Below are 57,671 nucleotides of genomic sequence, written 5' to 3' on the forward strand. Positions count from 1 at the left end.
TTTGAGTAGCATTTTTTAATAAAATATGGAATGAAAATGTTTCTCATAAAAGTATAGGTTTTTGAACAGGTATCCTATGTGCAAAATCATAAAAACGATCAAAAAAGAAACGGCCTCCTTGCGGAGGCCTAAAAAACACAAATGATGAAAAAAATCTATTTAGAAAAATCCAAACAGAATATTGTGGAATCATTCAGCATGACCATTACATTACATTTTCTAAGCAGAAAAAATAATACAATATCGGAACAGAAGAATGAATGCTTTCTATAAGAATCAAACTGCACCCTGAAGATAAATCAAAATATAATTTACATTATTAAAAATGTTCAGACGATTCACATTGAATGTAAAATCAATTAAACCAAACAAAAACTATGTATAATTATTTTAATTATTAAAAATCTTCATTACTGGAATGGGTAAATTTAGCTAAATATTTATTCGCTCACAAGGCTTATTCCTCCCAAATGATCGGAATATATATTGTAATATAACCCTCAGAATCTACCTGTGCATCAGAAACTGTGGCAACTACCGTTCCATATCCTACCCAGCCTCCCTGTCCCTGCATTGCAGAAAAAGTATAGGTTCCTGCAGGAAGTCCGTCATAATATTGGGGAACAGACTGAAATCCACCACCATAATACGTATCATACACTTCTCCTGTAGCCATATTTTCAGCAAGAAAACTTCCTACATCATAATTTCCCGAAAGAATTTTTGTTCCATTTTTTGAAAGAAGACCATAACGAATCTTATAAGTCTGAGTTGTTGGGGTCTTATCAGTTATTTCTGAACAGCCTTTATGGGTCTCTGTTATTTCCTTAGAGGTAAACGATGTTGTGACAGCCAGCAGTCCAATAAATGCTGATACTGTAAAAATTGATTTTTTCATATTAAAAAGTAATTTGGTATTCAAAAATACTCAACTTATATGAATTTAAGAAAAACTATCAATGAATTTAAATTTACAAATAAAGCTTAAACCCCGCATTAATAACATAAAATTCATCATCATTAAAAATCATTTTCCTTTTTATTCTCATTTTTAACACTCGTTAACTAAAATTTGGCTTCATAATTGAAAATAAAACTAAAATTAAAGTCGTTTTGGCTTTATCTTATTAAAATTTGAATTATGAGAAAGATAGTATTAGCAGGTTTTTTGTCTGTTTTTTTAATGACAGCCTGCAAGAAAGATGACAGCGTTGCTGAAAAATCACTGGAAGTACAGAAACTTGAATTTCAGGCCAGACAACTTGAAATAGAAAAGCAAAAACTGGCTATTGAGAAAGAAAAGCTGGTATATGAAGCTCAGAAAAAAGCAGATAGTATATCAGAAAGTAAAAAAGCAAAAGCTACTGCTGAAAATAATTCAAAACCACAGGTGATCAGAGAAACACGAACAGTATATAGAGACAGAAGCTCCAATTCCAATTCTGGAGGAAGCAGCAACGGAAGTTATGCCAACAACGGAAGTGGTACTTCACAGGGAACTACTCAGAAAAAAGGATGGAGTAAAGCTGCGAAAGGGACGGTCATTGGTACTGTAGGTGGAGCTGCTGCCGGAGCCCTTATTGCTAAGAAAAACAGAGGACTGGGAGCTGTAATTGGTGGTGTTGTAGGAGGCGCTACAGGATATACCATTGGTAGATCACAGGATAGAAAAGACGGAAGGGTACAACCTCGTTAATAAATATTTTTAATGATAGAATATAAAGATTGCTTACTTTTAAGCAATCTTTTTTTATGGTATTGATTCTATTTTCTTCTATTTTCATCATTCCCGTCCTGATGGGTTGGGGAAAAATCATGGAAAATATATGGGGAATTTTATTTCAAGGCATCTCCTGGAAAATGATATCCGGAATCATAGGAATAACACTGATATGGACACTTACCTCTTTTTTCGTACCCTTAAATATAAATGTAGAAGTACCTTCAATCCTATTGGGACTATTCTTTTTCTTTAAAAACAAACTCTATCAGGAATTTCATCAATTTTCAAAAAAAGATTTTACAGTATTAAGTGTAATTTCTCTGACGATTATCTTCGCGGGTTCCTTTTACCCTTATATATTAGATCATTTCGGATATTATATTCCCACATTGAAATGGCTTACAGAATATGGGCTGATAAAGGGTATTTCCAATGTAGACCTCACCTTAGGACAAATGTCTCTCTGGCATATTTTTCAGGCTGGATTTTCAAATTTTTCCGATCCGTTTTTAAGAATCAACACGGTTCTCCTGATGATCTATACATTTTATATTATTGAAAGAAAAAACTGGATCCATCTTTGTTTCCTTCCGGTATTACTGCTGTTTTCACAATCTCCAAGCCCTGACCTTCCGGTTATAGTTTTCTCATTGATTATTTTAAATGAACTTATTGCCGGAAATAGGAATACCATTATCCTTTTTGCCTTTTCAGTTTTTGTTTTTGCTATAAAACCTACCATGATATGGCTTCCTATCCTGACTTTCTTAGTCTCTCTTTTTATTTTTAAAAGTAACTTTAAACAACTTCTTTTGGGAGGAGCAATTCTCTTTTTATTTTTCACTAAAAATATCTGGACATTCGGATATCCTGTTTTTCCTGTAGCAATAGGTGATCTGGGACTATCCTGGAAACCCAATCCGGAAATTTTAAATACTTCTTCACAATTTGCAGTCATGAAGACCTATGACATGCAGTATACCTATGAGGAAATTCAAAAATTTTCAACGGCTGATTATATTAGGAATTGGTTTTCTCTTGAAGGAATCAAATCCAAAATTAATATTCTATTTGTGCTGAGCTTAATTATTTTTTCTGTATTTGCCTGGATAAAAAAGAGAAAACTCATCACGTTAATCTGCATCTCATTATTAATAAAAAGTATATTAATCCTTGCTTTTTCAGCTCAATACAGATTTTTTATCGATGTTTTTTTCGTGATATTCTTTGTCATGTTTCACGAATATTTTGACAAAAAAAAATCCATTGTTGTTTTTTCTGCTCTCAGCCTATTTTTCATGTCAATATTATCTTTTCCAGAAATTATTCAAAAATATATTCCAAGTTTTCGGGTCGGAAGTTTTATGAACGGATTACAAAAAGAGCAGATTCTCAAACCTTCAACCTATGAATATCAGCAGTTTGACACATTTAAAGTCGGAAATCTTCAATTTAATGTTTCCCATAATTATCCTTATAGTTTTGATACTCCAATTCCGGCTGTGACTCCTTTCTATATTGTTGAAGATGTGAAAGCAGGTATTTTTCCACAGCTTTTGGACAAAAATGATATCAAAAAAGGATTTATCTGGAAAAAAATAACACCTGAAGAAAAAAGGGAAGCCCAAAAGGTTATCAATAATATCAAAAACACTGATAAATAGAACAAATCCAGAAACTTTATTATCTGAAGAAAAAAAGGTAATTTTGTATCATGTTCAACACATTAGGTAATCTTCTTAGTCTTACAACATTTGGAGAAAGTCACGGAGTGGCTTATGGCGGTATCATCAATAATTTTCCGGCAGGTTTAGCGGTAGATCTCGATAAAGTTCAGTATGAATTGAACCGAAGAAAACCCGGCCAGTCCGCAATCGTTACACAAAGAAAAGAAAGTGACACAGTAAAGTTTCTTTCCGGAATCTTTGATGGGAAAACAACAGGTACGCCAATTGGTTTTATCATTGAAAACGAAAATCAGAAATCAAAAGATTATGACCATATCGCAGGTGCATATCGTCCAAGTCATGCTGATTTCACCTATGACCAGAAATTTGGTTTCAGAGATCACCGTGGAGGAGGAAAATCTTCTGCCAGAGAAACAATGAACTGGGTAGTAGCCGGGGCACTTGCCAAGCAGCTTTTACCCAACATTGAGATCAATGCTTATGTATCTTCTGTAGGTGATATTTTCTGTGAAAAACCTTATCAGGATTTAGATTTTTCTCAAACAGAAAGCAATGATGTTCGTTGTCCTGATGCTGAAACTGCTGAAAAGATGATTTCAAGAATCAAAGAAATCAAAAAAGAGGGTAACACTATCGGAGGAACAATCACTTGTGTGATTAAAAATGTTCCTGTAGGAATTGGTGAGCCTATATTTTCCAAACTTCAGGCTGAGCTTGCCAAAGCAATGCTGAATATCAATGCCTGCAAAGGTTTTGAATACGGAAGCGGTTTCTGTGGAGCTAAAATGACGGGAAAAGAGCACAATGATGCTTTCAATACAGATTTCACTACAAAATCTAACCTTTCCGGAGGTATCCAGGGTGGAATTTCCAATGGAATGGACATCTATTTCCGCGTAGCATTCAAACCTGTAGCAACTATTCTGAGACCTCAGGACAGTATCGATAAAGACGGAAACCCGGTAATCGTAGAAGGAAAAGGACGTCACGATCCTTGTGTAGTTCCAAGAGCGGTTCCTGTAGTGGAAAGTCTTGCTGCATTTGTGCTGGCAGACCTATTTTTGGTCAACAAAACAAGAAATATCAATAATTTTTAACATAAATAGCTTTGGTAATGAAAAATTACTGGGATAAAGGAATTTCATTTGAAGAGTATCTTCAGATTGCAAAAGAAAGATTAGAGAATCCTGCTAACCAACAGGAAGCTGACTATAAACAATATTATGAGCTGGGTCTTCAGAGAATGGACAGAACGGTGAAGAAATATGTTCCGAACGAAGATCAGCTGCAAGAACTTGCTGCCAAAAACTTTGACGGAAAGATTTTAATCATTTCTGAAGCATGGTGCGGAGATGCAAGTGCAACAGTGCCTGCTCTTTTCAGATTTTTTGAAGGACATAATGAGGTAAGAGTTTTCCTGAGAGACAGTGATAAAAGCTTGATTAATCAGTTTTTAACCAATGGCACAGAATCTATTCCTAAAGTCATTATCCTTGATAAAGATTTCAAGATAAAAAATTCTTGGGGCCCACGTCCCAAATATGGATATGAGCTGCTGATGAAGTATAAAGCTGATCCCGAAGCGTATCCAAAAGATACATTTTATAATGATCTGCAGATTTATTATGCTAAAAACAGAGGGAAAGATGCTGTTCAGGAAATTTTAGATCTTCTATAAAAAAGAGAGATGAAAAAGAGTATCATTTATATTATAATAATAGCGATCATAGGTATTGTTGCTTTTGTTCCGGGAATTAGAAATTTCCTAAAGGATACATTCTTTCCGGTAGCCACTATTGAAAGCGCTGTTCATATCAGTGAAGAGGATTATGATGTAGAACTTAAAGGAATCAATGCACCCAGCACCAATCTTAAAAACTTTAAGGACAAAGGTGTTTTCCTTAACTTCTGGGGAACGTGGTGCCCACCTTGCAGAAAAGAATGGCCTTCCATTCAGAAATTGTATGACACCAGAAAAGATCATGTAGATTTTGTATTGATTGCCATGAATGATAAAGAGGAAGATGTAAGAAAGTTTTTGAAAGAAAATAACTATACCGTTCCTGTCTATATTGCTCAAAGTCCTATTTCTGAGAAAATTCTTCCCAAGGTATTCCCTACCACTTTCCTACTGGATAAACACGGAAGAATCCTTATTAAAGAGGATGCCACAAAAGACTGGAATACAGAGACTGTGCATCAGTTTATTGATAATATTATCAAATAATATTTTAACTAAATTTTATAATTTGTTGGTACAGGATTTGCGAATTTTATAGCATTGAAAAATTTATTAATCCAAACACAAAATGAAATATTCAAAATTAAATCTTGCAAAAGAAGCCATCAATCATAAGGGCTTTATAAAAAAGATCCCTGATATTTTCAGAATGGTCAGAATGTGGAGAAAAGGAATCTATCCTATGAAATCCATAGACATTATTCTTCCTTTACTGGGAATTTTATATGTGCTCTCTCCTATTGACCTTCTTCCTGAATTTGTGATACCGGTACTTGGAGTCATGGATGATCTGGCAGTATTGTCACTGACTATTCCTAAGCTCATCAAAGAGGTTGACAAGTTTTTATTATGGGAAGCTCAGCAAAAATACAGTGGTGCCCAAGTCATTGATGCTGAAATCGTAAAATAATAGTTTATTATATTTTTCATACCATCCTGCTTAATCCGGGATGGTTTTTTATTTACAAATGAGCGATAAATTTTTAAGCCTTATTTCAATTCCTTAAATTTGCAATATCTAATAAAAAATAATGGAAAGTAAAAAAGAATTCTTCTTAGAGTGCTACAAACTAGGAATCATTAAATTCGGAAGGTTTACCCTGAAAAGTGGTATCGAAAGTCCTTTTTATGTAGACCTGAGACCTTTGGCTTCAGATCCTAAAATTTTAAAAAATCTGGCTAATTATTTATTGGAAATGCTTCCATTAGATAATTTTGATTTAATCTGTGGAGTTCCTTATGCTGCCCTTCCTATGGCCACTGCAATGTCTTTGGAAAGCTATATTCCATTAATTATTAAAAGAAAAGAAGCGAAAAGCTACGGGACAAAAAAACTGATTGAAGGAATTTACCAGAAAGGGCAAAATTGTCTTTTGGTAGAAGATGTGATCACTTCAGGAAAGTCTTTATTAGAAACCATTCCTGAAATAGAACAGGAGGATCTTAAAGTTTCGGATATCGTTGTGGTACTGGACAGAGAGCAGGGAGGAAAACAATTACTGGAAAGCAAAGGATTTAGAGTGCACACTCTTTTCAATATTTCCGAAGTATGCGGTATTCTTCAGGAAACGGGTGAATTGTCTGATGAAGAGGTAAAAAGAATCCAGGACTTCCTTCAGGGAAATCACATTCAGTTCGAAGAAGAAACAAGATCTTCTTATGAGCAGAAACTTCAGGTTACCCAACATTCTGTTTCAAAAAAATTACTGGAAACAGCTTTAGCAAAAAAATCAAACCTTATTGCTTCTGCTGATGTTACGACCACTCAGGAGTTATTGGAGCTGGCTGAAAAGGTAGGTCCGCATATTGTTGCTTTAAAAACGCATATCGATATTATTTCTGATTTCGAATATGAAAAAACAATCACTCCTCTAAAAGCTATTGCTGCAAAACACCAGTTCTTATTGATGGAAGACAGAAAATTTGCTGACATTGGAAATACACAGGAACTTCAGTTTACCAGTGGAGTTTTCAAAATTACAAATTGGGCAGATTTTGTAACCTCTCAGGTAATCGGAGGTTTTGAATCCTTAGACTGCTTCAGCAATGTAGGGGTAGTAGCTATTGTTGGAATGTCTTCCAAAGGAACCTTAACAACAGCAAGCTATCGTGAAGAAGCTTTAAAAGTAGCATTATCTCATCCTAATGTTATTGGTGGTGTATCTCAGAATAAAATTCCTGAAGACCTTTTATTGTTCACTCCAGGGGTAAACCTTGCAGATTCGGGAGATGGTAAAGGACAGCAGTACAACACACCAGAACATGTTTTCAAGACCTTGCACACAGATTTTATTATCGTAGGAAGAGGAATCTACAAATCCAACGATCCTGAAGCGTCTGCAATCACTTATAAAACAGAAGGATGGAATGCCTATATTAATTCTTTGGAAAAAAAAGCAATTCAGGGTTAAAATCCTATAAAGTATATACAAAATAAGTTATATTTGGGCTTTATCACGAATATTTGAAAAAGATCAGCATTTGCCTTATTTTGTTATGGGGAGTTGTACAGGTTTCTGCACAGACAGACAGTATATACGTTGAAACGAAACTGTCTCCTGACAAAAAGAACCTTGATGTCAGCCAGGAAATTGTTTACTACAATCATTCCGGGAAAGACCTGCAAACCGTAAAACTCCTGAATTGGGTTTCCGCGTACAATAAACGGGGAACTTCTTTAGTCTACCGAAAACTGGAAGACCGAAATAATGATTTGCATTTTGCGAAGAGCGATCAATTGGGAAAACTTCTTGAACTGAACATTAAAAGTTCTGAAAATGAAGCAATTCCCGTCAATACACTTTCAGATGAAAATATTTTTATTCCTCTGAAAAATGTATTAAAACCTGGCGAGAGCGTCACATTACAGTTGCAGTACAGGATGCAGCTTCCCGATAAAACATTTACGGGATACGGAACATCCGCTCAGAATACTGTATTAAAATATTTCTTTATTGTTCCGGATCATTTTGATCCGGACAATATTTCTAAAAGAAACTACCATGATATTGAAGAACAGGTAAGTTTCAATACTTTCTGGACCATCAACTTTGATATTCCTGTTAATAATTTTGTAGAAGGTAATCTTCCACAGGTACAGATGAATTCATTTAAGGGATACCTTGATTCCGATCCTGAATTTTTAATTTCTTCAACCAGTTTTCCTTCCATAAAAACCAATGTTGACGGAGAGGAAATCGAAATCAAATTTGGGTATAATCTAAAACCGGAGGAAAAACAAAATCTGGAGTTTTATCTTCCCTTACATTTAAAATTCCTTAAGGAACGCATCGGAGTTCTTCCGAAAAGTATTTTTATTTCAGATAAATTCAGAGCTAAAGAAGACTTTTTCGGAAATAATGATATTACTTTCTGGAAATTCAGATTCCGTCTGTTTACCGATACTGAAAAAACAGATCTGGATTATTTCGGGATCATTGCCAAGAAAATTCTTGATGAAAGCGTTATTGCAGATAAAGAAAAAGACCACTGGTTTAAAAATGGGTTAAAATCTTATCTGGAAATTCAGTATCTCAAAAAATTCTATGCTGATACAAAACTTTTAGGAACGCTACCCGAAACCAGAATATTTGGGCTCAAACCTTTAAAATTATTCCATGCATCCAAAGTAAAACTTCTGGATCGCTATGGACTTTCCTATCAATACATCATGCTGCAAAATCTTGATCAGAAGATTGATGAACACTTCCCTGTTTTGAGTAATTTCAATGACATGGCCATCAGCAGCTTTGAAACAGGAAGTCTTTTCAACTATTCGGCTGACAAAATGGGATACGATAACTTCAATGGGATTGTAAAGAATTATATTTCTCAGAATTCCGGAAAAAAAATCAATACTGAAGAATTCCTGACCGCTCTTTCAGAAAATAATAAATCAACAGCTTATCTCTCCAACTTTTTCAAACAAAAGAACCGTGTTGATTTTAAACTAAAAAATATTAGAAAAGAAAATGATTCTCTACAAATAAAAATTGTAAAGAATACAGATATTTCCATTCCGGTAAAGCTGGAAACAGAAACCAGAGAAGGAGAAAAGAAGGCCTATTGGATAGACACCGAAGAAAACGAACGTATCACCAGCCTTTCTCTTCCCGCATCAGAAAATATTTATAAAGTCACTCTAAACAGCGGATATATTTTCCCTGAATCCAATTACAGAGATAATTTTCTGTATGCAAAAGGCCTGTTTTCCAATGCAAAAAAAATTAAACTAAAATTAATAAAAGATATTCCAAACCCCGAATACAATGAAGTTTACCTCAGCCCAAGGGTACGTTTTAACAATACGTATGATAAATTTCTTTTGGGAATCAATTTAAAAAACCAGTCTTTCTTTGATCAGAAATTTTTGTATTCGGTTACTCCGACTTATAGTACCGGAACAGGAAAACTGACGGGTTCTGGAGCAGTCTCCTATTCTATTCTACCTGCAGAAAGCATTATCCGAAGTTTAACATTCGGACTTTCGGGTTCTTATTTTCATTATGATTATGACCTTGCCTACAGAAAAACCTCAATATCTTCTTCTATCAACTTCAGGAAGAACCCGAGAAGTACTGTAAGCAGAGGTCTAGGGATTTCCTATAATTATTTTGAAAGGGATCTGAGTCCTAAAATGATCGCTAATAATGATTATAGCAAGTATAATCTCTGGAGTATCGGCTATGGCTATAGTGACAACCAGATGATTCATGAAAAAAGCTTTAGTCTAAGTACGCAGGGAATGGAAGATTTTAATAAAATAACGGCTGAAGGTTTCTACAGATGGGAATTTGCTCCTAAGCAAAAACTGAGCTTACGTCTATTTGCCGGATATTTTTTAAGAAACAACACCCGAAATAACCTTTTCGACTATGGAATTTCCAGGGTTTCCAACTATTCATTCTCTTATACGCTTTTAGGAGAAAGTGCCAGCAGCGGCCTTCTTTCCCAACAGTTTATATTAGCTGATGGTGGTTTTAAATCTTTTCTTCCGGGAACAGTAAACCAATGGATCACTTCTGCCAACGTGGATTCAAGCGTCTGGAAAATATTCCATGTGTATGCTGATGCCGGTGTTTATAAAAACAAAGATCTTCCTGCCAAATTCATATGGGATACCGGAGTTAAAGTAAGAATCATTCCTGATTTTCTGGAGGTTTATTTCCCGATACAATCTTCTTTAGGTTTTGAACCATCCTTCAAAGATTATGGAAAGCGTATCAGATATACATTGATTCTTAATCTTGGTTCCATTATTAATGCTGCAAGAAGAGGTTGGTATTAAACTTATAGTAATAAAAAATAAAAGAACAGTTCATTAATGAGCTGTTCTTCTTTATTAAAAAACTAATCTTTTATAATTTTCTGTGAGATCGGAATATTATTAATGGTTCCTGTGACAATATAAGTTCCTTTTGGAAGTTCTGCAATGTCAAGGGTTGAAGCTAATTTTGTAGGGGATTTTTTAACAACCTGTCTGAATGTATCGTAAACTTTCACATCTTTCACCTCGGTTCCGAACACTACTTTACTGTCTTTTATAAAAGGATTCTGTACAAAACCAGATTTCACACTGCCTTCAAGGGAAAAGTCTGCCATATTATCATTACTTCCAACCATCGTTCTTTTAATAGCCGTTGTTGTAGTGGGAGAAGGAGCCGGCCCATCTCCTTTAAACTGATCTGCATTTGATCCATATCCTACAAAATCCAGTACATTGGATGCGGAAGGTCCCGTCACCTGCAATATATTTCCGGCCAAAGCAACTTTTCCTGATACGCTGGAGATTTTCATCCCGGAAGATTTATTGGGAGTTCCGTCGAAATTAGTGATTGTAGTGGCAATAAAATCCGGTGTTGGTAGGTTTTCAACGCCTCCTTCAATTGCTGACTCCTGAATCAAATAAGTTTCTTCAGGACCTAAAGTAAAGTCAGGCAGTGTATGATATTCGGTAAAAGCACCTATCGCCGGAGCATATTGAATGCTTGCTCCCGTTAAAGAAACCAAAGTAGTTCCGATATTTTTAAGGACAATATAATTATTCTTCAATACAGCACCAGAACTTGCATTCCCACCATAGATTTCATTAATCACAATCTGGGCATTTGAAAAAGAAGTTAATACTATAAGTCCAACAAGAGTTAAGATTTTTTTCATCGTAATAATTTTAAAGAAATGGATCAATAATAAAACATCAAAAACAATACCACCAAATTAAGAAATATATAGGATACAAAAATCTCAAAACCGGTAATAATTATATAAAAAACAGCCACTTCAATGAAGTGGCTGTTTTTTATATAAAAGAAATTAGTCTTTAAGAACTTTTTGAGAAACCGGTTGGTTGTTCACTGTACCTGTTACGATATAGTTCCCTTTTGCCAGTTCAGCAACGCTTACCGTTTCATTTTGTTTTACAGAAGCTTCTTTTACAAGCTGTCCGAACATATTGAAAACTTTCACATCTTTTACATCAGATCCGAAAACAATCTCGTTATTTTTAACGAAAGAATTCTTTACAAAGTTTCCTGATTTTACGTTTTTAGCATCAATAACCGCTAGAGAAGCAGTAGATGAAGTAACCATTAAAGAAATATCATCTATTCTCCAGTTGGCAGTACCAAGAGATGGAGTTCCCGTACCAGGGCTGTCGCTTCCATAGATTCTTAAAGTAACCGGAGCAGATTCCGCACCTACTAAATTAGTTCCTGAAAAAGTGATGCTATTCAATGTCCATGTACTGTTATTGTTAACATTTACAGTACCTATTGCAGTAGCATAATTATCAATACTGGAATATACTGTAATTTTTCCCGGTCCGGTAGAGGTACCTCTGGACCCTAGACTTAAAGAATTCAACGTTACTTTATTACCCGCAACAGGAGTAACAGTAACACTAAAATAAGTACTTGTAGCAGTAGAAAGAGCCTCTTTAAAAGCTGCAGCACCAAAATTACTGGATCCGCTTGCTCCTGTATAACCTGAAGACACAGATGTAGCGGTAATTAAATTCGTAGTACCGTTATTATTTCCCTGGGTAGCTGCAAATGCTACATTTGAAATATTAGCATTTGTACCCGAAACAGGATTTACAGAAGTACCGTCCCAAAGGTATGTTGTTTGTGCAAAAGCAACTGCACTCATCATCACCGTTGCAAAAAGAGAATAAAATTTTTTCATGATTTAACATTTTTATAATTAATAATTTCCTTGATAAAAGTACATCGTTTTATTTTTTTTGACACAATAAACAGGTTAAGTTTCTGTTAATAATAGTTAAGCTATTACGATTAACATTTTTTAGTTACTTTTACCAATTATTTTTCAGGGCTTGCGGAATTATATCCTTCTAATTGTATTCTTCTTAGGCATATTTTCAGGAAATGCTCAGGTATTTTCATGGAAAAATCCCAACGTTCCGGAAGACAGCATTAAACGAGACAGTATTCTTGCGGCAAGGCTTGAGCAGGATATCTTTGCAAAAGACACCCTTGATTTCATAAGAACGCACAACAAGATCGTTATTGATGAAGCTGTACTGGCAAAGAATGATAAAAAACGATTTTTAGGAGAACTTAATTCAAAAGGTTCCATCATCAGAGGGATTACTTTTGGTAACAATCAGGGCCAGTCTGTGCAAAGTTCAATGGATCTTCAGATTTCAGGGCGCTTATCCAAAGATGTTACGATTTTAGCCAGTATTTCGGATCACAACCTGCCTATTCAGGCCGATGGTTACACCCAAACGCTTGAGGAGTTTGACAAAATCTACATGCAGCTTAATATTAAGGAAAAATCCATCCTCAGAGCCGGGCATCTTGACCTTGTAGAATCTAAGAATTATTTTGCCAAATACCAGAGACGAAGCATGGGGCTTCAGTTCCAGACAGAATTCGGGAAGGAAAACAAAACATTGGTAGATATCTCTGCAGGTGTTGCACGAAGTGAATTTCACAGAATCCGTTTTCAGGGGGTTGAAGGAAATCAGGGACCTTACCGTCTGACAGGTAAGAATGGGGAACAGTTTATCACACTGATCTCCGGTTCTGAACAGGTCTTCATTGATGGAATCCTGATGAAGCGTGGTGAAAACCAGGATTATATTATCAATTATAATACCGGTGAAGTTACCTTTACCAGTTTCCGTCCTATTTTCCAGCAGAATTTCATAACGATTTCCTATAACTATGCCAACAGGAATTATTCAAGATATCTGTTTACAGGAAAGCTTGAACATCAGAGAGAGAAATTCAAAGTAGGCTTAAACTGGTTCATGGAAAATGACAATAAGAACGCTCCTCTGTCTTTAAGTCTTTCTAAAGAAGATGAACAGATTCTTGCAGATGCAGGAAACAATCCGGATTTGATGTATGCTCCTTCAGGGGTGGTAACGGAGTATGATGTGAATAAAATTTTATATAAATTAAATCCTGCCGGAACTTTCTATGAATATTCTACTGATTCAAGTTTAACGCTGTACCAGGTTTCTTTTACGTATTTCGGGGCTAATCTGGGGGATTATAAAATAGCACAAACTACCAATAACGGACGTGTTTTTGAATATGTAGGTCCGAATGCCGGAGATTACAGAGCTGTAAGAAAACTTCCTTCTCCTCAGAAGTCACAGGTATACTCTCTGAACTCAGAATATTTACTGAATGAAGGAAAAATAGGAGCTGATATTTCCCTGAGCAATTATGATGTCAATTTATTTTCATCAAAAGATTCTGATCAGAATATGGGATATGCATGGCGTATTTTCGGAAATAAGAGTTTCACGAAAAATGCCTGGAAAGGAACACCTAGTTTTGAATATCAATATATAGACAGACAGTTTCATATCCTTGACCGTATCAATGATGTGGAATTCTCCAGAGACTTCAACCTTACCCAGGAATTTAATAAGAAAACCCAAAACAGGTTTATCTTCAGTTTCCTGAATAAATGGAATAATAAATCCACCTTAAATTACCGTGTCAATTATCTGAATGAACAAAATTCTTATAAAGGGATCAAAAATGACCTGGACTTTGGCTGGCTTACAGGAAAGTTCTTTACCAAGGGAAATCTATCTTATCTGAATACAACTGCCACCCTTCAGGACACGAAGTTCATCCGTGGTGGAGTTTCAACAGAGTTTACCGGCAAAAAAGGAAGCTGGGCCGTTGGTGGAAGCATGGAACATAACGAGAAGAAATACAATGACACCCAACTTATGGATGTCACGAGTTTCAGCTGGAAGGAAATCTTTTTGCAAAAGAAAATCGGTGACAGTACAAGAACTAAGTTGTTGGCAAAAGTATACATGAGAGATAATGACTCGGTACGTGACAACAGGCTTCAGAATATGAACAATATTTTGGGAATTATGGCTGAAAGTCAGATTATCAAAACAGAAAGAACTTCCCTAAATGCTTTAATCCACTACCGAAAATTCTTCTACGCAGGTCCAGAAGGTGAAGTAACCCGTAATAATGATTTTGTTGTTGGAAACATCTTATACAATCAACAGCTTTTCAGAAATGGAATGCGCCTTCAGGCTTTCTATGAACTGGGGAACGGACAGGAAGCCCAGAGGGAATTTCAATATATTAAAGTAACAGATGGACAGGGGGTTTATAAATGGACCGATTATAACGGAGATGGAGTTCAGCAGCTGGACGAATTTGAAATCGCTGAGTATTCTGACCTTGCACAATATATCCGTGTATACACTAATTCTGTAAGATATATTCCTTCTAATAAAAATAAATTACAGCTGGCTTTATTTGTTAATCCGGCAATTGTTTTCAACTCTGAGAACGGATTTTTAAAACGATGGAATTTCAATATTTCATTAAACTCTCAAAACTCTTTCTATAAAAAGGAAAAAGTGCTTGTTCTGAATCCTTTTGAAAAGAACAGTGATCAGATCCTTAAAAATCAGAATATTCTTGCTTCTGTACAGTTTAATCCAACCGACAAGTCAGGCTGGAACGGAAATTACAGATTCATTACCAATGACAATCTCATCAATGCCAATTTCAGTAATGAAGAACGTGAGCAGACTTCTCATTTCCTGAATGTGGGATACTGGTTCAATAAAGAATTCAGAGTAGACTGGGAAAACTCAGTTCATGATATCCAAAACTCTTCACAATTATTTAAAACAAGAGATTATCGTCTTAATAATTTTGAAACCAAGCCTAAAGCAACGTATAAGTTCACAGATGCTATTCAGGCTGAATTATCTTCTGCTTTCCGCCAGAAACAAAGATTGGATGGTGAAGAACTTCTTAAAGCTTTTGATATTACTGGAACCATCCAATGGGAGCGTAGAAAAACGTCTATCCGTGGAAATTTCTCGTTCATCAGCAACAATTTTACCGGAAACAATTTCAGTATTGTAGGAAACCAGATGCTGGATGGCCTTAAGCCTGGGAAAAACCAGGTATGGAGTGTATTCATCCAACAGGCTATCAACTCCTTTATCCAGCTGAATCTTAATTACGAAGGAAGAAACTCAGGTGACCGGACCATTCATATCGGAAGTATGCAGGTAAAAGCAAGCTTCTAATTATGATGGTTACTTTATACAATAAAAAATCCCCAATATTATTGCTATTGGGGATTTTTCTGATTATTAGGGTATATATTATTTTTTAATAATTTTTAAAGACTGTGATCCTTTTTCTGTATTCACTTTTAAAATATAAACTCCTGCAGCAGTACGTCTCAAATCTACAGAGCCTTTTTCAGCGTTAATGGTTTCGCTGAGAATTCTCTGGCCTGAAACATTATACACTTCAATATCTTTAATTCTACTGTCATTATTGATATATAGGTAATCCACAACAGGGTTCGGATAAACATTCACTGTATTCTTTTTCGCAGCTTCATTTACTGCCAATACAGCTGCTGTAAATTCGAAACTTCCGAGGTCTGGTGTTAAAGCATTTCTTATATTGCCATCTGCATCCAGTGTTACTTCAATTACCGGAGTTCCCTTATTATCAAGAGCTGCATTCCCTGTGGCCGACAAATGGAAATCAGTTGCTGATACGAATACCGGCAGCACATTCAATGAGTTTACATTTCCTCCGAATCCCGCCTGGATATCAGCAAGGGTAGCTTTTGCCAATCCTCCAATATACCCCAGGTTGGTACCGGAAGAATAGAAATTATTATAATTAATAGTAGAAAAAACACTACTGGCGGCTCCCGCATAAATAGCGTATCTGTCGCCTGCCTGAGTCTGGGTATTGACAAAAAGATTATTTCTGATATCAATACCTCCTGCACCGGTCACTCCACTTGTAATATTCAAAGCAGAGGGTCTTCCGGCAACAGTCTGGCTGACATTCATGACAACGGTATTATAATAAAGTTTATATCCGCCTCCTGCAGCGACAACAATCCCGTTTCCATTATCATTTACTCCTCCTGTTGTTGCATATCCATAACCGGCCACACCACTGACGATATTGTTGGCCACTAATGTATTGGAGATAAGACTTGTTGTGGACAGATAAATTCCCTGGGCTCCGTACCCTGAGACATTAGTATTTTTAACTCCATTTATTTTATTATTAATAATGGTCATTCCGGTTGTCAATGTACCTCCTGCATAAATACCTGCAAACAAACTTCCCGTTCCACTGGAATTAAAATTGGAAATCGTATTTCCGCTTACCATAATATTGGCTACTGCAGAGGCTCCTGTACTCCCTGAGGTGATGGTTATTCCGGAAGCTCCTCCCGCACCCGTTCCGGTATACCCAAGATTGGTAATGGTATTTGAAATAATTGAAGAATTGACGGTTGCTGTGGCAAACCAGATCCCTCTTTTAATTTCAGCATTGGTCGTTTCAAAGTTACCTAATGTGTTATTACTTACTGTTACTCCATCTGCACCCTGAACATAAATCCCTCCAAGACGGTTGGCATCTGCTCCCGAAGCACTTATATCATTACCCGTAACCAATGTATTAGCTCCATTACCAGCAGCTGTAGCAGCAAATAAATAAATTCCCATATAAGCTTTCTTCACAGCATTATTCTGAATAGTAACATTGTTAAAGAAGCCTCCCGTAGGTGTTGCTGCTCCGTCATACATCACCAAAGCTGAAGAATTATTCATTCCGTTGATAATATTAAGGTTTTTAACCATAATATTAGTATTGGCAGCAGCTGCAGAAGCCGCTATGAATGTAAGGACCTGTGGTGCTGTAGTAGAAGTGTTGGTAAGGGTAAGATCTCTTGTCGTTCCTGAAGCAGCATTGCTTCCGTCCAGGGTAATATTACTCCCCTGTATTCTCACTAAAGGCGCACTGGCAATATCCCCGGAAATAGTTGCCGTAACTCCTGTGGCAGGTTTTATGGCAACAGAAGTATAACTTGTTGCTCCGCCACTGGCATTCAGACTGGCTGTTGCCGTTTCCGTTGTGTTTGCTGTGATACTGATTGTAATTGCCCCCTGATGTGTTCCTGCGTTAATAGCATCAAATGCGCCCTTTAACGTAGTATAGGTTCCTGTAGCTGTTCCTGCCGTAGCAGAAATATTTACTTGTGAATAAAAATTTGATGAAACTAAAATTGCCATCAAACAAAATAGAATTTTTCTCATGACATTAATTTTTATTATATTAAATATAAAAAATAATTATCAATAAAATTCAATAAACACTGATAATCAGTTAAATATATTGAATAAAAATTAAACAAAATATCATAAAACCTCTTAAATAAAACAACACAAGCAAAACGCAATACCATATTTAATTTAAAAAATATTGTTTTTTAAGAATTTCGTAAATTTGCACCATGATAAAAATAGGCAACATAGAACTGCCGGAATTTCCACTTTTGCTGGCTCCAATGGAAGACGTAAGTGATCCTCCGTTCAGACGTTTGTGTAAAATGCACGGTGCAGATTTAATGTATTCGGAATTTATTTCTTCCGAAGGGTTAATTCGTGACGCTATCAAGAGTCGTAAGAAGCTGGATATTTTCGATTATGAAAGACCAGTGGGGATACAGATTTTTGGTGGAGATGAAGAAGCAATGGCTATGTCCGCAAGAATTGTTGAAACGGTAAACCCGGATCTTGTAGATATTAATTTTGGCTGCCCGGTAAAAAAAGTTGTCTGCAAAGGAGCAGGAGCTGGTGTACTGAAAGATATTGATCTGATGGTTCGCCTTACCAAAGCCGTGGTAAGCTCTACTCACCTGCCTGTAACGGTAAAAACCCGTTTAGGATGGGACAGTACCAGCATTAATATTGATGAAGTGGCAGAACGTCTGCAGGAAACCGGAATCAAAGCTCTTACGATACACGCAAGAACCCGTGCTCAGATGTATAAGGGTGAAGCAGACTGGGAGCATATTTCAAGAATTAAACAAAATCCCAATATTGAGATTCCAATTTTCGGAAATGGTGATATAGATTCTGCTGAAAAAGCATTAGAATATAAACAAAAGTATGCATGTGACGGCATCATGATCGGGCGTGCTGCTATTGGATATCCATGGATATTTAACGAAATCAAACATTTCTTTAAAACTGGAGAACATTTACCTGAACCTACAATTTCAGACCGATTACTGGCTGTTCGCCAACATGCAGAATGGAGTGCTGAATGGAAAGGAGAAAGATTGGGATTGGTTGAAATGAGACAGCATTACAGCAATTATTTCAGAGGGATTCCTCATTTCAAGGAATTTAGAAAAAAATTCCTGGAAGTTTTCACTATGGAAGAAATGAACAGTCTGATCAAAGAGACTCAGCAGTTCTACGAAGAATACCAGGCTCAGCTATAAAAATAAAACCATCAGTAAAACTGATGGTTTTTTTATTTAGAATCTAATTATATTAATATCCTTCTGATGAAGTTTCGTTTTTAATTAATCCCAGCGCCGAAGAGGTTCCAATTCTTTTAACTCCCATTTTAATCATTTTCTCAGCATCTTCAGGAGTTCTTACTCCTCCAGCTGCTTTTACAGGAAGTTTCCCAGCATTGTTGAGCATAATGGTGATTCCTTCAAAGGTTGCTCCATTAGGCTTTCCTTCGGCAGTTTGGTAAAATCCTGTTGATGACTTAACAAAAATTTTCGACAGTTCATTTTCAGAAAAATTCTCTTCTGCCCAGGTAGAAATATTTTTAGTAAGATCTGCAATTTGTTCATCAGTCAATGCTGCGATTTCAATAATCCATTTTGCAATTTTATGATGCTCAAGAGATAATTTTGTACATTTTACAAATTCTTCTCTTACCAGTTCAATATTTCCCTGTAGATAAGCTGTATAATTAATAACAAAATCCAGTTCATCTGCTCCATCTTCTATTGCTTTTGAAGCTTCTGCAAGTTTCTCATCAATAGAATACGTTCCTTCGTGGAAACCGATTACAGTTCCTACTACAACATTTGAATTTCTTTCCTGGATATATTTTTTGATCTCAGATACGTAATCCGGTCGAATCATCACGGCAAAAATACCATTATCTATTGCTTCCTGAGCAAGTTCTTTATCTTTTTGAAGTGTTTCTTCGTGGGAAATACCTGATTGTTCTGGTGTTTTCAGGTAAGTTGAATCCAAATATTGGGCTATGTTCATATCGTTATACTTTCAGTTGTCTGTAAATACCTTGTTCCAAAGATATAAAAGTTTCTGTTCTTGTTACTCCCTTCAGCTTTTGAAGCTTGCTAAGAATCTGCATTAAATGATCATTGTCTTTACAAAGAACTTTCAGGAAAATAGTATAATTTCCTGTGGTATAGTGGGCCTCCACTACCTCATTGATATCATGCAGAGATTTTACCACTTCCGGATAATGGCTTGGCTGATCCAGAAATACCCCGATGTAGGAAATCACTTTATATCCAATTTTCTTAGGGTTAAGAAATGATATTGAATTTTCAATAACTCCTGCATGTTCGAGTTTTTTGATTCTTTGATGCACTGCAGTTGTGGAAATTCCAACATTTTTTGAAATGTGGGCTAAAGATGTTTTAGCATTGTCCATCAACATGTAGATGATTTCTTTGTCAATAGAATCTAAATGGTAGCTTGTGTTGCTCGAATTTTTCATTTTCTACTTTTTTATTATTTATGTTTTTTAATGTAAATTTTTAAATTTTACAAAAACCGGAAAGTGATCGCTATATCCTCCTAAATACCGTGTACCAGCATATGTTCGGAAAGGCCGTCCTTCAAAATTTCTGGTTCTGCTGCGGATTTTTTCAGAATTAAATATATGGGCATCCTGAAAAGCCAGCGTCTTATTATCAAGTAAAGATCTTGACATAATGATCTGATCATACAACAATCCAGATTTATAATGAAAAGTAGAATAATTTCTTGTAGAAAACAATTGCTGAAAAGGGTTCACTAAAACCTTCTCATGGTCATTGTCATAGAGAATCTGTACTAAATTTTCATCATCCGGGTTTTCGTTAAAATCACCACACAATATAACGTGCTCTTTATCTGCATCCACTATTTTCATAATCCGTTCCCGGACTTCATTCAATATAAAGGCTCTTTTAGGCTTATTGATATCTTTTTCGCGTTTAGAGGGAAGATGGGCGATAAAGACATTAATAATTTCCCCTTTATATTTAATTTTTGAAAAAAGTACGTCTCTGGTTGTGTCGTAATTTTCTGTGTTTTTATTTACTATTTCAAAAAAGAAAGTAATGGTTTCTGAATCTATTACCTCTACTTTATTTTTATCATATAACATGGCTACATCCACTTTTCTTTCGTCCATGGAATTATAATGTACAATTCCATATTCCGAATTAAAGGGTTCCATTTCTACAAGATCTTCCAAAACTTTCCTTCCGGAAACTTCAGATAATCCTATTACAAATGGCAATACATCATTTTCCTCCTTCATCAACTGAAATACGTGAGAGATTTTGAAAAGCTTATTTCTATATCTCTTTTCATCCCAATTCCTTAATCCTGACCGGGTAGGATCTAATTTGTGGACAGGTTTCGGATCGGGTAAAAATAAATTTTCAACATTATAAAAAGAGAACAGCTCCATCTACACTAATTTCTATACTTTTAATTTATTATGTTCTTTTTACTTTAAGATGTAAATTTATTATTTTTTTTCCAAATTTCCTCGATTTATCCTTAAAACAACAAATCAATTCCTCATAGAAAACATTTCAAATATAGTAAAAAATACCAATGAAATTAGCGATAATAAATTAATTTTTCAATTATTAGAGCGTTTTAGTATATTAGTCAAAATTAAGATAATATACAAAATCCGGAATAATAGAAATAAATTTTCAATTTAAAATAAGAAGTATTAATGTTTTTCACACCTATTAAACTTACAACAAATATTATTCCATTCACCTATTATAAATGGAATTAAATACGCAGGTCAGCATTAGATAAATGCTGACAATTTGTTTACAGTAAATCGGGACGTTTTTCCTTTGTAATTCTTACGGCTTCATCATGACGCCATTCTTCAATTTTTCCGGAATTCCCACTCAACAGGATTCTGGGAACTTCCAGGCCTTTATAACTTTCGGGTCTTGTATAGATAGGCGGTGAAAGAAGATCATCCTGAAAACTGTCTGTTAAAGCGCTCTGCTCATCATTTAAAACACCAGGAAGCAATCTGATGATTGAATCTGCAAGCACACAGGCTGCCAGCTCTCCGCCTGTAAGAACATAATCTCCAATTGAAATTTCTTTGGTAATATGAAGATCTCTTACTCTCTGGTCTATTCCTTTATAATGCCCACAAAGAAAGATCAGATTTTCTTTGATGGAAAGTGAATTGGCAATTTTTTGGTTCAAAGTAACACCATCCGGCGTCAGATAGATAACTTCATCATAATTTCTTTGAGATTTAAGCTCTGAAATACATTTATCCAGTGGCTCCACCATCATTACCATTCCTGCACCGCCTCCGTAAGGCTCGTCATCAATTTGTCTGTGCTTATTAATCGCCCAGTCTCTCAATTGGTGAAAATGTACTTCTACCAGCCCTTTATCCATCGCTCTTTTCAAAATAGAAGTTTTGAACGGACTTTCCATCAATTCCGGAAGTACGCTTATTATGTCAATTCTCATTGTAATGTTCCGTTTTTCTTAGTAGGTATAATAATTAATCTTAAAGAAGAATCTTTGTTGATATAGCTCCACATCCAGTTGAAGAATATGGCCAGCTTATTTCGAACGCTCAAAATTAGCATTAAATGGAGAAACATCCAGAAATACCACGCGAGAAATCCCTGGAATTTTATAAATGGCAGATCCACAACAGCCCTGTGCTTCCCAATCGTTGCCAATGAGCCTTTGTCATCATATTCATATTCTTTCCACTCTTCCTGACTTTTCTTTAAAAGATTTTTACCTAAATTTTTTGCCTGATTAATGGCTACGTTGGCTACCTGAGGATGTCCCTGTGGATATTTAGGAGTTTCCATATAGGCAATATCCCCGATAGCATAAATATTATCGTAACCCTGTATTTTATTATATCGATCTACAATATATCTGTTTCTTACTAATTTGTCTTCCGGAAAACCTCCTACCACATTTCCTGTAACTCCGGCTGCCCAGATGACATTATTGGAAGGAATTTCTTTCCCACTTTTCAAATGAACTTTATCTCCGTCATAATCTGTCACTACTTCTCCGCTCATAAAAGTGACCCCAAGATCTTTAAGATATTTTTCGGATTTCTCCTGAGCTTCACTGCTCATTACAGCAAGTGGCTTTTCTGTAGAACTTACGAGATTAATCTTCAGATGATCAAAGTTCATATAAGGATAATCTCTTGGAAGGATGTCTTTTTTCATTTCTGCAAAAGCTCCTGCCAGCTCTACTCCTGTTGGCCCGCTTCCTACGATAACGATGTTCCAGTTACCGTCATCACTTCGGCTTTTTTCAATAATCAGTTTTTCAAAGGTCATCAAAACATGATTTCTGATGCTGATTGCTTCCTGGGTATTTTTCATTCCGAAAGCTTTTCCTTCCAGATCTTTGTTTCCGAAAAAATTAGTTTTACACCCTGTTGCAATGATGAGTTTATCATAGGTAAATTCTGCTTCGTCGGTAATCACTTTATGATTGGCAGGATCTATTTCTTTCACCTCTGTCATACGAAACTGGGTATTTCTGGACTGCTGAAAAATCTTTCTGAAGGGAAAAGAAATGTTGGAAGGTTCTATCCTTCCTGAGGCTACCTGATAAAAAAGCGGCTGAAACATATGGTGGTTCATCCGATCGAGAACAATGACCTTTTTATTCTTGTTATTCAATGTTTTTGCAAGCTGCAGCCCCGCAAATCCTCCTCCAATAATGATGATTTTTTCGCGTGTTTCCATAATACACAAATTTACTGATTTTATTTTAGCATTTAGCAGTGAAAAAAGTTAGTTTTGCAAAACTTTATGACACCAAAAAAGTACACCAAAAAAACTGCCAAACAAGTCCATAAATCCAGACGGAAGAAGTATTTTTTCCGAAGATGGGTGATATTGGGCATATTAATCGTAGCATTGGTGGGAACAGGATTTTATTTAAAACAGTCTGTAAGCTACTATTATGCATTGTACTTTAATAAATTTAAGCATAAAAAACTTCATAACAGTGAAAAGGAAGCGGCAAGAATTCAGAGAATACTAGCCAGCAATCTTGATAAAACCTATGGCTTTGATGTTTCTCATTATCAGAACCGGGAAGATATCAAATGGGACAGTCTGAGTATTGGAAATAAAACAATCCCGTTAGAATATGTTGTCATGCGCGCCACCATGGGAAACCGAAGTGCAGATAAGCATTTTGATGAGTTCTGGGAAAGTGCTAAAAAACATAATCTTATCCGCGGTGCCTACCATTTTTACAGAGCTGATGAAGATCCGGTGATCCAGGCCAATAATTTTTTGAAGAATGTAAAACTGGAGAGTGGAGATCTACCTCCCATTCTTGATATTGAAAAAATCCCAAAGCGTAAAACCAATAAAAAACTGATTGAAGACCTGAAAGTATGGTGTAAAATCGTAGAAGAAGCCTATGGCGAAAAACCTATCATCTATACCTATTATCATTATTATAAAGATTTTCTGAAAGGTGAGTTTGAAGGCTATCCTTTATGGCTTGCCAATTACAATGATGTTCCGTCTCCTTCTCCCGACGATGAGTGGGATTTCTGGCAGTTTACAGAAAACGGAATTGTTCATGGAATCAATGCGAAAGTGGATCTTGATATTTATAATGGTAATTCGTGGTCGTTGAAAAGACTGACACTGGATTAGAAATAAAATAAGAAAGGAAGCTAGAAGCAGGAAGATGGGAGCTAATGAAATGATGTGATCCCTTCCAATCTCCACCTTCCTTCTTCCAGTTTTAAATTTTAAAGGATTTCCATAACCTCTTCCCAGGAATGAACTCTTTTGTAAGTATCATTTTCTATCAGTTCATTATGAGGCTGGGTAAATATCAATCTCTGCCCTGAAAAATGATCTAAATTTTTAGGATAATCATCTATCATAATATCTCCGGCAACCACTTTTTTACTTCCACAAAGAACAATCTGTTCCCAAGTAATGAACGGAAAATGTTCTGCCAGCCAATCATATTTTTCTCTTAAGCTGTTCGGAAATTCCATTCCTGCAGATACAATATACAGATCATATTTATTATTCAGATATTCCATTGCCTCACGGCTTCCTTTCATCACAGGTAAGGTTCTGAAAAAACCTACTTCATTTACATGTTTTTTCCCGTTTGGAAAAGACTCTATTTCAGGCTTACCAGCCAAATCACTGATTTCAATTTCTTTTCCTGTATCTCTTTTTTCAAATTGTACCAGCTGATGATATACATCCGCCATTACCCCATCCATGTCGACAATAACTTTTTTCATTACTTCAATCAGATTTTGTATTATGTATTACTATTTACAATTTAAATTTTATTGTGTTGATCAAATTTACTAATTAGTTTTTTCAGATAAGGGGCACAGTCTATTAAAAAATTATAAATATTGAGTCTTATAAAAGAGGTTCCGGAAAATTTTAGATTACATTTTCGTATTTTTGCGGTTCAATTCAAAATTAAAATCAAACCATTAATTCCCAATGAATTACGTTTCTGCAGAAAATCTCACCAAATCTTACGGCATCAAAGTTTTGTTTAAAGACATTTCTTTTCATATTAATGAAGGAGATAAAATAGCTATTGTTGCCAAAAACGGAAGTGGAAAATCTACCCTTCTGAAAATATTAATGGGTAAGGAAATTGCAGACAGCGGAACTGTGATTATCAACAAAGATATCCAGGTAGTATTATTTGACCAGGAAATCAACTTTGATCCTAAGCTCAGCATTGAAGAATTTATGATGGCTCTTGATTCAGAACCTATCCTTGCGCTTAAAAACTATCATCAGTCACTTCATTCCACAGATCATGATTTTATTGAGAAAGCATTAGCCGATATGGAAGTTCATAAAGCATGGGATCTGGAAAATGAAATGAAACAGATTCTTTCCCAGCTTAAAATTACTGATCTGGATGCTAAAATGGGAACTCTTTCCGGAGGACAGATCAAACGTGTAGCTCTGGCTAAACTTTTAACAGAGACAAGAGCTGAGCACAGACACACGCTTCTTATCATGGACGAACCTACCAACCACCTTGATGTAAACATGGTGGAATGGCTTGAAAACTATCTGAATAAGGCAAAAATCACGTTATTGCTTGTTACTCACGACCGATACTTCCTTGACAGTGTTTGTGATATAATCTGGGAAATGGAAGATCAGAATCTTTATTTTCACAACGGTTCATATGCTACTTATCTTGAGAATAAAATGATCCGTGAGGAGAATCTTAATGCTACGATTGATAAGGCAAACAACCTTTACAGAAAGGAACTGGAATGGATGCGAAGACAGCCAAAAGCCAGAACTACAAAGTCAAAAAGCAGAATCGATGCTTTCTACGAGACTGAAAAGGTAGCCAAAACCGACACCAGAAAAGACGGGCTTGAGCTGGATTTTGAAATGAAGCGTCTGGGAAATAAAATTCTTGAACTCAAAAATATTGATAAAAGCTTTGGACCTAAAGTTCTTTTAAAAGATTTCAGCTACCAGTTTCAGCGTGGAGAAAAGGTGGGAATTATTGGAAAGAATGGTGCGGGAAAATCTACCCTGCTTAATATTATTCAAGGTCTTGAAAAGGCTGATAAAGGAGAAATTGAAACAGGAGAAACTATTTCTTTCGGTTATTTCTCACAAAAAGGTCTTACTTATAAAGAGGATGAGCGTGTCATTGATTTCATCAAGGAAATTGCAGAATTTTATCCGCTAGCCAACGGAAAAAGTTTATCTGCTTCACAGTTTTTAAGATTGTTCTTATTTGATGATCAGACTCAATATTCTCCCATTTCTAAACTTTCGGGAGGGGAAAAAAGAAGACTTCACCTGATGTATATTTTGTATCAGAATCCTAACTTTTTGATTTTTGATGAGCCTACGAATGATCTGGATCTTCCTACATTGACGGTTTTAGAAAATTTCCTTCAGCAATTCCAGGGATCTTTAATTATCGTTTCCCACGACAGATATTTTATGGACAGAATTGTAGATCACGTTCTGGCTTTTGAGGGAGAAGGAAAAATCAGAGATTTTGTTGGAAACTTCTCAGAATACAGAGAAGCAAGAAGCCGCGAGGAAGCATTAGAAAAAAATACAGCTGTAAAACCTGAGCCTGTAAAAGAAGCAGTTTCTTCAGCAGAGAGTACTCAGCCTTCTAATTCTAAAAGAAAACTAACTTTTAAAGAACAAAGAGAACTGGAAACGATTGAAAAAGAAATGCCTGCACTGGAAGAACAGCGCACCAAAATTCTGGACAATCTCAACAACGAAGCTGATTATGAAAAAATAGCCAAACTTTCTTCAGAACTGGAAACTGTTTCAGAAAAACTGGAGAACCATGAAATGAGATGGCTGGAGCTTCAGGAACTCCTTTAATAATGATGAATTATGAATGAATTCAAGGTTTAAGGTTTAAGGTTTAAGGTTTAAGGTTGATAGCAGTCGTGATTAGAGGTTTCCAACTCATTTACACTCCAACCCTAAAACTCTCTAATTCTTTGAATTCATTCATAACTCATAACTCATCATTTATAATTCAATTATTCCTCCTTCTTTTGCACTTTTCAGGGAAGCATCAATGATTTTCATATTCTGAATAACTTCTCTTCCCGGAGATGGTAAGGTGTATCCAAAAACAATATGTTCATAGATCTGCTGGTAATAATCCATGTAGTTTCCGGCTTCAGTTGAAGTTAGAATCCTTTCTGTTTCGGAGTTTTCATTCAGGAAATTCAATATTCCATCAGATTCTTTCAAAGGCTGCGTCCATTCTTTTCCATACACAGGAATAGCGCCTGCTACCAATTCGTTTTCCTGATTATCTGTTCTTTCCTGCAGGAAAGTTCCTCGATCCCCATGAATGGTATAAGCATAATGCCCTTCTTTACTGAAAACCGATGTTTTCAATCTCACTCTCAGATCATTTTTGTAGAATAACAGAATTTCAAAATAATCATTCGCAAATTCGCTTCCTTTCATCGAAAACACATCTGCAAAAAGCTTTTCAGGATACCCAAAATACAGTACAGCCTGATCTACCAGATGTGCTCCCAAATCGTGAAGTGATCCTGAGCCTAGCTGTTCAGGGCTTTCTTTATGCTGTTTTCCGCTTGGAGTCGTACGGAATCTGTCAAAACGGATCTCTGTTTCTTTTATATTTCCTAATTTTCCATCAGCTAAAACCTTTTGAACCTGTAAAAAATCACGGTCGAATCTTCGGTTTTGATATACACTTAGGAACAATCCTTTTTCCTCAGCCAATTGAACCAGTTCTTCAGCCTCAGAAACATTTACTGTAAAAGGTTTTTCCACAATAATATTTTTCCCGGCCTCCAACGCTTTTTTTGCATATTCATAATGGGTCTGAACAGGAGTATTGATAATCACCAGCTCTACATCTGCCTGCTGAAGCATTTCCTCCACAGAACGGTAAATGGTTGCTTCCGGATACTTTTCTTTTGAATTTTCCTTACTTCTTTCTACTACAGCAGACATAAAAAATCCCGGATGTTCCTTTAAAAAGGGAGCATGGAATACTTTTCCGCTCATTCCAAAGGCACAAAGCCCTGCTTTTACCAATTGCATATTATAATTTTCAACAAATATATTCATAAAAATTTCTCTATCCCTTAGCCTAAAGGCGCTATAGAAACAATCCATCTCACGAACTCAAAAATATGATTTAAATCATAAAATTATTTTTATCTATTCTAAACAAATACTTACATTTGCGCCTTATTTAAAACTGTTCTACATAAAAATAAAATGAAAAGACAATTACTTTCTTTAGGTCTTCTATTCATCGCTGTTTCAGTGAGTTCTCAGATGAAAAATGCTGAGGCAGATACCATCAGAACTCAGACTATTGAGGATATTAATCTTCATAAAACGGGAAATCCTAACCAGGCAAGAGCATTATCGACAAAGTCAAATCTGACGGTAATGGAAAATCCACAGCCTATTGCTATTGTTACTCACGAAATTATTGAGCAGCAGCAGGCAAAACAGCTAAGTGATGTTCTTCAGAATGTAAACGGTCTGTATATCACTTCATCCAGAGGAAATTCTCAGGACAGCTTTGGTGGACGTGGTTTCATTTTAGGAAATGATAACATTTTTAAAAATGGTTCAAGAATAAATAGCGGTGTTTTCCCTGAAGTAAGTGGTCTTGAAAGAGTAGAAGTTTTAAAGGGAGCCAACGCCATGCTTTTTGGTAATACAGCCGCAGGTGGTGTTATCAATATGATTACCAAAAAACCTAAATTCAATTTTGGTGGAAGCATCGGATTAAATGGAGGAAGCTGGAATTCTTACAAGCCAACTGTTGATATCTATGGACCTTTATCTAAAAACGTTGCATTCAGAATAAATGGAGCGTATGAGCATGCCGAAAGCTTCAGAGATGTGGTAGAATCAGAGAAGTACTACTTTAACCCTTCATTTTTATTTAATTTAAGTGATAAGTCTCAATTAATTGTTGAGGCAGATTATCTTAAAAATAATTTTACTCCTGATTTCGGGATTGGATCTATTACTGAAAAAGACCAAAGCTACAGATTGAATGATGCTGTTTCCAGAAATACTTTCTTCGGAACCGACTGGCAATATCAAAATGTACAGCAAGCTTCTACGAATGTAACCTTTAATCATCAGTTTAACGAAAGATGGTCTTTGAACGCTACTGCTTCTTACCAAAACTACACTAAAGATTATTTTTCTTCTGAAAGAGTACAATGGATATATGAAACTAAAGATGCAACTGTAGATCCTAACAGATTATCCTGGAAAAGACCTTTTGGTAGAACTTACAACGAACAAAATTATACTTCTGCACAAGTAAATATCAATGGTGAATTCAATACAGGAAGCATCAACCATAAAGTTTTAATTGGTTCAGATGCTGATTATAGCCAGGCAGATGCTTATGCTTATAATATTACAGCTCCCAAAAATCTTCTCTATTTAGATGATCCTTCAACATGGGGAAGTATTGATATGCCCAATTCTACTCTTAGTACAAGAAATAGAATCAATACAAGAAGAATCGGAATCTATGCACAAGATTTTATCAGCTTAACAAAGCAACTGAAGGTGATTGCAGGTCTAAGATGGTCTTATATCGAAAACATGCCTACACTGACCACTCGTTTTACATTAAATGATAAAATTGAAGTAGCAAATTCGTCAACCTCTGACAATGCATTTTCTCCAAAAGTAGGTTTGGTGTATGCTCCAAATGAAAACCTTTCGGTGTTTGCAACTTACACGAATTCATTTGCTTCAAATGCGGGATATACTTCAGATCAGTTTGGTACCGTAAATACCAACCAATCTGTTACTGATGTTCAAAATCAGTTAACTACTTTATCAAGACAAAGCATAAAACCTTCAACAGTTGACCAATACGAGATTGGAGTTAAAAAGAATTTCTGGAATAATGCTTTAGCGGTTAACTTAACGGCTTACCAGATCATGTACAACAATTACTATCAAACCTACTGGTTCGCTTCTGCTCCAAACGGAGCACCAGTAAATTCAACAGATACCAATCTTAAAGAATTTGCAGGAAATATGAGAAGCCGTGGTGTGGAACTAGACATTACTGGAAATCCTACAGAAAACTTATCTATTATCGGAGGTTTTTCTTATAATAATTCTGTGTACACAGACACTCCGGAAAAAGGATATGTTGAAAACCAAAGATTGGTAAGAACACCGGCTACAACAGCGAATGCTTCGGTTTTCTATAAATTTACAAACTACGTAAAAGGGTTAAAAATCGGTGCCGGAATTTATTACATCGGAGACAGAATCGCTGGATGGAATGATTCAAAATCTACAAATACAAGCAGAAACAACGTAAGTAGAATGTTTGATCTAAAAGATTACACAACGGTTTCTTTATCTGTAGGCTACGAGTGGAATAAATTCTCTATTCAAGGAAAAGTGGGCAACCTGTTTGATGTTGTAAACTACAATGTTCACGAGAACTATTCGGTGAATCCTATCACCCCTAGAAACTACTATTTCACATTAACATACAGACTCTAGAATTCTTTATATAATAATTCTTTCATTAAAAGTGGAGATTGCATTTTTGCAGTTTCCACTTTTGAAATTTTAAAACAAAAACAAAACAATAAGATATGGATAAGATTAAAGACACAAGAAGCTTCATGAGAATTACCCACCGTTATCTGGGATATTTTCTTGCCGGAATTATGGCTGTATATTCATTAAGTGGAATTCTTCTGGTGTACAGAGACACTGATTTTCTGAAAAGCGAAAAGAAATATGAAAAAAACATCGCAGTTCATCTTTCAGAAAAAGAACTCAAAAAAGAACTGAAGATGAAAGGCCTGGAAGTGGAAAAAACGGAAGGAAGTGTTCTTTATTTTAAACAGGGAACTTATGACAGTGCTACCGGAAAAGCTAAGTACTCAAAAAAGGAATTACCTTTCGTATTGGACAAAATGGTTTCTCTTCACAAATCACAGTCTAAAGATGCGATATCGCCTTTAAGCGTATTTTTTGGGGTTTCTCTTTTCTTTTTCGTGATCTCCAGTTTCTGGATGTTTAATCCTAAGACAAAAGCATTCAAACGCGGAATTAAGTTTACCATTGCAGGACTTATTATTTCTGTAATTCTTTTATTTATTTAAATAATATGAAAGCTGGATAAAAGAAAAAACAGCAGTTTTGAACATTAATGACCTCATATCTATTTTTATCATTTTCATTTCAAAACGCTTGTTTTATTTTATTTATCGTTACGAAATCCGCAGTAAATATGTTAAAAAACCAAAATGTATCATCCTGGAAATCTTAACGTTTATTTAGAGAAATTACGTAAAATTAAGAGTCTGGCACATTTATTGTTTTTTCTATAATTCGTGAATAATAAACATTTAATTATTAAAATAATAAATTATGAAAAAACTTATTTTAACAGGGATATTAGCCGTAGCAGGCTTAACAGCAACTGCAAACGCTCAGATTCAGAAAGGTAATTGGATGGTAGGAAGTAGCATCGTAGCCAGTAATTTTGGTTTAAATACAGGCGGTGGATATAATATTTCACTACAGCCAAAAGCAGCTTATTTTATTCAAGACAATGTAGCAGTAGGAGGATATGTAGATTTAGGATTTAATAAAGTAACAAATGGATCGCCTACCAATTTTGTATATAAAGTTGGAGCTTTAGGTAGATATTATGTTTCTCCAGGAGAAAAAGGAGTAGATAACTTATTACACCACGGAAGATGGTTCTTCGAAGGTAATGTAGGTGTTGGAGGTACTTCTACTGAAGGATCTAACTCTACTACAGGTTTAGATTTTGGAGCAGGTCCTGGTTATTCATACTTCATTACACCAAATATCGGTGTTGAAGGTTTAGTAAAATATAATGGTGTTGCTGGATTTGGTAGCGAGGGATTAACTTCTACTTTAACTTTCAATGTAGGATTTAGCATTTATTTACCAACTTCTAAAGGTAAACAAATCATCAACGACGTTAAGTAATCAATCGATTTACAATACATAATTATAAAATGAAAGCGCCCCGGAATTTAATTTCGAGGCGCTTTTCGTACAAATTAAAACTAAACTATAAAAAATCAAATAAATCATGTATTCGGTTGTGGGGTATATCTTAGATACGGCTTTATTTCCGTTACCCCTTTTGGAAAAATTTTCCTGGCTTCTTCCGTAGAAATGGTAGGCGGTATAATAACATCTTCTCCATTTTCCCAGTTAACAGGAGTAGCCACCCTATAATTATCTACCAGCTGTAAAGAATCCAGCACTCTAAGGATCTCATCAAAATTTCTTCCTGTAGAGGCCGGATAGGTAATAATCAGTCTTACTTTTTTGGAAGGATCAATAATCAAAAGAGAACGTACAGTAGCCGTAGCAGAAGCATTGGGATGAATAAAATCATACAGCTCTGAAACTTTTCTGTCTTTATCAGCAATAATGGGAAACAAAACATGAGTATTCTGTGTCTCATTAATATCTTTCACCCAGTTTTGATGATCCTCTACTCCATCTACACTCAAAGCAATCACTTTAGTGCCTCTTTTATCAAATTCAGACTGCAGCTTAGCTGTATACCCCAATTCTGTAGTACATACGGGCGTATAATCTGCAGGATGCGAAAACAGAATTCCCCAGGAATCTCTCAGATAATTATAAAAATTGATATCCCCTACAGACGATTCTGCCTGAAAGTTGGGTGCTGTATCTCCTAGTTTGATTGACATAATGTTCACTCTTTATAGTCTACAAATTTAGTAGACTTTTTGGAACTGGCAAATTTTTTGTTGAAAATTTATATCTTTAATTAAAATTTTTATTCATGGAGAAAACCGGGCTCAGGTATGTAGATCTTGTTTATAAAGTATTGGAAAATTGGTATGTAACATTTGCGGAACTTACTCCAAAGCTGATTGTCGGAATTTTAGTATTTACTTTTTTTCTTATTAGCAGTAAATATTTAAGCAAAGGAGCCGTAAAATTATTCCACCAATTTTTCCCGAAAAGCAAAAAAGAGAGTTCTTTAGTAGCCTTAATCAGTGTATTCAGATTCCTGATTATGCTGATGGGAACATTTATTTCTCTGGAAATAATGGGTTTCAGTGGTTTTCTTTGGAAATTTATCGGAAGTTTAGGAGTGGCAGGGGTTATTGCAGGGGTAGCGCTGAAGGATCTTGTGTCAAGTATTTTCTCCGGAATGCTGATTGGCATTGATAAGGCCTATAAAGTAGGAGATTATATCACGATTGGAGCGCACTCCGGAACGGTACAGGAAATTGGGTTTTTAACCACAAAACTGCTTACTGATGACGGTAAGAAAGCCTACATTCCCAATCAGGTTGTCTTCAATGCTCCGTTTTATAATATTACCGCTTCCCCACAACGCAGGATTATTTTAAATTTTGAAATTCCCGCTGATGAAGATATCAGCAAAGCACAGAAAGGAATTCTGGATGTGATTAAAAACCTTGAGAATGTGGATAAGTTAGATACTATAGAGGTGATCTTTACAGACCTTAAACAAGGGGCATTTAATCTTCAGGTGAAATTCTGGATAAAAGTAGGAGCTAACCTTGCTCAAATAAGAAGTAAGGCCTATTTAGGAATTAAAGAACGTTTTGATTTGGACAAAGTTCAGTTGGTAACACCAACCAGTATCAGCATTACCAATGGGGAATCCCTTCCTCCAGAAAATCATGATAAATAAATGCTTTTATATTCTGGCTTACTGATCGAATTAGATTATGCATTATAACCGTTTTATATTCAGTTTATTACCGTATAATTTCTTACTTTTATGTAAAGATCTTAATCTATAAAACAATGCCATCACAATCCAATTCATTCCACCCTATTGAATCAAAAACTTCAAAAAGGCTTTCTTTATTGATAAAAGTGGTTGGCATAGCGTTTTTAATTATGACTCCTTTATCCATTATCATAATGGCTATATTGGCATTTAATGCAAAAGAAATCTCAGAAGAAATAAAAATTGTCCTCATTGCCCTTTTTATAGCAATCCTATGTTTTTGTGTCTGGACGCTCTTTCAGAAAAACAAAAAAAATATCACCACTCATATTATTGTTGATGAAAAAGGAATTCATCATTACTGCAACCGGAACATTGTACATTCCTTAGCCTATGCTGAACTTCACTCTAATCCGGAAACTGATCAATATGATGTATTATTAACAGAGTATGATGAATCTGCTCCTGGTTTATGTATATATTTCTTTGAGCCTGAATTAAAAAAAGCTACCCGGAAGACTGTCAATTTAAATATTGACACCGTTATTACCAATGGAAATTTGTTACTCAAAAATTTTGTGAAAGGAATATTGATTTTCAGGCCGGATTTAAAAATTGCACCCAATGTTCTGGATCTTTACCGGCTGGAAGAATTCAGGAAATAAATACTGTTAATTCAACGATTACCACTCAAAAATAATAACAAAAAAACCGCTCCAGAAAGGAACGGTTTTTTATTTATTCAAAAATTTTAGATTAAGCTAAAACTTCTTTTACTTTGTTTGCAGCTTCTTCTAAAGTAATTGCAGAGTGTACCGGAAGACCAGACTCGTCAATTAATTTTTTAGCTTCTACAGCGTTAGTTCCCTGTAATCTTACGATCAATGGAACCGGAAGGCTACCCATAGCTTTGTAAGCATCTACAACACCCTGAGCAACTCTGTCACATCTTACGATACCTCCGAAGATGTTGATCAAGATTGCTTTTACGTTTGGATCTCTTAAGATGATTCCGAAAGCAGTCTGTACTCTCTGAGCATCTGCAGTACCTCCTACGTCAAGGAAGTTTGCCGGGTTACCACCTGATAATTTGATGATATCCATAGTTGCCATTGCAAGACCAGCTCCGTTTACCATACAAGCAACGTTACCATCTAGCTTTACGAAGTTAAGACCAGCTTCACCAGCTTCTACATCCATTGGATCTTCTTCTCTAGTATCTCTAAGCTCAGCTAAATCTTTGTGACGGAACAATGAGTTGTCATCTAAAGTTACTTTAGCATCTACAGCGATAATCTTGTTATCAGAAGTTTTTAATACCGGGTTGATTTCGAAAAGAGAAGCATCAATTCCTGTATATGCATTGTAAAGAGATGAAATAAATTTCACAAATTCTTTGAATGCATTACCTTCAAGACCTAGGTTGAAAGCAATTTTTCTAGCCTGGAATCCTTGAAGACCGATTGCCGGGTCAATCAATTCGTTGTGGATCAAATGAGGAGTTACTTCTGCAACGTGCTCAATATCCATACCACCTTCAGTAGAATATACGATTGTATTTTTTCCTTCAGCTCTATCTAAAAGAATAGAAACATAAAATTCTTTAGTTTCAGATTCTCCTGGATAATAAACATCTTCTGCAACCAAAACAGAGTGTACTTTTTTACCTTCAGCAGAAGTTTGTGGAGTTACCAACTGCATTCCGATGATATTCTGAGCGTTTTCTTTAAGTTTATCCATGTTTGGAGAAAACTTAACACCCCCACCTTTACCACGACCACCTGCGTGAATCTGTGCTTTTACAACCCAAGCCTGTGCTCCGGTTTCAGCAGTCAATTTTTCAGCAGCTGCTACAGCTTCTTCTACGTTGTTTGCAACGAAACCACGTTGGATAGCTACTCCATACTTTGATAAAATCTCTTTTGATTGATACTCGTGAAGATTCATATTATTTTTATTATTTTATTTTAATATTTAAAGGTTGACAAATTTACTAAAAAGACACGGAAGTTCAAGTTTATTGACTTAAAATTTAAAGTCTGATCGACTTGATTTTTAACATATCACTCCATTTCCCCTATTCTTCCGACAATTTCTCAGACTGAGATCCGATAAACGGAATTTTCGGAGCCAGGAAATATCCGGTAAGGCTGGCAAATAATATCGGCACAAAATAAGTAAATCCCGTTAGGGTTCCCAGAATAATTGTAGTACTCATCGGTGTTCTTGTTACGCAGGCATTGATCGCCGCCATACAGCTTACAATGGCTAATGTAGTATCTACGTTTGGAAACAAATTGTGAATAATTAATCCTAATGTAGTTCCTACAAAAAACAAAGGAATGATAAATCCACCTCTCCATCCGGAAGTTACCGTAATGGCAATAGCCAGTATTTTAAAGACCAGAATCAGGATTAAAAAATTCAATCCGAAGTTTCCTCCGATCAGCTGATTGATCTCGTTGTGCCCAAAGTATCTTGTAATGGGAAAATTATAGGCAATGATTCCTAAAATAATTCCTCCTACAAATGTTTTAATGTAAATCGGAAATTTTCTGTATTCAAAAATCTTTTTGAAAAATTTAACGACAAAAATGAAAATCCATCCGAAAAGAGTTCCTACAGTTCCGAACAATGTAGCATAAAGAAAATCATACACTCCGGTATAATGATATGCTTTCAGATCCCAGGTTGCTCCAATTCCCAAATGGATAATCAAAGCAAACATCAGATAGCTGAAACAGCTTGCTACCAACGCAGGAATAATGGCTTTATAATACTCTACAGCATGTTTGTGATGCAAAATCTCCAAAGAAAAAAGACTTCCCCCAAGCGGAGCACCAAATAATGCTGTAAAACCGGAAGCCATCCCGGCAATACTCAAAGAACGCAGTTCTTCTCCCTTCAGTCTGAAAATTTTCCCCAGCCAGGTTCCCGTAGATCCTGTAACCTGTACCAAAGGAGCTTCAGGACCCAAACTTCCACCTGATGCAACACAAAAAAGAGAAGAAAGGATCATCGAAGGATTATTCTTCGGTTCCAGTTTTCCTTTATTAAATCTGATGTTGTTAACGATCAAATGAATTTCTCCGGGATCACCTATAAAATGGATTACCAGCCCGGCCAGCAAACCACAGATCGCCATGGTTGGAATAACCTGCCAACCTTGAAACTCGGCCAGAAATTCTGTAAAATGTTCCAGAACGATCCAATATCCTCCGGCAATAATACCGCCTACAAGACCTGTAACAGCCCACATAAAAAAAGTACGGCTGAACACAAACGGATTGAATCTGATAGGTTGATCTAAGAGATTGAATGTTCGTATTAACCGTCTTCTTCTGTTAATCTTCATTCCTAAATTCTATTTTTAGCAAAATAAAAGATCAGCATTCCCCAGCTTAAGATCATCATTAAACCTCCAAGCGGAGTGATAGGACCTAGGAATTTAAGATTCATTCCAAGATAATCCTGCATGCTCAGGAAATAGATGCTCACTGAGAATAAAAGGGTTCCTGCAATCATTAAAATGGAAGTCCATTTTTCAGCAGAAGTTTCAAATTTTAAAATATAACCAATGATCAGCAGGAAAAAAGCTGCATACATCTGATATCTCACTCCTGTTTCAAAACTTTCCAGTCTTTCCACAGCTAATATTTTCTTTAAAGCATGTGCTCCGAATGCACCCAAGATTACAGAAACCATTCCGTAAACCGCTCCAAAAACTAAAGTAATTGTTTTCATTTTATAACTCTTCTAATTCTAGGGTTAAATATTTTTTTGTTTTCTCATCCTGCCAGGTTCCGATGATTTTCCTGCCTTGCAGATCTGCTTCCACCAAGGCTTTGAAAACCCATTGATTGGTTTCTTCGCTATAATAATCGTTTTCTATAATAGAAATGTGATTACCTTTTATCTTTCCGTTCCACTCAATTAGTTTTTTATTTTTATCATACCAGTATTTTGCAGAGAAAGAACCATCATCATATACCTGACTGATCAAAACAGTAATGGAATACTTTCCATCGATCTTTCCCTTATACAATTTATTATTAAGACTTGTTATCTCTGTCTTTTCAGATCCGGAAATCAGGTTTTTAGCATAAGAACTCCAATATTTGTCAAGCTCTTTGTAAGAAAATTCTATCTTGTGACTTCCCAGATCATCCAGCGCCCGCATAGCATGGTTGGAACATCTTCCGGCAACAAAAGTCAGTTTATCTTTTTCAAAAAAAATTTTGATGCCGTTCAAAGTATACTCCGTGAAACAATCTTCATACAGAGCAATCTGATCCGGAGTTTCTTCTGAAGGATTTTTTTCAGATTTCAGTTGGTTTAAAAAATCACCAACTCTTTTTTGAATTCTCTTTTGAATTAAACCATTGATAGTTTTAAAGCTCTCTGCTTGAAATAAATCTTCAGGGTTGATATAATTTCCGGTTCTCAGATCGAAATTTTTCCAGTCTGCAAACTCTTCCGGATATGCACCAGAAGCTTCACCATTTATCGCAATACTCAGAATATTTTTAGGAGTTTCAATCTTGTCCCAACTATAAAAATAAACATAGTTTGAATAGGAATTTGTTGCTGTAGAAGCCAGTTTAAAAGGATTTCCACCAGATCCGGGAACATATTCCAGCTGATCTACCTGCAGAAATGTATTGATTTTATTTTCTACTCTCGGATTTTCAGAATAAGAAACAACCGGAAAAACGGTATCTTCAGTTTTCGGCTGCAGATTACTTATTTTCACTTTTTGCTGTTGCGAAAAACTTAACCCGGAAATCAGTAAGAAAAATACAATACTCTTTTTCACTATTTCGATTTTAGGTACATTAGAATAAACTTAGCAACCAATGTAGAAATTCCCAGTATGATAAACATATTGGCAAATCTTTTGGAACTTCTGAAACCTTCATTGTTTGTTTTCTTCAGAAAAAATCCAAAAAGAAGGAATACAATGGGCAAAATGATCTGTAACATTAGTTTTCTCTCATTCTGTTAAATTCATTGATCACCTCATGATGGCTCACCGTCTTATCTTTGAAATACGTTACAAAGTGCTGCTTTTCCTCTTCTGTAGCTCCCAACTGGTTCAGAATATTCAGTAAGTGCATTTTCATATGACCTTTCTGAATTCCTGTAGTAACCAGAGAACGTAATGCACCAAAGTTTTGTGCAAGACCTGAAACTGCCAGAATACTCATCAATTCCTGTGCGGAAGGTTTTCCAAGAAGTGCTAAAGAGAATTTTACCAATGGATGAAGATTCGTAAGCCCTCCTACAACTCCTACAGAAATAGGAAGATCAATCCAGAATCTGAAAACTCCGTTATCTGTTGTACAGTGGGTTAAAGATCTGTACTGTCCGTCTCTCGCTGCATACGCATGTGCACAGGCTTCAGTAGCTCTGAAATCATTTCCGGTAGCAATCACAACAGCATCTACTCCGTTCATTACTCCTTTATTGTGAGTAGTTGCACGGTAAGGTTCAATTTCTGCAATGGTAACTGCCTGTTTAAATTTAGAAGCAAATTCTTCAGGAGAAATTCCACTGTCGTCTTTTAAATCTTCCATTTTACATGAAACCTCAGCTCTCACGATACAATCAGGCGTAAAGTTGGAAAGAATATTCATTACAATCTGTAAAGAATTTTTTTCTTCCTGAGTAAAATCTTCACTGGTTGCCACTTCCTGTCTTAACGTTTTCCCAAACTGCTCAAGACATGAGTTGATAAAGTTTGCTCCCATTGAATCTACCGTATCAAAACTTGCTTTCAACTGGTAGTAATTAGGCATTTCTGCTGTTTTATCCACCAGGCTTATATTTAAAATACCACCACCACGTTTTCTCATGTTGGCTGTAATATCTTCCGTTGATTCGAGAAGTTTTTTCTTTAAACTGAAATTAAAGAAATGTAATAATTTATGAGGTTCAACATCAAAAATAAAGTGGGTGTGTCCCAACTTTTCTGTATTGATAATGGTAGTCTTAAAACCACCTTTGTCGATCCAGAATTTAGCGGCTTTGGAAGCTGCTGCAACTACAGAACTTTCTTCAACAGCCATTGGAAGAGCCAATAATTTTCCATCGATTAAAAAGTTCGGAGCAATTCCGTACGGCATATAAAAATTGGAGATGGTATTTTCAGAAAACTCTTCATGAAGTTTCTGAAGATCTGCATCATCGTTCCAATATTGTTTTAATATATTTTGATATTCCTGGTTTCCTTCAAGATATTCGTTTACGAGCCATTCGATTTTCCCCTGCTTTGGAAGCTTGGAAAAACCTTCGATTGGTTTATGATTCATGATATAAACTTTAATGAGCCGTAAATATAATGATTTTGAGACTCTTTTTTGTTGATAACTTCTATGAAAAAAGATTGACATTTATCAATTTTGGAACTAAATTTGAACAATATTTAAATACAATTCCGATACAAAACATATCAATCATTTAAAAGTATGAATTTTGACCGCCTGAAAGAAAAGCTTGAAATCCTTGCTGATGCAGCGAAGTATGACGTTTCCTGTTCATCAAGCGGAGGAACGAGAAAGAATAAAAAGGGAGCTTTGGGAGACAGTTCCGCAAGTGGGATTTGCCATACCTATACAGAGGATGGCAGATGTGTTTCTTTGCTTAAAATTCTATTGACCAATCATTGTATTTACGATTGTGCTTACTGTGTTTCCAGAAGCTCCAATGATATTAAAAGAGCTGCATTTACAGTGGAAGAAGTGGTAGATCTCACCATCAATTTTTATCGCAGAAACTATATTGAAGGGTTATTTCTGAGTTCAGGAATTTTCAAAAATGCAGATACAACGATGGAGCGGCTTGTAAGAGTTGCCAAAAAACTTCGGCTGGAAGAGAACTTTAACGGCTATATTCATCTTAAATCTATTCCGGGAGCGAGTGACGGTCTGATGCAGGAAGCTGCTTTGTATGCAGACCGGTTATCAGTAAATCTTGAAATCCCTACAGAAAGCGGATTAAAATTATTGGCACCTGAAAAAAACAGACAGGATATGATCAGCCCGATGCGGTATATTCAAAAAGGAATCATTCAATATAAGGATGAAAAGAAAGTTCTGAAAAAAGTTCCCAAGTTTGCTCCAGCGGGACAGTCTACGCAGATGATCGTTGGAGCAACCAATGAAAACGACCTTCAGATCATCAAAGTTGCCGATCATTTTTATAAAAATTTTAATCTGAAAAGGGTTTATTATTCCGGATATGTTCCGGTTCTGGAAGATCAGAGACTGCCTTCTTTAACGACAGAAGTTCCTATGCTTCGTGAAAACCGATTGTATCAGTCTGACTGGCTGATGCGGTTTTATGGTTTTAAAGCAGAAGAGATTTTGGATCCGAATATGCCCTTCCTTGATCTGGAAGTAGATCCCAAGTTAAGCTGGGCTCTAAGAAACCTCGACCAGTTTCCTATCAATCTTCAGACCGCCGAATATCAGATGATTTTAAGAATTCCGGGGATTGGAGTGAAAACAGCCCAGAAAATTGTCAGTGCAAGACGTTTCCAGGTTTTAACAATGGATCATTTGAAAAAATTGGGTGCTGCTGTAAACCGGGCGAAATATTTCATTGATTTCAATGCAGGGAATGCTTACCTAAGGTATTTAACGGATAAAAACTTCAGAAAGCTGCTGATTGGGGGAAGCTCATCCAAATTTCATAATCAGTTTTCACAACAGCTGACTTTATTTTGATCCTGATATTAAACACAAGCCACATTAATATTTTCACGAATGATCACAAATTTATAATACAACACTACTGTCATTCTGACGAAGGAAGAATCTCTTCAATTAACCAGATTCTTCATTTCATTTTATTTCATTCAGAATGACAGTCCAACTCAAATTATACATTTTCACATTATTAAATTTTTAAATTAAATATATGACAACCCTACTCTACGATGGCAGTTTCGACGGACTTTTCACTGCGATATTTGAAGTTTTCGAATACCGTTATAAAGATGTAGAGATCACAAGTAGAGAAAGATTTCACCAGAAAAATATTTTTGCTGAGATCCATGAAGTTATTACCCAGACAGAAAAATCTGAAAGAGTTCTGAACAAACTGGAACAGAATATCGGAAAACAGGGCGTTTATAAACTTTTAAAAGTTTTTTTATCAGAAGAGCCCCATCTTGAAAACCTCATCTTGTCTGCGGTAAGACAATCTATGAAGCATCCGGAAGTAAATATCCTTGAAAATTTTGCTGATTCTGATATTTTGAAAATCTCTAAAATCGGGAAATCAGTAGACAGGGAAAGGCATAGAATGACCGCATTTGTCCGTTTTGAAAAAATGAAAGATGAAGTCTTCTTTTCCAAAATAGATCCTGACTTTAACGTTATTCCATTGATCAGAAAACATTTTCATGACCGGTATCAGGACCAGAAATGGATGATCTATGACCTGAGAAGAAACTATGGAATTCTTTATGATATGGACACCTGTGACTTCTTTTATCCTGATGAAAAGATTGATTTCAATAATTATCAGCAGAAATTTCATGATGAGGAAAAAAGTTATCAGGTACTTTGGCAACGCTATTTTACCAAAACAAATATTGTGGAACGAAAGAATATGAAACTGCATATTCAGCATGTTCCGAAAAGATATTGGAAGTATCTGACTGAAAAATGGTAGTCTGAAATTCCATATTGTGGATAACTTTTTTTTCGGCGAAGAAAAAAGTGAATTTCAAGTCCTCATTTTTTAATTTTTATTTAAACTATTAATATAGTGACTGATAGAATCCACATTAATCAAAAACTCATATTGTGGATAACTTTTTACAGTTAACATAACGTTAACATTGAAAATATTTCAAAACAGTTTTTTCCTTAAAAACTAAGCAGATTAAGGCATTTCTAAAAGAACAAAGAATATGGAAATTTTATATAAATAAATGAAAACCCGTTATTTATATAACAAGAATTGAAATCAACATTTCAAATTTGTGGATAACTTTTACTTCTTAATCGTTCGCAATGCTTTTTTGACGATATACTGCGTTTCTTTTGTGGGACTTTCCCGAAGCCATTCGTCACAGATTTCCACCACGAACTCGGGTTGTGATTTACTTGCATCATTCAGCCAATTACCAACACTATCCTGCACAAAGCGGGAGGAATCGGATCGTAAAGGTTCTAAAATTTCCAGTCCTAGTCCCGGATTTTGTTTTAAAGCATCAATATGTTCACACCAAACTCCTCTTGGTCTGGTAGATTCACTGGCAAAGCGTCTCACATTTTCATTGTCATGCTGAGTCCATTCCGATAAAACAGATAAGCTTTCGACAAGATTTTTTGAAATATCCGGACGTACGGTCATCCAGCATATTTCCCTCACTCCAAAATGGGTATCAGAAGCAAACGGCTGGATTTTGTTTAATTTCTCTCTGAATGTCAAATTACGGTTTCTTCCGATCGTATAAGCAGCCCAGCATCGTACCAGATCTGCCGGATGGGTTGATAGCTTCAGCAGAAATTCTTCATCTTTATTATTTTCGGCCCAATGAAGCAAACCAATGCCAATGGTTTCATTAATGGTATTAACCGTTTGTTTTTTCAGCTGATCTACATTTTCTAAAATAGGTTTCAAATATTCTGTACGGTGATTCTGCTGAAGAAGATTTTCTAACAACAGCCTTTGATCTACTGCCAGCCATTCCGTAAGATTGGCAGTTTCAATTTCACCTTTGTTCAGTTGTTCTAAGATATTGGAGGGAATATCTTTGATGGAGCGGGCACCTTTTCGTTTTTCTGACATGCTGTTTTTAATGATTATCTTTACAAAAGTCTGAAAGTAAACAGACAAAAACAATAGCGCATATTTTTCACCCATAGGGATAAAAAAGTCAATTTTATGGAAACAAAGGAAAGAGCTGAAGAAAATAAAATCTGCCCGTTGGAAGTAGCGGTCAATACAATTAGTGGAAAATGGAAAATTCCTATTGTGTGGCAGATCAATGAAGGGAAAAAACGTCCCAGTGAATTTTTGCGTGGTATTGCAAAAGTGGACCGAAGAGTTCTCAATCAACAGCTGACTGAAATGGTGGAAGATGGTATTTTAACAAAGCAATCTTTTAATGAACTTCCCCCAAGGGTTGAATACACTTTAACGGAACTTGGTGAAAAGCTGGTGGAAATCCTCTGGCAACTGAATGATTGGGGAAAACTTTTAATTCCGGAAAAAGAAAAGGGGTAAAGCAGGTTTCAAATCTTCATATTTTCAGAATCCTTATTGCTAGATATCTAAAAAAAATAATCTTTGTATCAACTAAAAACGCATGAAAAAAATTATCACAGGAATTACAGCATTTCTCTTTCTCACAGGCTGTACAAAAGAAAAACTGTCAGACCGTTTACTGGCTGAACCGGATCATAACGAACATTTAATTGCTGAAAATTCTCTAAAGATTCATAAGGATAAAAATACCATCCGGGAAAGATTTTCTCCACCGGAAGGATATGAGTGGATCGACGAAAAACCAGATTCTTTCGGATATTTTATTGAAAATTTTAAGCTGAAACCTTATGACAGTCCAATTTTAAAATATGATGGTACTCCTATTTCTACCCAGCATCTTCATGAGGCTGTTTTTGATATTGATACCGGAAATAAAGATCTCCAGCAATGTGCTGATGCGGCAATCCGGATGAGAGCTGAGTATCTTTATAAGGCAAAAAAATTTAACGAAATCAAGTTTCATTTTACCAGTGGTGATCTTCTCAGCTGGAACGATTATAAAAACGGAACGAGAGCTTTTGTCAGCGGAAATTCGGTCAGCTTTAGAAAAACAGCAGCTTTTGATGATTCTTATGGGAGTTTCAGGAATTACCTGGATCTTATTTTCAATTACGCAGGAACAATTTCATTAAACAAAGAAACAAAGCCCGTTACAAGAAATTCTAATCTGAAAACAGGAGATATTCTGATCACTCCAGGCAGTCCCGGACATATTGTCTTCATTACCGGAGTTTGCAAAAATCAAAAAGGGGAAAGATTGTATTTATTAAGTGAAGGATTTACCCCAGCTCAGTCGGTTCATGTGCTTTCTAATCCGTTTAATCCCTATTTTACACCCTGGTACGATCTTGACATCCATGCTGAAGAAACAAAAACTGCACGATATTTTTTTAAACCTACAAACTTCAGAAGCTTTTAATAATTTATATTCAAAACTATTGGAAAGTTACTACGATAATCTGAACTTGTTTTTGTAAATTTGTGTTCGAAATTTTTTACTTGATGAAAGAGAGTGCTGTAAAAAAGATTGCAGTTCTTACTTCAGGGGGTGACTCTCCGGGTATGAATGCGGCATTAAGAGCGGTAGTAAGAACCGCCAATTACTATAATATCGAATGCTACGGAGTGAGAGAAGGCTACAACGGCCTTATCAACAATGATTTCCTGAAAATGGGAGCCCGTTCCGTAAAAAATATAATCAACCAGGGTGGAACGATTCTAAAATCTGCCAGATCCACTGAGTTCAGAACGAAAGAAGGCCGTCAGAAAGCTTATGACAATTGCATAAAGCTTGGAATAGATGGATTGGTTTGTATTGGTGGAGACGGAACTTTCACCGGTGCAAAAATCTTTAACGAAGAATTTGGAATCAGAGTAATCGGTATCCCGGGAACAATCGACAACGATATTTTCGGAACAGATAACACCATCGGATACGATACTGCTTTGAATACTGCAATGGATGCCATTGATAAAATCCGTGACACCGCAACGTCTCACAACAGAGTTTTCTTTGTGGAAGTGATGGGTCGTGATGCAGGTTTTATTGCTTTAAACAGTGGATTGGCAACCGGAGCTCTGGATATTTTAATTCCTGAGAAAAAAGACAGTATTGATGAGCTTTTCGCAAAATTCAGAGATGCAGAAAAAACCGGAAAAGCATCAAGCATTGTGGTTGTAGCAGAAGGTGAAAAACTAGCCAATGTATATGAACTTGCTGAAAAAACAAAACTTACCTTCCCTGATTATGACATTCGTGTAGCGATTTTGGGACATATGCAGAGAGGAGGTTCTCCAAGCTGTGCAGACAGAGTTTTGGCAAGCAGATTAGGCTACGGTGCTGTAACAGGATTAATGGAAGGACAAACGAATGTAATGGCCGGAATGCGTTCCAACGATCTGACGTATACGCCTATTGAAGAAGCCATTAAAAAACATAACGAAATCAATGAAGATCTTTTACTGATTTCAAAAATCTTAGCAATCTAATTATTTTTATAATCTAATAAAAACAAACTATTATGTCAACAATTAAAGTAGGTATCAACGGTTTTGGTAGAATTGGACGTCTTGTTTTCAGAGCAATGACTGAAAGAGACAACATTGAAGTTGTAGGAATCAATGACCTTATTAATGCAGAATACATGGCTTACATGTTAAAATATGACTCTGTACACGGTATTTTCCCAGGTGAAGTTTCTGTAGAAGGAAATGATCTTGTAGTAAACGGGAAAAGAATCAGAGTAACTGCTGAAAGAGATCCTAACAACCTAAAGTGGAATGAAATTGGTGCTGACTATATCGTAGAATCTACAGGTCTTTTCTTATCTAAAGATACTGCTCAGGCTCACATCAACGCTGGTGCTAAGAAAGTAATCCTTTCTGCTCCTTCTAAAGATGATACTCCAATGTTCGTAATGGGGGTAAACCACAAGGAACTTACTGATGATATCAAAATTTTATCAAACGCGTCTTGTACTACAAACTGTTTAGCTCCTTTAGCTAAAGTGATCCACGATAACTTCGGAATCGTAGAAGGTTTAATGACAACTGTACACGCTACAACAGCGACTCAGAAAACTGTTGACGGTCCTTCAGTAAAAGACTGGAGAGGTGGTAGAGCTGCTCTAAACAACATCATCCCTTCTTCTACAGGTGCTGCTAAAGCAGTAGGAAAAGTAATCCCTTCACTAAACGGAAAACTAACAGGTATGTCTTTCAGAGTACCAACTGTTGACGTTTCTGTAGTAGATTTAACAGTGAGAATTGAAAAAGCTGCTTCTTATGAAGACATCTGTTCAGTAATTAAAGCTGCTTCTGAAGGTGAATTGAAAGGTATCCTAGGATATACTGAAGATGCTGTAGTATCTCAGGACTTCGTAGGAGATAAAAGAACTTCTATCTTCGACAAAGATGCGGGTATCATGCTTTCTCCAAACTTCGTGAAACTTGTTTCTTGGTATGACAACGAAATGGGTTACTCTAACAAGTTAGTGGATATGCTTGTACACGCTGCTTCTTTATAATGAGTAATAAGCGATAAGCAATGAGTAATATAAAACCTTCCCATGGGGAAGGTTTTTTTGTTTGGTATTTTTATTTTAAGTATTTTAAATGTAAAATTTCCTTTTTATTTTATCCTTATAATTTTTTACGTCAACACTCTTACAAATGTAGAAAGAAAAAATCAGTTCGTAAAAACTGATTTTTTAATATTTCAAATCATACAATGCTATCGAAATTAGTTATTTCAAATAGGAATGTTGTATAACTTCGATTTCTACGTCATGATTTTCATTGTTAGGTTCACTTTTGTGATTTTCCCTATCTTCCTCCGCTTGTAAGCGTGTCGTTTTTTTTCCCACATACTTGCGACAATTAAGACAGTCCGCACGATAAAGGATTGTGTCTTTCCGTTTGTTTTTTGTAGTTTTTGCCATAATAAAATATTTTAAAAATTAAGAAATGCTACTGGAATTGATAATCTTAGTCCAATTTCGTTTCGCTTTAAAAAAGCTAACTCTGAATCGTTGGAATTGGTTAGATCAATAAGATTGAAATAAAGTTCCACATGTAGTTTAGATTTATCTTTTTTCAAATCCTTAAATGAGTATAGTAACCCTATTCCTGCATTATATTGAGGTTTACTTTCTTCTTTAAATGTACTTTGTGGATAAATGTGTACTGCCATTGTATTTTCTAAAAAAAATCTGTAATAATCAATATACAATTTGCTATATGATAGATTTGTTTTATATGTTCCTTGATAAGCATTAAATTTTTTGGTTGAGGTTCTTTGTCCTGATGAAGTTTCTCCATAATTGTAAGATTCATTAATTTCAGTTTTAGATAAATCAGAAAAATTATCATCAATCCCTCCTGAAAAGCCTATCAACAAATAATGAGTTGGTTTGCTGTACTGATTCCACTCATAATAATTGTATTCAATTGAACCTTTCCAACCCACGTAATTTTTTTTAGTTATTTGATTTGCGTAAGATAAAGATGGATTAAAATAGTTGAAATTATTATTCTGAAATCCTGCTCCTAAACTTATCCAATGAAAGAAGATGCCAGTATAATTAAAGTTATCAATGGCAGTATTTACACCGTTTTTTTTCTTAGATACACTTAAGGTTTCTATTTCTTTTAAAGACGGAAGTGACTCTTTCTTTAATAAAAGAGAATCGGTCTGCATATTTTTCAAAGCTATTTCATACTCATACTTTGCTTTTACAGTAGGGTCTAAATTGGTTGTTTTCAGTCTTTCCTGAATGTCAGAGATTTCTGACCTTAATAGCTTCAATTTTGAAAATAGTAATATTGAATCTTTTATGTATAATGATTTTATGACATTAGCTTGTGATGCAGCAATAGATTTTTTCTTAGATAAATTTTTGATTTCCCTTTCATGAAATAAAATAGAAGATGATTTTAATCTCACATTATATTTGAAATTGACACCGACATTACTATTTATTTTTGATTGATTAAAAATTGCAAAAAAACCATCAGTAACACTTCCACTTGCATTTACTGAAAGCATATCACCATTTCTAAAATTCTTTGTTGCATTAAAAGCCAAACGCCCATCGTTGATATCTGCCGCAGCATAATTTCCAATTGTGGTTTTACCACTACTATTCATAACAGAATTAAATTCTTTATTAACAATTTTTTTAAATTCGTCTTTAGATAATAAGGTCTCAATTTCAGGTATTGTCAATTGAGTTGGAATTGAGTCTTTTTTGTCTTTTTTTTGTCCAAACGCCATCACCACCCAAGCGAGTAGAAACAGCAATACAATTTTAGTTTTCATGATTTTTATTTTTCTGGTTAAGTCTTCTGAATTTTAGAATAAGTTTATCATTGTAGAAAAATGAAATGTTTTTATAATTGAGTTTTCATGGTTATTAGTTTTATTTTACACAAAGTTTCAAATTATACAGATACAAGTAAATTACCCGTTTGTGGTATTTTTTCTAAAAATTTCTCCTGAATAGCTGATAAATCTCACCGGAAAACTTCAGCATAAAACTTGTACTTTTATAGATAAAGGAATGAACATGATACAACCTCGATTTAAAGATGCTCCTCACTTCAAAAACTTTTGGGAAAGTGGGAACGGAAAACTCCTTATTGAATTTTCCGGAGCAGAGGTGAATTTTGAAAAGTTTGAAAAATTTGCGCCCTATTTTCATCATGTGGATGAGATCGGTGATGAAGTGGTAAAAGAGGTTTATTTCACTAAAAAATTTCATGAGGCTTCCAAGGAAATTGAACAGTATATTAGAAATGGAGTTTCGGAAACAGAGGCAGTTCCTGAAAGTGTAAAAAAGCTTTTCACCCAAACTCAAAAAGTTCCCGAATGGCTGGATTATAACCTTCTCAAAAGTGGTGCTGAACTGTGTATGAGAAGTAACCTCGATTCTTTGATCTCTCTGAGAGATTATTGTCTGATCGGTGGTTACGACTACGCCTATCTCAACAAGCCATTGATTTTCACAGAAGCATTGAAAAAAGGAGCCGTAAAACGTCTTTCGGAAACGTTGGATTTCTGGGTGAATGCTACCCGCTACAATGCCCTTGAAATTCACGCAAAAGGCTATGAGTTTGCGATAAAAACCCGTTTGATCCATTCCTACGCCAGACTTTCCATAAAAAAACATTATAAAGACTGGGATACTGAAAACTGGGGAGAACCTATCAATTCGTGGGATATGATGGCAACGTATATCGGATTCAGTCTTGTCTTTCTTCATAGTCTTCATAAACTTGGCAATCGTTTTTCTATTGAAGAGGAACAGGGAATTTTCCACCTTTGGAAATATGTAGGCTATCTTTTGGGAATTCCGGAACAGCTTCTTCCTGATGACAAGAAACAGGCTACAGAATATTTTTATTTATGGACCTCTGTTCAGCCGCCCTCGGATAAAGATTCTGTTCTGCTGGCTCATTCTCTGCTGGATGAATCTCTGGAAAATCCTATTTTAAAATTTGAATTCCAAAGGAAAAATTTAAGATACCTGCACATCTGCTGCACCTGGTTTCTGCTGGATAATGAAGTTTGTAAAAGATTACAAATCCCGGATGTTCCTTATAAAACGATGTTTCCAAAATCGAAAATACTCTTCAATAAAATATATGACAGTTTAGTAAGTCGTGATGCCAGAATACAAAGAGGAAATAAAGATCAGATAAAAGTATTGGAAGATTATCTGAATATCACCAAAAATTCAAATTTTCATTAAAGGTTTTTTTGGTTGGAAATCGCAAAGTTGCAAAGATTTTTAGACATTATGGTACTTTTTAAGGCGCAAGAAAATCGAAGATTTTCAGCAAGGGAAAGTATATAATTTTAGATGAAATTTTCGCAGATGAAGTAGATTATGAAGATTTTCATTAGCACCATTTTAATTTGCATAATCTGTGAGAGGTTAAGATATGCAGCATTCAATTTTATCGGAGATAAAATTTTTGCGTCTTAAAACAAAAGTATTATACATAAATAGCGCCTTTGCGATTTCCAATAAAAAACAGCTACTCTTATTTAGTAAAAACAATTTAGATACCACATTCCACATATGCTTCGTAATGAATAAGATCAGTAGTAAAAATTTATCATTTTTTAACTCTAAAAACAGCTTTCACGGATAAATAATATTAGCTTTTGATATTTAAATTATGTATTTTTGAGAAATTATTTTAATAGCGATGAGTAACATTGATGATAAGAAAAAAGCACTCGCATTAGTGCTTGACAAGCTAGATAAAACATATGGAAAGGGAACAGTAATGACTTTAGGTGATGAATCTATCGACAATACAATAGAAGTAATTCCTTCCGGTTCTTTAGGATTAGATATTGCACTAGGTATAGGCGGATATCCAAAAGGAAGAATCATTGAAATATATGGTCCTGAATCTTCAGGTAAAACAACATTAACCCTTCATGCTATTGCTGAAGCTCAAAAAGCAGGTGGTATTGCTGCATTCATTGATGCAGAGCATGCTTTCGACAGAACTTATGCTGCGAAATTAGGAATTGATCTTGAAAACCTGATCATTTCTCAGCCTGACAATGGAGAACAAGCTTTAGAAATTGCAGATAACCTGATCCGTTCAGGAGCTATTGATATCGTTGTAATTGACTCTGTGGCTGCTCTTACCCCAAAAGCAGAGATCGAAGGTGAAATGGGAGATTCTAAAATGGGTCTTCACGCAAGATTGATGTCTCAGGCATTAAGAAAACTTACGGCTACGATTTCAAGAACTAAATGTACAGTGATCTTCATCAACCAGTTGAGAGAAAAGATTGGTGTAATGTTTGGAAATCCTGAAACAACTACCGGAGGTAATGCTCTTAAGTTCTACGCTTCTGTAAGAATTGATATCAGAAAAGCAAGTGCACCGATCAAACAAGGTGATGAAGCTATCGGTAGCCGTGTGAAAGTGAAGATTGTGAAAAATAAAGTAGCACCTCCTTTCAAGCAGGCAGAATTTGATATCATGTATGGTGAAGGAGTTTCTAAAGTAGGTGAAATTCTTGATACTGCAGTTGATATGGGAATTGTAAAGAAAAGCGGTTCTTGGTTCAGCTACGAAGAGACTAAACTTGGTCAGGGACGTGATGCTGTAAAAGATGTTTTAAAAGACAATCCTGATCTTTCCGAGGAATTGGAAAACAAGATCAAAGAAGAAATGAAAAATAAATAATTTCAGAAAATAATAGAAAAGGCAGTCTTAGGATTGCCTTTTTGTTTTTAAATGATTCTGTTTTTTTAACGCAAAGCTTTCATTTGTATACTGTAATATTTTTAAGAGAGCAAAGGATAGAATCAATTTCATTGATTCTTACTAAGCTAATGTATAATCACAAAGCTTAATCAGCGACAAAGTCGAAATTCTTTGCTTCCTGAAATAAACTTTCGAATCTCTTATTCCTTTGCGTTAAAATAATCTCTCAGTTTTTACAATAAAAAAGAGGTCATTCCTTAGAACAACCTCTTTAAGTTTTTATATTTTTAAAATTATTCAGCAATTTTACCTTGCAACTGAAGTGCTCCGGTCACTTTCATTCCTTTTGTAAGTGTTTCCAGTCTCATGTTTTCTTTATTCACAAAAGCATCAATGGTAAAGAAATCTTCATTTTCTTCATTCGTGATCAGCTTCAGTTTAAGAATATATCCTTTAACACTTCCATCATCAAGCAATTCTGTTTCCTTAAAGTCTACCAGCTGAGCAATAAAGTCAAAACATGCATAGTTAGGAAGATCCTGGCTTGGTACATAGGTTGTGAAATCTTCACTCATTTTGGTTCCATCTGGTAAATCAGTATTGGTATGAACATCAAGGATAAGAACAATTCCACTAACATTTACCTTCAGATGAAGCTGTGTCATGTATCTGTTTCTATTTTCAGCATAATCCGTAGCAAAAAACCATACTCCGAAAGTATCTCTTGCAGGCCCTGCTACAATCGCCTGTAAATTCAAAGCATTTTCCCATTCTCTGATTGATCTCGTTTCAAAATCCAAAGTATAATCAGTTTTCACTTCCGGAACGATAATACTTAGCTCCTCCGTTAAAATAGTTTTAAATCTTACCCCTTCAAATTCCGTTTTACTTTTAATATCATCTGACTGATCAGAAGACTCAGAGTGCATTAGAATAGCATTCAGATACTGACCGTAATCTTTAGTCTGAAAATTCTGATGACCAAAAATTCCGCTCCATGTATTCATAAGATTATGAACATTTGATTTTCTGATAATAATTCCTGCTTCATTAGTCATTTCAGGAGCTGCAACACCTTCTGTATGCTGGAAATAATTTCTGCCTTCAACCAACTGATGATTCATGATCTCATTATTTTCTTCGTGAGAAAACTCTGCGAAACCTTTATAAGTGACATTTTGGTTTTCAAAAATATATGGAAGTCCTGTTTTCGCTTTATCCGCTCCTGCAAAATGATAAGCAAGTGAAATTCCTTTGAACTCTCCTTCCTGGATTGCCGGAGTATGATTCCCATTATTATCAAACTGAGAATGGTACAGGATCATATAAGATTTAATCTTTCCTTCCTGAAGCTCATTTTCAAATTTTTCTTCCATCTGTGTGATCGCCTGTTGTGGAGAAAGCGCATAGGCATCTTCTGTTACCATATAAGCAAATCCTTCTACCTCACCATTTTCTTTTTCAAAAGCTGAAAGAGGAGTATATTCACCTCTTAACTGAAGTGCAATAGAATAGACGATATAATCATTATAAACTCTGATTTTTTCATACTCTTCATTTACTTTCGGCTCTGTTACTGGCTGTAAAGTGATTTCCGGAATTGTTTCCGCCACCTCTTCTACTGTTTCCTCTACGATCTTTTCCTCTGGCATTTCCATTTCCTGAACCGGAGTACTCACATTTTCCTGACTGTTATTCTTTTTCTTAAAAAAATCAAAGATTCCCATACTGTTATTTATAATTGGCGGTAAATATAATAAAAGCGATCAACAGACTCATCATAAAAAAATGCCATTGTGTCAGTTTCTGCTTTGTCTTTCTGGAATTTATTTTGAAATAAAAAAACCCGGCGGAGCCTTTGGCTCCGCCGGGTTTTTTTATTAATTAGGTTTATCATCTGTAAGCTCAAATCCCCAATCTTTTCCTTTTTGGGTGGCTGGAATACCTCTTGTCATCCAGACCGGAGCTTTAGCTCCTTTAAGATAATAATCAAAAAACTGCTGTTCGCGGATTTGGATATCTTTTCTGTTCTGACGTTTGATAAGGTTATGATCATCACCATTATAATTCAGAAGCCATACTGGTTTTCCGAGGCGGCGTAATGCTGTAAACATTTCAATTCCCTGATACCAAGGTACTGCTCCATCTTTATCATTACTCATAATAACCACTGGAGTTTTTACTTTATCAATCGTAAAAAGTGGTGAATTTTTAATGTAAAGATCCGGTGCTTCCCATAAATTCTTTCCTAATCTGCTTTGAGATTTCTCATACTGAAACTGTCTGTTCATCCCTGAAGTCCATCGGATTCCTCCATATGCTGAAGTCATATTAACAACAGGAGCACCACTCCATGCTGCTGCATACATATTGGTATGAGCAATAAGATACGCTACCTGATAACCTCCCCAGCTTTGTCCCTGAATTCCGATTTTAGCAGCATCTACCCAGGAATTTTGCTTCAACTTTTCAACTCCGGAATTAATATATTCCATTGCAGATTCTCCTGGAAATCCGTCTGTATAAGAAATATCAGGGGTAAAAACCAGATAACCGTTGCTCACAAAATAAGAAATATTTAATCTTGAAGGTGTCGGAGCAGGTGCCACATAACGGTTTAAGTTATCCGAAAGCTTTTCATAGAAATAAACAATCATAGGATACTTTTTATTCGGATTGAAATCTTCCGGTTTGTATAAAATTCCGGTAGAGGTATTTCCTTTTGGAGTCGTCCAGTTTACCAATTCATCTGTTCCCCAGTTATACAGGTTTTGCTGCGGATTTGTATTGCTCAGTTTTTGCTGTTCTGAAAAATCTGATGTCGCAAAAATATTTGGAGAATCCGTGTAAGATTCTTTTACTAAAATATATTCTTCAGCATTTTTTGCTTTCTGAAGACTTCTGTATCCCCATACGTTTTCCATCTGAATTTTTACAGGATCAGAATTCGACTGAATAGAGGTTTTGAAAATTCCGTTCGCCTTGGATGTATTATCAAATGCAGATAAATAGATTGACGATTTTCTGTTCAAACTTTTAATATCTTTATCTAAGACGTATGTTTCAAATGTTATTTTATGTTTACGTCCAAAACCATTGGTTATATTTCTCGGTTTTTTGGAACCATTCAGAAAGAACTCCCAAAGGTCGTAACGGTCTTTGATAATCACAGATTCATCTTTATCTGTCCAGGATGCAATACCATAAGAACTTGGAAAATCCGGCATATCAAATTCTTCGTCAACGAAAGAAACAGGTAATCCTGAATTCAGCGGAAGTGTTTGTTTTGTTTTCACATTGTAGCTCAGCCACTTCCCTTTTTCTCTGTCAAAAATCACCACAAAATTCCCAAGCGGAGATACTGCAACCGATCCATCCAGATTTTTAATGACTTCTGTTCTTTCCCCTGTTTTATTATCAATCAGAAAATAGGTCTTCTTGATTGAGCCTTCCCATTGTGAAGAAATACGGTTGTTGATACTGGTGATACCCAGCGCAAATTCAGCATTTCCTTCGTTTACCAGCCTTAATGTATCTAAGTCTTCACCATCAATATTTCTAAAGAAATCCGGTTTTTCCGTTTGCATTACTGCAGCGTAAGATTTCTTCAGATCATTTTTCAATTCTTTTAACTGCACCGTTTGCAGATAGTCATCTCTATAATTCCAGATATCTACCACAGCGTGGTCGTTTGCAATCATCGCCGTATCTTTTGCGATAGGCTTTGGACTCACCCCAAAATACAGTTGTTTTCCGTTTTTACTGAAAATAAGCGAACGATTTTCAGAAATCACCCACCCTTTTTTCATGTTTGTATTTTCATTGGTAACAATTTCTTTTTTGTTTCCTTTAAAATTAAAGTAATACAACTGATATGATTTCACCAAATCATTCTGTGCTGAAGAAGTTCCCACATAAGCCAATTGATTTCCTTCTTCGTCAAAAGACAATTGTGAAAAATCACCTTCCATTTCAGAAATTGTATGGACTGTTCCTTTCTGCAGATCCACTACCTGTACGGTTTGAAATGCATATTTCTTTGGCTTGGATTTGTCTGTGTCCTTTTTATCTGCAGATTTTTCATCTTCCGAATCCTTACCTTCTTTTTTATCCTTTTTAGGTTTCTCTTCCGGTTTTTTAGTCACAAAAGCAAGCTGCTTCCCATTTTCACTGAACTCGTAGCGTATTACATTATCGTAGGTTGTACTTTTTCCATCCAAAAGATTTCGTACAACCAGCTGCAATGGCTTTACATTCTTATCTTCATCCTTATTTTCGTCTCCATCTTCTTTATCAGAAGCGTCATCCGAAGATTTATCTTTTGTATTTTCAAGAAGATAAGCAACATAAGAACCTGCTTTTTCAGGAACTTTAAAAGATTTTACATTAGGAATTTTCTCCGTTTTATCATTAAAAAAATCAACGATGGCAAGACTGTCTTTCGTTAATTTATTTTTTTTAAGCTTTTTATCTTTTACCGCTTTTATATCTTTATACTGGGGACGGATTTGAAAAACAGCAAATCTGGAATCATTTGTAAAATCCACTTTTGTGGCTCTTGCAAACTTCTTTGAGGTTTTATTTTTAACGGAATATAAAGAAAGGTTAGAATTTCCTTCCTGAGCATCCACAGCGTAAGCAACCCATTTTCCATCATTTGAGATTTTTCTCGAGCCTATATTTTGCCAGCTGTCATAAACAGAATGGTCTAAAGGCTTTTTCTGCGCATACATCCAGGAGGTCATGATGAGCAGAATAAAAACTGTACATTTCAACTTCATATTTAAAATATTTTAAGAATTAAAAATAAGATATTTCTTCGACAAATTCACATGATGAGCACATTTCAGGCTAAAAAAATGTCATTCTGTCACATTCCTCATGATGGTATTTTTTTTGAGAAGTATGTGGAATAATTAAAATATAAAATATGATGACTAAAGGAAATATTAATGTATCTGTGGAAAACATTTTCCCACTTATTAAAAAGTTTCTTTACAGTGACCACGAAATATTCTTGAGAGAATTAATCTCTAATGCGACTGATGCTACTTTAAAATTAAAACATTTAACAAGCATCGGTGAAGCAAAAGTGGAATATGGAAATCCAAAACTTGAAGTTAAGATTGATAAAGAGCAGAAAACATTACGCATTATCGACCAAGGTATTGGGATGACCAGTGAGGAAGTTGAAAAATACATCAACCAGGTTGCTTTCTCAGGAGCTGAAGAGTTTTTGGAAAAATATAAAGATTCTGCAAAAGATTCAGGGATTATCGGACATTTCGGTCTTGGATTCTACTCTGCTTTCATGGTGGCTGAGAAGGTGGAAATCCTTACAAAATCTTATAAAGATGAACCTGCAGTACGTTGGATCTGCGATGGAAGCCCGGAATTCACTCTTGAAGAAACTACAGACAAAACAGACAGAGGTACAGAGATCATCCTTCATATTGCAGAAGATTCTGTAGAATTTTTAGAAGAAGGAAAGATCCGTGAACTGCTATTAAAGTATAACAAATTCATGCCCGTTCCAATTAAATTCGGAACAAAAACACATACACTTCCATTACCGGAAGATGCTCCTGAAGATGCCGT

Annotated in this window: 47 protein-coding genes (1 of these 47 running past the window's edge); 26 read left to right on the forward strand and 21 right to left on the reverse strand. The window is 35.5% G+C overall.

The window, feature by feature from the left end:
- Positions 1 to 457: 457 nt before the first annotated feature.
- Positions 458 to 898, reverse strand: a complete 441-nt coding sequence (locus tag ODR02_RS16395; RefSeq protein ID WP_309512798.1) for a hypothetical protein — start codon at positions 896 to 898, stop codon at positions 458 to 460.
- Positions 899 to 1,141: 243 nt separating this feature from the next.
- On the opposite strand from ODR02_RS16395, the gene ODR02_RS16400 reads away from it, so the two are divergent.
- The 8 genes from ODR02_RS16400 (at position 1,142) to ODR02_RS16435 (ending at position 10,439) form a co-directional block, all read left to right on the forward strand.
- Positions 1,142 to 1,696: a YMGG-like glycine zipper-containing protein gene (locus tag ODR02_RS16400; protein ID WP_105681439.1), complete on the forward strand. Its 555-nt coding sequence runs from the start codon at positions 1,142 to 1,144 to the stop codon at positions 1,694 to 1,696.
- 119 nt (positions 1,697 to 1,815) lie between these two features.
- A complete protein-coding gene (locus ODR02_RS16405) occupies positions 1,816 to 3,387 on the forward strand; it encodes an LIC_10190 family membrane protein (protein WP_309512799.1) in 1,572 nt (523 codons plus the stop codon).
- A gap of 50 nt (positions 3,388 to 3,437) precedes the next feature.
- Complete coding sequence (aroC, locus tag ODR02_RS16410; protein ID WP_209787326.1) at positions 3,438 to 4,508, forward strand: chorismate synthase; 1,071 nt, start codon at positions 3,438 to 3,440, stop codon at positions 4,506 to 4,508.
- Between the two features lie 17 nt (positions 4,509 to 4,525).
- A complete protein-coding gene (locus tag ODR02_RS16415) occupies positions 4,526 to 5,089 on the forward strand; it encodes a thioredoxin family protein (RefSeq protein ID WP_209787324.1) in 564 nt (187 codons plus the stop codon).
- Between the two features lie 9 nt (positions 5,090 to 5,098).
- Positions 5,099 to 5,638 carry a TlpA family protein disulfide reductase gene (locus tag ODR02_RS16420; protein ID WP_309512800.1) on the forward strand — a complete coding sequence of 180 codons (540 nt, stop codon included), beginning with the start codon at positions 5,099 to 5,101 and terminating at the stop codon, positions 5,636 to 5,638.
- Positions 5,639 to 5,720: 82 nt separating this feature from the next.
- The gene (locus ODR02_RS16425; RefSeq protein ID WP_209787321.1) at positions 5,721 to 6,062 is read left to right on the forward strand and encodes a YkvA family protein; all 342 of its coding nucleotides are present in this window, start codon (positions 5,721 to 5,723) and stop codon (positions 6,060 to 6,062) included.
- Positions 6,063 to 6,183: 121 nt separating this feature from the next.
- The gene (gene pyrF, locus ODR02_RS16430) at positions 6,184 to 7,563 is read left to right on the forward strand and encodes an orotidine-5'-phosphate decarboxylase (RefSeq protein ID WP_209787318.1); all 1,380 of its coding nucleotides are present in this window, start codon (positions 6,184 to 6,186) and stop codon (positions 7,561 to 7,563) included.
- Between the two features lie 53 nt (positions 7,564 to 7,616).
- Complete coding sequence (locus tag ODR02_RS16435) at positions 7,617 to 10,439, forward strand: aminopeptidase (RefSeq protein WP_309512801.1); 2,823 nt, start codon at positions 7,617 to 7,619, stop codon at positions 10,437 to 10,439.
- 62 nt (positions 10,440 to 10,501) lie between these two features.
- Here ODR02_RS16435 and ODR02_RS16440 read toward each other — a convergent pair whose 3' ends face one another.
- Positions 10,502 to 11,311, reverse strand: coding sequence for a T9SS type A sorting domain-containing protein (locus tag ODR02_RS16440; RefSeq protein ID WP_309512802.1), 810 nt, complete (start codon positions 11,309 to 11,311; stop codon positions 10,502 to 10,504).
- Between the two features lie 153 nt (positions 11,312 to 11,464).
- Positions 11,465 to 12,334, reverse strand: coding sequence for a T9SS type A sorting domain-containing protein (locus ODR02_RS16445; protein WP_309512803.1), 870 nt, complete (start codon positions 12,332 to 12,334; stop codon positions 11,465 to 11,467).
- A 151-nt stretch (positions 12,335 to 12,485) separates the two neighbouring features.
- Between ODR02_RS16445 and ODR02_RS16450 the strand changes: the two genes are divergently transcribed.
- The gene (locus ODR02_RS16450) at positions 12,486 to 15,710 is read left to right on the forward strand and encodes a hypothetical protein (RefSeq protein ID WP_209787314.1); all 3,225 of its coding nucleotides are present in this window, start codon (positions 12,486 to 12,488) and stop codon (positions 15,708 to 15,710) included.
- 78 nt (positions 15,711 to 15,788) lie between these two features.
- Here ODR02_RS16450 and ODR02_RS16455 read toward each other — a convergent pair whose 3' ends face one another.
- Positions 15,789 to 17,759: a T9SS type A sorting domain-containing protein gene (locus tag ODR02_RS16455; RefSeq protein ID WP_309512804.1), complete on the reverse strand. Its 1,971-nt coding sequence runs from the start codon at positions 17,757 to 17,759 to the stop codon at positions 15,789 to 15,791.
- Positions 17,760 to 17,956: 197 nt separating this feature from the next.
- On the opposite strand from ODR02_RS16455, the gene dusB reads away from it, so the two are divergent.
- Positions 17,957 to 18,952, forward strand: a complete 996-nt coding sequence (gene dusB / locus ODR02_RS16460; RefSeq protein ID WP_034694897.1) for a tRNA dihydrouridine synthase DusB — start codon at positions 17,957 to 17,959, stop codon at positions 18,950 to 18,952.
- 52 nt (positions 18,953 to 19,004) lie between these two features.
- On the opposite strand, the gene deoC is transcribed toward dusB, so the two are convergent.
- From deoC to ODR02_RS16485, 5 genes are all read right to left on the reverse strand, one after another.
- Positions 19,005 to 19,748 carry a deoxyribose-phosphate aldolase gene (gene deoC, locus ODR02_RS16465; protein WP_309512805.1) on the reverse strand — a complete coding sequence of 248 codons (744 nt, stop codon included), beginning with the start codon at positions 19,746 to 19,748 and terminating at the stop codon, positions 19,005 to 19,007.
- Between the two features lie 4 nt (positions 19,749 to 19,752).
- Complete coding sequence (locus ODR02_RS16470) at positions 19,753 to 20,223, reverse strand: Lrp/AsnC ligand binding domain-containing protein (protein ID WP_002976659.1); 471 nt, start codon at positions 20,221 to 20,223, stop codon at positions 19,753 to 19,755.
- 27 nt (positions 20,224 to 20,250) lie between these two features.
- Positions 20,251 to 21,186 (reverse strand): endonuclease/exonuclease/phosphatase family protein, encoded by a 936-nt coding sequence (locus ODR02_RS16475; protein WP_309512806.1) that lies wholly within the window; start codon positions 21,184 to 21,186, stop codon positions 20,251 to 20,253.
- Between the two features lie 380 nt (positions 21,187 to 21,566).
- A complete protein-coding gene (gene trmD / locus ODR02_RS16480; RefSeq protein ID WP_105681452.1) occupies positions 21,567 to 22,238 on the reverse strand; it encodes a tRNA (guanosine(37)-N1)-methyltransferase TrmD in 672 nt (223 codons plus the stop codon).
- A complete protein-coding gene (locus ODR02_RS16485; protein ID WP_309512807.1) occupies positions 22,235 to 23,497 on the reverse strand; it encodes an NAD(P)/FAD-dependent oxidoreductase in 1,263 nt (420 codons plus the stop codon). Before ODR02_RS16485 ends, trmD begins: the two co-directional genes overlap by 4 nt.
- 66 nt (positions 23,498 to 23,563) lie before the next feature.
- On the opposite strand from ODR02_RS16485, the gene ODR02_RS16490 reads away from it, so the two are divergent.
- Entirely contained in the window at positions 23,564 to 24,427 is an 864-nt protein-coding gene (locus tag ODR02_RS16490) for a glycoside hydrolase family 25 protein (protein ID WP_209787304.1), read from the forward strand.
- Between the two features lie 98 nt (positions 24,428 to 24,525).
- Here ODR02_RS16490 and ODR02_RS16495 read toward each other — a convergent pair whose 3' ends face one another.
- Positions 24,526 to 25,038: a 5' nucleotidase, NT5C type gene (locus ODR02_RS16495; protein WP_209787302.1), complete on the reverse strand. Its 513-nt coding sequence runs from the start codon at positions 25,036 to 25,038 to the stop codon at positions 24,526 to 24,528.
- Between the two features lie 214 nt (positions 25,039 to 25,252).
- On the opposite strand from ODR02_RS16495, the gene ODR02_RS16500 reads away from it, so the two are divergent.
- Complete coding sequence (locus ODR02_RS16500) at positions 25,253 to 27,145, forward strand: ABC-F family ATP-binding cassette domain-containing protein (RefSeq protein WP_309512808.1); 1,893 nt, start codon at positions 25,253 to 25,255, stop codon at positions 27,143 to 27,145.
- A 153-nt stretch (positions 27,146 to 27,298) separates the two neighbouring features.
- Here the strand turns inward: ODR02_RS16500 and ODR02_RS16505 are convergent, their stop codons facing one another.
- Positions 27,299 to 28,354, reverse strand: coding sequence for a Gfo/Idh/MocA family oxidoreductase (locus ODR02_RS16505; protein ID WP_309512930.1), 1,056 nt, complete (start codon positions 28,352 to 28,354; stop codon positions 27,299 to 27,301).
- Positions 28,355 to 28,534: 180 nt separating this feature from the next.
- On the opposite strand from ODR02_RS16505, the gene ODR02_RS16510 reads away from it, so the two are divergent.
- The 3 genes from ODR02_RS16510 to ODR02_RS16520 all read left to right on the forward strand — a co-directional run bounded on the left by ODR02_RS16510 (position 28,535) and on the right by ODR02_RS16520 (position 32,290).
- Positions 28,535 to 30,820 (forward strand): TonB-dependent siderophore receptor, encoded by a 2,286-nt coding sequence (locus ODR02_RS16510; RefSeq protein ID WP_309512809.1) that lies wholly within the window; start codon positions 28,535 to 28,537, stop codon positions 30,818 to 30,820.
- 95 nt (positions 30,821 to 30,915) lie between these two features.
- Positions 30,916 to 31,431, forward strand: a complete 516-nt coding sequence (locus tag ODR02_RS16515) for a hypothetical protein (RefSeq protein ID WP_309512810.1) — start codon at positions 30,916 to 30,918, stop codon at positions 31,429 to 31,431.
- A 268-nt stretch (positions 31,432 to 31,699) separates the two neighbouring features.
- Positions 31,700 to 32,290: a hypothetical protein gene (locus ODR02_RS16520; RefSeq protein WP_034694879.1), complete on the forward strand. Its 591-nt coding sequence runs from the start codon at positions 31,700 to 31,702 to the stop codon at positions 32,288 to 32,290.
- A gap of 104 nt (positions 32,291 to 32,394) precedes the next feature.
- On the opposite strand, the gene ODR02_RS16525 is transcribed toward ODR02_RS16520, so the two are convergent.
- Positions 32,395 to 33,030, reverse strand: a complete 636-nt coding sequence (locus ODR02_RS16525) for a peroxiredoxin (RefSeq protein WP_309512811.1) — start codon at positions 33,028 to 33,030, stop codon at positions 32,395 to 32,397.
- 95 nt (positions 33,031 to 33,125) lie between these two features.
- Between ODR02_RS16525 and ODR02_RS16530 the strand changes: the two genes are divergently transcribed.
- Together ODR02_RS16530 and ODR02_RS16535 are read left to right on the forward strand one after the other, a co-directional pair.
- The gene (locus ODR02_RS16530; RefSeq protein WP_309512812.1) at positions 33,126 to 34,010 is read left to right on the forward strand and encodes a mechanosensitive ion channel family protein; all 885 of its coding nucleotides are present in this window, start codon (positions 33,126 to 33,128) and stop codon (positions 34,008 to 34,010) included.
- A 116-nt stretch (positions 34,011 to 34,126) separates the two neighbouring features.
- The gene (locus ODR02_RS16535; protein WP_309512813.1) at positions 34,127 to 34,717 is read left to right on the forward strand and encodes a hypothetical protein; all 591 of its coding nucleotides are present in this window, start codon (positions 34,127 to 34,129) and stop codon (positions 34,715 to 34,717) included.
- Between the two features lie 91 nt (positions 34,718 to 34,808).
- Here the strand turns inward: ODR02_RS16535 and sucC are convergent, their stop codons facing one another.
- From sucC to ODR02_RS16560, 5 genes are all read right to left on the reverse strand, one after another.
- Positions 34,809 to 35,999, reverse strand: a complete 1,191-nt coding sequence (gene sucC / locus ODR02_RS16540; RefSeq protein ID WP_047386334.1) for an ADP-forming succinate--CoA ligase subunit beta — start codon at positions 35,997 to 35,999, stop codon at positions 34,809 to 34,811.
- Positions 36,000 to 36,129: 130 nt separating this feature from the next.
- The gene (locus ODR02_RS16545) at positions 36,130 to 37,407 is read right to left on the reverse strand and encodes a chloride channel protein (RefSeq protein ID WP_309512814.1); all 1,278 of its coding nucleotides are present in this window, start codon (positions 37,405 to 37,407) and stop codon (positions 36,130 to 36,132) included.
- A 2-nt stretch (positions 37,408 to 37,409) separates the two neighbouring features.
- Positions 37,410 to 37,796 (reverse strand): DUF423 domain-containing protein, encoded by a 387-nt coding sequence (locus ODR02_RS16550; protein ID WP_047096689.1) that lies wholly within the window; start codon positions 37,794 to 37,796, stop codon positions 37,410 to 37,412.
- 1 nt (position 37,797) lies between these two features.
- Positions 37,798 to 38,868: a hypothetical protein gene (locus ODR02_RS16555; protein WP_209787291.1), complete on the reverse strand. Its 1,071-nt coding sequence runs from the start codon at positions 38,866 to 38,868 to the stop codon at positions 37,798 to 37,800.
- 166 nt (positions 38,869 to 39,034) lie between these two features.
- The gene (locus tag ODR02_RS16560) at positions 39,035 to 40,363 is read right to left on the reverse strand and encodes a hydroxymethylglutaryl-CoA reductase, degradative (RefSeq protein WP_309512815.1); all 1,329 of its coding nucleotides are present in this window, start codon (positions 40,361 to 40,363) and stop codon (positions 39,035 to 39,037) included.
- 156 nt (positions 40,364 to 40,519) lie between these two features.
- Here ODR02_RS16560 and ODR02_RS16565 point away from each other — a divergent pair, with 156 nt between their 5' ends.
- Positions 40,520 to 41,779, forward strand: a complete 1,260-nt coding sequence (locus ODR02_RS16565) for a putative DNA modification/repair radical SAM protein (RefSeq protein WP_309512816.1) — start codon at positions 40,520 to 40,522, stop codon at positions 41,777 to 41,779.
- Between the two features lie 193 nt (positions 41,780 to 41,972).
- The gene (locus ODR02_RS16570; protein WP_209787285.1) at positions 41,973 to 42,731 is read left to right on the forward strand and encodes a TIGR03915 family putative DNA repair protein; all 759 of its coding nucleotides are present in this window, start codon (positions 41,973 to 41,975) and stop codon (positions 42,729 to 42,731) included.
- A gap of 324 nt (positions 42,732 to 43,055) precedes the next feature.
- Here the strand turns inward: ODR02_RS16570 and ODR02_RS16575 are convergent, their stop codons facing one another.
- Positions 43,056 to 43,856, reverse strand: coding sequence for a DNA alkylation repair protein (locus ODR02_RS16575; protein WP_309512817.1), 801 nt, complete (start codon positions 43,854 to 43,856; stop codon positions 43,056 to 43,058).
- 96 nt (positions 43,857 to 43,952) lie between these two features.
- On the opposite strand from ODR02_RS16575, the gene ODR02_RS16580 reads away from it, so the two are divergent.
- From ODR02_RS16580 to gap, 4 genes are all read left to right on the forward strand, one after another.
- Entirely contained in the window at positions 43,953 to 44,294 is a 342-nt protein-coding gene (locus ODR02_RS16580; RefSeq protein ID WP_309512818.1) for a winged helix-turn-helix transcriptional regulator, read from the forward strand.
- Between the two features lie 82 nt (positions 44,295 to 44,376).
- Positions 44,377 to 45,255: a DUF4846 domain-containing protein gene (locus tag ODR02_RS16585; protein WP_309512819.1), complete on the forward strand. Its 879-nt coding sequence runs from the start codon at positions 44,377 to 44,379 to the stop codon at positions 45,253 to 45,255.
- A gap of 83 nt (positions 45,256 to 45,338) precedes the next feature.
- Positions 45,339 to 46,325, forward strand: a complete 987-nt coding sequence (gene pfkA, locus ODR02_RS16590; RefSeq protein WP_209787276.1) for a 6-phosphofructokinase — start codon at positions 45,339 to 45,341, stop codon at positions 46,323 to 46,325.
- A 32-nt stretch (positions 46,326 to 46,357) separates the two neighbouring features.
- Positions 46,358 to 47,362: a type I glyceraldehyde-3-phosphate dehydrogenase gene (gene gap, locus ODR02_RS16595; RefSeq protein WP_047386314.1), complete on the forward strand. Its 1,005-nt coding sequence runs from the start codon at positions 46,358 to 46,360 to the stop codon at positions 47,360 to 47,362.
- 425 nt (positions 47,363 to 47,787) lie between these two features.
- Here the strand turns inward: gap and ODR02_RS16600 are convergent, their stop codons facing one another.
- Complete coding sequence (locus tag ODR02_RS16600; RefSeq protein ID WP_309512820.1) at positions 47,788 to 49,155, reverse strand: hypothetical protein; 1,368 nt, start codon at positions 49,153 to 49,155, stop codon at positions 47,788 to 47,790.
- 247 nt (positions 49,156 to 49,402) lie between these two features.
- On the opposite strand from ODR02_RS16600, the gene ODR02_RS16605 reads away from it, so the two are divergent.
- Positions 49,403 to 50,587 carry an oxygenase MpaB family protein gene (locus ODR02_RS16605; RefSeq protein ID WP_309512821.1) on the forward strand — a complete coding sequence of 395 codons (1,185 nt, stop codon included), beginning with the start codon at positions 49,403 to 49,405 and terminating at the stop codon, positions 50,585 to 50,587.
- A 463-nt stretch (positions 50,588 to 51,050) separates the two neighbouring features.
- Positions 51,051 to 52,052 (forward strand): recombinase RecA, encoded by a 1,002-nt coding sequence (recA, locus tag ODR02_RS16610; protein WP_047419990.1) that lies wholly within the window; start codon positions 51,051 to 51,053, stop codon positions 52,050 to 52,052.
- A gap of 314 nt (positions 52,053 to 52,366) precedes the next feature.
- Here recA and ODR02_RS16615 read toward each other — a convergent pair whose 3' ends face one another.
- Both ODR02_RS16615 and ODR02_RS16620 read right to left on the reverse strand, forming a co-directional pair.
- Entirely contained in the window at positions 52,367 to 53,800 is a 1,434-nt protein-coding gene (locus ODR02_RS16615) for a hypothetical protein (RefSeq protein ID WP_309512822.1), read from the reverse strand.
- Between the two features lie 153 nt (positions 53,801 to 53,953).
- Positions 53,954 to 56,854, reverse strand: a complete 2,901-nt coding sequence (locus tag ODR02_RS16620) for an alpha/beta hydrolase family protein (RefSeq protein ID WP_309512823.1) — start codon at positions 56,852 to 56,854, stop codon at positions 53,954 to 53,956.
- Between the two features lie 152 nt (positions 56,855 to 57,006).
- On the opposite strand from ODR02_RS16620, the gene htpG reads away from it, so the two are divergent.
- Positions 57,007 to 57,671, forward strand: partial view of a molecular chaperone HtpG gene (gene htpG, locus ODR02_RS16625; RefSeq protein ID WP_209789273.1) — the start only. 1,228 nt of this gene lie beyond the right edge of the window; the window shows 665 of its 1,893 coding nt (coding positions 1–665); its start codon is at positions 57,007 to 57,009; its stop codon lies beyond the right edge, outside the window.

This window comes from Chryseobacterium sp. CFS2 (assembly GCF_036543225.1).
Taxonomy (GTDB): Bacteria; Bacteroidota; Bacteroidia; order Flavobacteriales; family Weeksellaceae; genus Chryseobacterium; species Chryseobacterium culicis_A.

Excerpts from the sequence above, each read along its gene's own strand:
- ODR02_RS16395 (WP_309512798.1), bottom strand. The coding sequence starts at position 898 with ATGAAAAAATCAATTTTTACAGTATCAGCATTTATTGGACTGCTGGCT.
- ODR02_RS16400 (WP_105681439.1), top strand. The coding sequence starts at position 1,142 with ATGAGAAAGATAGTATTAGCAGGTTTTTTGTCTGTTTTTTTAATGACA.
- ODR02_RS16405 (WP_309512799.1), top strand. The coding sequence starts at position 1,816 with ATGGAAAATATATGGGGAATTTTATTTCAAGGCATCTCCTGGAAAATG.
- aroC (WP_209787326.1), top strand. The coding sequence starts at position 3,438 with ATGTTCAACACATTAGGTAATCTTCTTAGTCTTACAACATTTGGAGAA.
- ODR02_RS16415 (WP_209787324.1), top strand. The coding sequence starts at position 4,526 with ATGAAAAATTACTGGGATAAAGGAATTTCATTTGAAGAGTATCTTCAG.
- ODR02_RS16420 (WP_309512800.1), top strand. The coding sequence starts at position 5,099 with ATGAAAAAGAGTATCATTTATATTATAATAATAGCGATCATAGGTATT.
- ODR02_RS16425 (WP_209787321.1), top strand. The coding sequence starts at position 5,721 with ATGAAATATTCAAAATTAAATCTTGCAAAAGAAGCCATCAATCATAAG.
- pyrF (WP_209787318.1), top strand. The coding sequence starts at position 6,184 with ATGGAAAGTAAAAAAGAATTCTTCTTAGAGTGCTACAAACTAGGAATC.
- ODR02_RS16440 (WP_309512802.1), bottom strand. The coding sequence starts at position 11,311 with ATGAAAAAAATCTTAACTCTTGTTGGACTTATAGTATTAACTTCTTTT.
- ODR02_RS16445 (WP_309512803.1), bottom strand. The coding sequence starts at position 12,334 with ATGAAAAAATTTTATTCTCTTTTTGCAACGGTGATGATGAGTGCAGTT.
- ODR02_RS16455 (WP_309512804.1), bottom strand. The coding sequence starts at position 17,759 with ATGAGAAAAATTCTATTTTGTTTGATGGCAATTTTAGTTTCATCAAAT.
- dusB (WP_034694897.1), top strand. The coding sequence starts at position 17,957 with ATGATAAAAATAGGCAACATAGAACTGCCGGAATTTCCACTTTTGCTG.
- deoC (WP_309512805.1), bottom strand. The coding sequence starts at position 19,748 with ATGAACATAGCCCAATATTTGGATTCAACTTACCTGAAAACACCAGAA.
- ODR02_RS16470 (WP_002976659.1), bottom strand. The coding sequence starts at position 20,223 with ATGAAAAATTCGAGCAACACAAGCTACCATTTAGATTCTATTGACAAA.
- ODR02_RS16475 (WP_309512806.1), bottom strand. The coding sequence starts at position 21,186 with ATGGAGCTGTTCTCTTTTTATAATGTTGAAAATTTATTTTTACCCGAT.
- trmD (WP_105681452.1), bottom strand. The coding sequence starts at position 22,238 with ATGAGAATTGACATAATAAGCGTACTTCCGGAATTGATGGAAAGTCCG.
- ODR02_RS16485 (WP_309512807.1), bottom strand. The coding sequence starts at position 23,497 with ATGGAAACACGCGAAAAAATCATCATTATTGGAGGAGGATTTGCGGGG.
- ODR02_RS16490 (WP_209787304.1), top strand. The coding sequence starts at position 23,564 with ATGACACCAAAAAAGTACACCAAAAAAACTGCCAAACAAGTCCATAAA.
- ODR02_RS16495 (WP_209787302.1), bottom strand. The coding sequence starts at position 25,038 with ATGAAAAAAGTTATTGTCGACATGGATGGGGTAATGGCGGATGTATAT.
- ODR02_RS16500 (WP_309512808.1), top strand. The coding sequence starts at position 25,253 with ATGAATTACGTTTCTGCAGAAAATCTCACCAAATCTTACGGCATCAAA.
- ODR02_RS16505 (WP_309512930.1), bottom strand. The coding sequence starts at position 28,354 with ATGCAATTGGTAAAAGCAGGGCTTTGTGCCTTTGGAATGAGCGGAAAA.
- ODR02_RS16510 (WP_309512809.1), top strand. The coding sequence starts at position 28,535 with ATGAAAAGACAATTACTTTCTTTAGGTCTTCTATTCATCGCTGTTTCA.
- ODR02_RS16515 (WP_309512810.1), top strand. The coding sequence starts at position 30,916 with ATGGATAAGATTAAAGACACAAGAAGCTTCATGAGAATTACCCACCGT.
- ODR02_RS16520 (WP_034694879.1), top strand. The coding sequence starts at position 31,700 with ATGAAAAAACTTATTTTAACAGGGATATTAGCCGTAGCAGGCTTAACA.
- ODR02_RS16525 (WP_309512811.1), bottom strand. The coding sequence starts at position 33,030 with ATGTCAATCAAACTAGGAGATACAGCACCCAACTTTCAGGCAGAATCG.
- ODR02_RS16530 (WP_309512812.1), top strand. The coding sequence starts at position 33,126 with ATGGAGAAAACCGGGCTCAGGTATGTAGATCTTGTTTATAAAGTATTG.
- ODR02_RS16535 (WP_309512813.1), top strand. The coding sequence starts at position 34,127 with ATGCCATCACAATCCAATTCATTCCACCCTATTGAATCAAAAACTTCA.
- sucC (WP_047386334.1), bottom strand. The coding sequence starts at position 35,999 with ATGAATCTTCACGAGTATCAATCAAAAGAGATTTTATCAAAGTATGGA.
- ODR02_RS16545 (WP_309512814.1), bottom strand. The coding sequence starts at position 37,407 with ATGAAGATTAACAGAAGAAGACGGTTAATACGAACATTCAATCTCTTA.
- ODR02_RS16550 (WP_047096689.1), bottom strand. The coding sequence starts at position 37,796 with ATGAAAACAATTACTTTAGTTTTTGGAGCGGTTTACGGAATGGTTTCT.
- ODR02_RS16560 (WP_309512815.1), bottom strand. The coding sequence starts at position 40,363 with ATGAATCATAAACCAATCGAAGGTTTTTCCAAGCTTCCAAAGCAGGGG.
- ODR02_RS16565 (WP_309512816.1), top strand. The coding sequence starts at position 40,520 with ATGAATTTTGACCGCCTGAAAGAAAAGCTTGAAATCCTTGCTGATGCA.
- ODR02_RS16570 (WP_209787285.1), top strand. The coding sequence starts at position 41,973 with ATGACAACCCTACTCTACGATGGCAGTTTCGACGGACTTTTCACTGCG.
- ODR02_RS16575 (WP_309512817.1), bottom strand. The coding sequence starts at position 43,856 with ATGTCAGAAAAACGAAAAGGTGCCCGCTCCATCAAAGATATTCCCTCC.
- ODR02_RS16580 (WP_309512818.1), top strand. The coding sequence starts at position 43,953 with ATGGAAACAAAGGAAAGAGCTGAAGAAAATAAAATCTGCCCGTTGGAA.
- ODR02_RS16585 (WP_309512819.1), top strand. The coding sequence starts at position 44,377 with ATGAAAAAAATTATCACAGGAATTACAGCATTTCTCTTTCTCACAGGC.
- pfkA (WP_209787276.1), top strand. The coding sequence starts at position 45,339 with ATGAAAGAGAGTGCTGTAAAAAAGATTGCAGTTCTTACTTCAGGGGGT.
- gap (WP_047386314.1), top strand. The coding sequence starts at position 46,358 with ATGTCAACAATTAAAGTAGGTATCAACGGTTTTGGTAGAATTGGACGT.
- ODR02_RS16600 (WP_309512820.1), bottom strand. The coding sequence starts at position 49,155 with ATGAAAACTAAAATTGTATTGCTGTTTCTACTCGCTTGGGTGGTGATG.
- ODR02_RS16605 (WP_309512821.1), top strand. The coding sequence starts at position 49,403 with ATGATACAACCTCGATTTAAAGATGCTCCTCACTTCAAAAACTTTTGG.
- recA (WP_047419990.1), top strand. The coding sequence starts at position 51,051 with ATGAGTAACATTGATGATAAGAAAAAAGCACTCGCATTAGTGCTTGAC.
- ODR02_RS16615 (WP_309512822.1), bottom strand. The coding sequence starts at position 53,800 with ATGGGAATCTTTGATTTTTTTAAGAAAAAGAATAACAGTCAGGAAAAT.
- ODR02_RS16620 (WP_309512823.1), bottom strand. The coding sequence starts at position 56,854 with ATGAAGTTGAAATGTACAGTTTTTATTCTGCTCATCATGACCTCCTGG.